The 57671-nt window shown below is 41.4% G+C and carries 46 protein-coding genes and 1 pseudogene (2 of these 47 running past the window's edge); 26 read left to right on the forward strand and 21 right to left on the reverse strand.

Going from position 1 to position 57671, the window contains the following annotated elements; all coding sequences use genetic code 11:
* The 3 genes from SFRI_RS12870 to SFRI_RS12880 form a co-directional block, all read left to right on the forward strand.
* Positions 1 to 1554, forward strand: the end of a protein-coding gene (locus SFRI_RS12870) for an MHYT domain-containing protein (RefSeq protein WP_041413616.1). 1779 nt of this gene lie to the left of the window's left edge; the window shows 1554 of its 3333 coding nt (coding positions 1780-3333); its start codon lies off the left edge, out of view; its stop codon occupies positions 1552 to 1554.
* A 14-nt stretch (positions 1555 to 1568) separates the two neighbouring features.
* Positions 1569 to 2564, forward strand: a complete 996-nt coding sequence (locus SFRI_RS12875) for a response regulator (RefSeq protein WP_011637958.1) — start codon at positions 1569 to 1571, stop codon at positions 2562 to 2564.
* 125 nt (positions 2565 to 2689) lie between these two features.
* A complete protein-coding gene (locus tag SFRI_RS12880) occupies positions 2690 to 3895 on the forward strand; it encodes an MFS transporter (protein WP_011637959.1) in 1206 nt (401 codons plus the stop codon).
* Positions 3896 to 4144: 249 nt separating this feature from the next.
* Here the strand turns inward: SFRI_RS12880 and SFRI_RS12885 are convergent, their stop codons facing one another.
* Complete coding sequence (locus tag SFRI_RS12885; protein ID WP_011637960.1) at positions 4145 to 5338, reverse strand: NADH:flavin oxidoreductase/NADH oxidase family protein; 1194 nt, start codon at positions 5336 to 5338, stop codon at positions 4145 to 4147.
* Between the two features lie 109 nt (positions 5339 to 5447).
* Between SFRI_RS12885 and SFRI_RS21775 the strand changes: the two genes are divergently transcribed.
* Both SFRI_RS21775 and SFRI_RS12890 read left to right on the forward strand, forming a co-directional pair.
* The gene (locus tag SFRI_RS21775; protein ID WP_244262828.1) at positions 5448 to 5549 is read left to right on the forward strand and encodes a LysR family transcriptional regulator; all 102 of its coding nucleotides are present in this window, start codon (positions 5448 to 5450) and stop codon (positions 5547 to 5549) included.
* A 575-nt stretch (positions 5550 to 6124) separates the two neighbouring features.
* The gene (locus tag SFRI_RS12890) at positions 6125 to 7003 is read left to right on the forward strand and encodes a LysR substrate-binding domain-containing protein (protein WP_011637961.1); all 879 of its coding nucleotides are present in this window, start codon (positions 6125 to 6127) and stop codon (positions 7001 to 7003) included.
* Between the two features lie 132 nt (positions 7004 to 7135).
* Here SFRI_RS12890 and SFRI_RS12895 read toward each other — a convergent pair whose 3' ends face one another.
* Together SFRI_RS12895 and SFRI_RS12900 are read right to left on the reverse strand one after the other, a co-directional pair.
* Complete coding sequence (locus SFRI_RS12895) at positions 7136 to 7504, reverse strand: cytochrome c3 family protein (protein ID WP_011637962.1); 369 nt, start codon at positions 7502 to 7504, stop codon at positions 7136 to 7138.
* Between the two features lie 10 nt (positions 7505 to 7514).
* Positions 7515 to 9038, reverse strand: a complete 1524-nt coding sequence (locus tag SFRI_RS12900) for a flavocytochrome c (protein WP_011637963.1) — start codon at positions 9036 to 9038, stop codon at positions 7515 to 7517.
* Positions 9039 to 9667: 629 nt separating this feature from the next.
* On the opposite strand from SFRI_RS12900, the gene SFRI_RS12905 reads away from it, so the two are divergent.
* The gene (locus SFRI_RS12905; protein ID WP_011637964.1) at positions 9668 to 10567 is read left to right on the forward strand and encodes a LysR family transcriptional regulator; all 900 of its coding nucleotides are present in this window, start codon (positions 9668 to 9670) and stop codon (positions 10565 to 10567) included.
* A 121-nt stretch (positions 10568 to 10688) separates the two neighbouring features.
* Here SFRI_RS12905 and SFRI_RS12910 read toward each other — a convergent pair whose 3' ends face one another.
* The 3 genes from SFRI_RS12910 to SFRI_RS12920 all read right to left on the reverse strand — a co-directional run bounded on the left by SFRI_RS12910 (position 10689) and on the right by SFRI_RS12920 (position 13303).
* A complete protein-coding gene (locus SFRI_RS12910) occupies positions 10689 to 12176 on the reverse strand; it encodes a glutathione synthase (protein WP_011637965.1) in 1488 nt (495 codons plus the stop codon).
* A gap of 192 nt (positions 12177 to 12368) precedes the next feature.
* Positions 12369 to 12908: an RNA polymerase sigma factor SigZ gene (sigZ, locus tag SFRI_RS12915; protein ID WP_011637966.1), complete on the reverse strand. Its 540-nt coding sequence runs from the start codon at positions 12906 to 12908 to the stop codon at positions 12369 to 12371.
* Between the two features lie 101 nt (positions 12909 to 13009).
* Positions 13010 to 13303 carry an ArsR/SmtB family transcription factor gene (locus tag SFRI_RS12920; protein WP_011637967.1) on the reverse strand — a complete coding sequence of 98 codons (294 nt, stop codon included), beginning with the start codon at positions 13301 to 13303 and terminating at the stop codon, positions 13010 to 13012.
* Between the two features lie 106 nt (positions 13304 to 13409).
* On the opposite strand from SFRI_RS12920, the gene SFRI_RS12925 reads away from it, so the two are divergent.
* The 3 genes from SFRI_RS12925 to SFRI_RS12935 all read left to right on the forward strand — a co-directional run bounded on the left by SFRI_RS12925 (position 13410) and on the right by SFRI_RS12935 (position 16204).
* Positions 13410 to 14345: a permease gene (locus SFRI_RS12925; RefSeq protein WP_041413083.1), complete on the forward strand. Its 936-nt coding sequence runs from the start codon at positions 13410 to 13412 to the stop codon at positions 14343 to 14345.
* Between the two features lie 279 nt (positions 14346 to 14624).
* On the forward strand, positions 14625 to 15788 hold the full coding sequence (locus SFRI_RS12930; RefSeq protein WP_011637969.1) for a cation diffusion facilitator family transporter: 1164 nt from the start codon (positions 14625 to 14627) through the stop codon (positions 15786 to 15788).
* Between the two features lie 8 nt (positions 15789 to 15796).
* Positions 15797 to 16204: a MarR family winged helix-turn-helix transcriptional regulator gene (locus SFRI_RS12935; RefSeq protein WP_011637970.1), complete on the forward strand. Its 408-nt coding sequence runs from the start codon at positions 15797 to 15799 to the stop codon at positions 16202 to 16204.
* A 171-nt stretch (positions 16205 to 16375) separates the two neighbouring features.
* On the opposite strand, the gene SFRI_RS12940 is transcribed toward SFRI_RS12935, so the two are convergent.
* The 5 genes from SFRI_RS12940 to SFRI_RS12960 all read right to left on the reverse strand — a co-directional run bounded on the left by SFRI_RS12940 (position 16376) and on the right by SFRI_RS12960 (position 19494).
* Positions 16376 to 16711: a DUF6488 family protein gene (locus tag SFRI_RS12940; protein WP_011637971.1), complete on the reverse strand. Its 336-nt coding sequence runs from the start codon at positions 16709 to 16711 to the stop codon at positions 16376 to 16378.
* Positions 16712 to 16738: 27 nt separating this feature from the next.
* Positions 16739 to 17260 carry a hypothetical protein gene (locus SFRI_RS12945; RefSeq protein ID WP_011637972.1) on the reverse strand — a complete coding sequence of 174 codons (522 nt, stop codon included), beginning with the start codon at positions 17258 to 17260 and terminating at the stop codon, positions 16739 to 16741.
* A 13-nt stretch (positions 17261 to 17273) separates the two neighbouring features.
* A complete protein-coding gene (locus tag SFRI_RS12950; protein ID WP_011637973.1) occupies positions 17274 to 17972 on the reverse strand; it encodes a HupE/UreJ family protein in 699 nt (232 codons plus the stop codon).
* A gap of 156 nt (positions 17973 to 18128) precedes the next feature.
* The gene (locus tag SFRI_RS12955) at positions 18129 to 19169 is read right to left on the reverse strand and encodes a M56 family metallopeptidase (RefSeq protein WP_244262829.1); all 1041 of its coding nucleotides are present in this window, start codon (positions 19167 to 19169) and stop codon (positions 18129 to 18131) included.
* Positions 19111 to 19494, reverse strand: coding sequence for a BlaI/MecI/CopY family transcriptional regulator (locus SFRI_RS12960; RefSeq protein WP_011637975.1), 384 nt, complete (start codon positions 19492 to 19494; stop codon positions 19111 to 19113). Before SFRI_RS12960 ends, SFRI_RS12955 begins: the two co-directional genes overlap by 59 nt.
* A 410-nt stretch (positions 19495 to 19904) precedes the next feature.
* Between SFRI_RS12960 and SFRI_RS21540 the strand changes: the two genes are divergently transcribed.
* Together SFRI_RS21540 and SFRI_RS12965 are read left to right on the forward strand one after the other, a co-directional pair.
* Positions 19905 to 20078 carry a DUF6435 family protein gene (locus SFRI_RS21540; protein WP_011637976.1) on the forward strand — a complete coding sequence of 58 codons (174 nt, stop codon included), beginning with the start codon at positions 19905 to 19907 and terminating at the stop codon, positions 20076 to 20078.
* Positions 20079 to 20318: 240 nt separating this feature from the next.
* Complete coding sequence (locus tag SFRI_RS12965; RefSeq protein WP_011637977.1) at positions 20319 to 20648, forward strand: hypothetical protein; 330 nt, start codon at positions 20319 to 20321, stop codon at positions 20646 to 20648.
* Positions 20649 to 20660: 12 nt separating this feature from the next.
* On the opposite strand, the gene msrQ is transcribed toward SFRI_RS12965, so the two are convergent.
* Together msrQ and msrP are read right to left on the reverse strand one after the other, a co-directional pair.
* Positions 20661 to 21266 (reverse strand): protein-methionine-sulfoxide reductase heme-binding subunit MsrQ, encoded by a 606-nt coding sequence (gene msrQ, locus SFRI_RS12970; RefSeq protein ID WP_011637978.1) that lies wholly within the window; start codon positions 21264 to 21266, stop codon positions 20661 to 20663.
* On the reverse strand, positions 21266 to 22303 hold the full coding sequence (msrP, locus tag SFRI_RS12975) for a protein-methionine-sulfoxide reductase catalytic subunit MsrP (RefSeq protein WP_011637979.1): 1038 nt from the start codon (positions 22301 to 22303) through the stop codon (positions 21266 to 21268). The genes msrQ and msrP overlap by 1 nt, the downstream gene beginning before the upstream one ends.
* A 307-nt stretch (positions 22304 to 22610) precedes the next feature.
* Between msrP and rmuC the strand changes: the two genes are divergently transcribed.
* The 8 genes from rmuC (at position 22611) to recD (ending at position 40528) form a co-directional block, all read left to right on the forward strand.
* Complete coding sequence (gene rmuC, locus SFRI_RS12980; protein WP_011637980.1) at positions 22611 to 24107, forward strand: DNA recombination protein RmuC; 1497 nt, start codon at positions 22611 to 22613, stop codon at positions 24105 to 24107.
* Positions 24108 to 24263: 156 nt separating this feature from the next.
* Positions 24264 to 26192: a transglycosylase SLT domain-containing protein gene (locus tag SFRI_RS12985; RefSeq protein ID WP_011637981.1), complete on the forward strand. Its 1929-nt coding sequence runs from the start codon at positions 24264 to 24266 to the stop codon at positions 26190 to 26192.
* A 418-nt stretch (positions 26193 to 26610) separates the two neighbouring features.
* Complete coding sequence (locus SFRI_RS12990; RefSeq protein WP_011637982.1) at positions 26611 to 27522, forward strand: AAA family ATPase; 912 nt, start codon at positions 26611 to 26613, stop codon at positions 27520 to 27522.
* 12 nt (positions 27523 to 27534) lie between these two features.
* On the forward strand, positions 27535 to 28653 hold the full coding sequence (locus tag SFRI_RS12995) for a DUF58 domain-containing protein (RefSeq protein ID WP_011637983.1): 1119 nt from the start codon (positions 27535 to 27537) through the stop codon (positions 28651 to 28653).
* Entirely contained in the window at positions 28650 to 30725 is a 2076-nt protein-coding gene (locus tag SFRI_RS13000; RefSeq protein WP_011637984.1) for a transglutaminase TgpA family protein, read from the forward strand. Before SFRI_RS12995 ends, SFRI_RS13000 begins: the two co-directional genes overlap by 4 nt.
* Positions 30726 to 30828: 103 nt before the next feature.
* Positions 30829 to 34641 (forward strand): exodeoxyribonuclease V subunit gamma, encoded by a 3813-nt coding sequence (gene recC / locus SFRI_RS13005; protein WP_011637985.1) that lies wholly within the window; start codon positions 30829 to 30831, stop codon positions 34639 to 34641.
* Positions 34641 to 38471 carry a UvrD-helicase domain-containing protein gene (locus tag SFRI_RS13010; protein ID WP_011637986.1) on the forward strand — a complete coding sequence of 1277 codons (3831 nt, stop codon included), beginning with the start codon at positions 34641 to 34643 and terminating at the stop codon, positions 38469 to 38471. Before recC ends, SFRI_RS13010 begins: the two co-directional genes overlap by 1 nt.
* Complete coding sequence (recD, locus tag SFRI_RS13015; RefSeq protein WP_011637987.1) at positions 38465 to 40528, forward strand: exodeoxyribonuclease V subunit alpha; 2064 nt, start codon at positions 38465 to 38467, stop codon at positions 40526 to 40528. The genes SFRI_RS13010 and recD overlap by 7 nt, the downstream gene beginning before the upstream one ends.
* Before the next feature lie 838 nt (positions 40529 to 41366).
* Here recD and SFRI_RS13020 read toward each other — a convergent pair.
* From SFRI_RS13020 to SFRI_RS13040, 6 genes and pseudogenes are all read right to left on the reverse strand, one after another.
* Entirely contained in the window at positions 41367 to 42125 is a 759-nt protein-coding gene (locus SFRI_RS13020) for a restriction endonuclease (protein ID WP_011637988.1), read from the reverse strand.
* A 371-nt stretch (positions 42126 to 42496) separates the two neighbouring features.
* Positions 42497 to 42670, reverse strand: a pseudogene (locus SFRI_RS21780) (transposase); the annotation flags it as partial.
* 155 nt (positions 42671 to 42825) lie between these two features.
* Positions 42826 to 44049, reverse strand: a complete 1224-nt coding sequence (locus SFRI_RS13025) for a hypothetical protein (RefSeq protein WP_150099387.1) — start codon at positions 44047 to 44049, stop codon at positions 42826 to 42828.
* Positions 44050 to 44416: 367 nt separating this feature from the next.
* Positions 44417 to 44680 (reverse strand): hypothetical protein, encoded by a 264-nt coding sequence (locus SFRI_RS13030; protein WP_011637990.1) that lies wholly within the window; start codon positions 44678 to 44680, stop codon positions 44417 to 44419.
* Positions 44681 to 44877: 197 nt separating this feature from the next.
* Positions 44878 to 45222: a DUF6508 domain-containing protein gene (locus SFRI_RS13035; protein ID WP_041413087.1), complete on the reverse strand. Its 345-nt coding sequence runs from the start codon at positions 45220 to 45222 to the stop codon at positions 44878 to 44880.
* Positions 45223 to 45542: 320 nt separating this feature from the next.
* The gene (locus SFRI_RS13040; protein ID WP_011637992.1) at positions 45543 to 45764 is read right to left on the reverse strand and encodes a hypothetical protein; all 222 of its coding nucleotides are present in this window, start codon (positions 45762 to 45764) and stop codon (positions 45543 to 45545) included.
* 453 nt (positions 45765 to 46217) lie between these two features.
* Between SFRI_RS13040 and SFRI_RS13045 the strand changes: the two genes are divergently transcribed.
* The 5 genes from SFRI_RS13045 to SFRI_RS13065 all read left to right on the forward strand — a co-directional run bounded on the left by SFRI_RS13045 (position 46218) and on the right by SFRI_RS13065 (position 52064).
* Complete coding sequence (locus SFRI_RS13045) at positions 46218 to 47822, forward strand: alkaline phosphatase (RefSeq protein ID WP_041413089.1); 1605 nt, start codon at positions 46218 to 46220, stop codon at positions 47820 to 47822.
* Between the two features lie 19 nt (positions 47823 to 47841).
* On the forward strand, positions 47842 to 49761 hold the full coding sequence (locus SFRI_RS13050) for an alkaline phosphatase (RefSeq protein WP_041413090.1): 1920 nt from the start codon (positions 47842 to 47844) through the stop codon (positions 49759 to 49761).
* Between the two features lie 100 nt (positions 49762 to 49861).
* Positions 49862 to 50593: a hypothetical protein gene (locus SFRI_RS13055; RefSeq protein WP_041413093.1), complete on the forward strand. Its 732-nt coding sequence runs from the start codon at positions 49862 to 49864 to the stop codon at positions 50591 to 50593.
* 545 nt (positions 50594 to 51138) lie between these two features.
* Positions 51139 to 51588 carry a hypothetical protein gene (locus tag SFRI_RS13060; protein ID WP_011637996.1) on the forward strand — a complete coding sequence of 150 codons (450 nt, stop codon included), beginning with the start codon at positions 51139 to 51141 and terminating at the stop codon, positions 51586 to 51588.
* A 149-nt stretch (positions 51589 to 51737) separates the two neighbouring features.
* A complete protein-coding gene (locus SFRI_RS13065) occupies positions 51738 to 52064 on the forward strand; it encodes a YkgJ family cysteine cluster protein (RefSeq protein WP_049763595.1) in 327 nt (108 codons plus the stop codon).
* A gap of 102 nt (positions 52065 to 52166) precedes the next feature.
* Here the strand turns inward: SFRI_RS13065 and SFRI_RS13070 are convergent, their stop codons facing one another.
* Positions 52167 to 52634, reverse strand: coding sequence for a hypothetical protein (locus SFRI_RS13070; protein WP_011637998.1), 468 nt, complete (start codon positions 52632 to 52634; stop codon positions 52167 to 52169).
* Positions 52634 to 53806, reverse strand: coding sequence for a PepSY-associated TM helix domain-containing protein (locus tag SFRI_RS13075; RefSeq protein ID WP_011637999.1), 1173 nt, complete (start codon positions 53804 to 53806; stop codon positions 52634 to 52636). The genes SFRI_RS13070 and SFRI_RS13075 overlap by 1 nt, the downstream gene beginning before the upstream one ends.
* Positions 53807 to 54060: 254 nt before the next feature.
* Here SFRI_RS13075 and SFRI_RS13080 point away from each other — a divergent pair, with 254 nt between their 5' ends.
* The gene (locus tag SFRI_RS13080; protein ID WP_011638000.1) at positions 54061 to 56163 is read left to right on the forward strand and encodes a TonB-dependent siderophore receptor; all 2103 of its coding nucleotides are present in this window, start codon (positions 54061 to 54063) and stop codon (positions 56161 to 56163) included.
* Between the two features lie 554 nt (positions 56164 to 56717).
* Positions 56718 to 57671, forward strand: the 5' portion of a protein-coding gene (locus SFRI_RS13085) for a D-alanine--D-alanine ligase (RefSeq protein ID WP_011638001.1). 57 nt of this gene lie beyond the right edge of the window; only the first 954 of its 1011 coding nucleotides appear in the window; its start codon is at positions 56718 to 56720; its stop codon lies off the right edge, out of view.

The following is a 57671-nucleotide window of genomic DNA, read 5'->3' on the forward strand; positions in this document are numbered from 1 at the left end:
GATAGTGCCAAGTTAGACAAAGGCAAGTTCGATCTCGAATTGCGCGATTTCTCTGTTATCGAAGAAATTGATTCGGTGGTATCGACACTATGGTTACAAGCTAGTTCTAAAGGTTTGTTCTTAAATGTGAATGTATCAGCAGATGTGGCAATATCTTATCATGGTGCTCCAGACCGAATTCGTCAGGTATTGACCAATTTAATTGGTAATGCGATTAAATTTACCGCCGAAGGTGGCGTCAGTATCGATGTTAGCGTTAAACCAAGCGGTTGCATTGAATTTGCGATTAACGATACCGGTATTGGCATGACGCCAGAACAACTAGCCTTAGTGTTTGATGCCTTTGCTCAAGCAGATGCCAGCATGAACCGACGCTTTGGTGGCACTGGTCTGGGGACAACCATCAGCAAACAGTTGGTTGAATTAATGGGCGGTAAAATTACCGCTAAAAGCACATTTGGCCAAGGCAGTTGTTTTGGCTTTACCTTGCCATTAACCGCACCCAAACACATCAACAGCACGTTGACTCCGTTAACAACCCGTCACATTAAACCACTGGCTATTTTGATAGTTGATGACATCCAGCAAAATATTGATTTGCTCACCATTATGATGAAGCGCCAAGGTCACAGCATCATTACAGCCCGCGACGGTAAACAAGCCCTACTGCGAATGCGCAACGACAAAATAGATCTTGTATTGATGGACGTGCAAATGCCTATCATGGACGGATTAACCGCCTCGCGTACTCGTCGTGAACAAGAGCAAAACGAACAGTTACCGCATATGCCAATTATTGCATTAACGGCCAGCGTACTGCCTGAAGACAAAAAAGCAGCATTAGATGCCGGTATGGATGGTTTTGCCAATAAACCTATCGATATGATGCTGCTTAATCATGAAATTGCCCAAGTGTTGAAACTTGAACAAAGCAATATGGCCGTCGATAACACCGCTGTTGATATCGACAACAGGCAAGTGGTTAATGAGAAAAAAGGCATCTCGATGTGGGGAAGTAAAGACACTCTCGTGAAAGAAATTAGCCTATTTATGACTAAACAACACGATAGCAACCAACAGCTTAAACAATTAATACAAACTGCCGACTGGCCAGCTATTAATCAGCATTTACATGGACTCAAAGGGTTGTCTGGCAATTTATCGCTAACGCAACTAACACGTTTATTTAGCGATGCCGAGCGCTTAGCCATGACAAAATCCACCACTGAATTATTGGCTTTGCTGCCCACTATTGAGCAGGCTTTTGACCATGTGACAACCTATCTTAGCACTCAAGATATCAGTCAACACCCAGATCAAACCGCAGAAAAAGATAGTATGAGCGTTGATGAGTTCATCCAAATCATTAACCTTATTCGCTTAGCTGCAAAAGAAAACCAATACAATGAGCACGATGTAGACACACTAATTGCAGCAACTCCGTCGGCATACCGACAGCAATGTATCAACATACAACATGCTCTAGACGACTTTGAATTTGAACAAGCAATAACACAACTCAATGCACTTGAGTCCAATGTTACTGCACAGTAAAAAGACTGAATTGAATGATATATAGCAACCAAGATCGTATGCCGACAATTCTTATTGTCGACGATGAACCCGCTAACCTCAGAGTGTTAAAGAAAATGCTTGAGGATCAGTACAGGCTGATTTTTGCTAAAAGTGGCGAAGAAGCCTTGCGTTTAATTGAACGCGACTTGCCGGATTTGATTTTACTCGATGTGATGATGCCGGGTATGACTGGTTTTGAAGTCTGCCAGCAACTTAAAACTGTGCAACGCACCAAAGCGGTACCAGTCATTTTTATCACGGCGTTAAGTGACGAAGTGGATGAGGCTAAAGGCTTTGATGTGGGCGCGGTAGACTACATTACTAAACCCGTGTCACCTGCGGTGGTTAAAGCACGTGTTCGTACTCATTTGTCTTTAGTGCAAGCTGAAGACTTGCGCCGTACACGCTTACAAGTCATTCAACGTTTAGGCCGTGCATCTGAATACAAAGACAACGAAACCGGTATGCATGTGATGCGCATGAGCCATTTTTCTAAAATTATTGCCCTTGCTTATGGTTTATCAAAATCGGCCGCCGACAATTTACTCCATGCAGCACCAATGCACGATATTGGTAAAATTGGTATTCCCGACAGCATTATGCTTAAACCGGGTAAGCTCACCGATGAAGAATTTGCCATCATGAAAAAGCACCCTGAAATCGGCGCCGAAATTCTAGGTGAATCAGATTCAGATTTGATCGCCTTAGCCAAAGTCGTCGCCATGACTCACCACGAAAAGTGGGATGGTAGCGGCTACCCTCATGGACTTAAAGGTGAAGATATTCCTATTGAAGGACGTATTGTGGCAATTGCCGACGTATTTGATGCTCTCACCAGCAAACGCCCTTACAAAGAAGCATGGACTGTCGACAAAGCCATGGCATTTTTACATGACCAAAGCGGCATACATTTTGACCCGCAGTTAGTGACACTATTTCAGCAATCTTTGCCCAGCATTTTATACATTAAGCAACGCTGGCAAGACTAATAGACCGTAATTGGCCCGTTAGTTTAGTCGTGAACTAACGGGCCAATTAGTTTTTAGGATTTGCCCTATTTCAATCGCTTAATGGTTCAATTCACCCAACTCCCTTATTACCAACAGGATTTTTTATGACCCCGGCTGCTGCATTACCAAGCCAACTGAACACCACCGCCATTTTGTTAGTGTTAGCCTTAGGCACATTTATATTGGGATTATCAGAGTTTTCGATGATGCCAATGCTGCCATTAATTAGTGAAACATTTTCCTCAACACCGTCACAAAGTGGTTATGCGATTAGTGCTTACGCGATAGGCGTTGTTGTCGGCGCCCCTATTTTAATGCTGACCACAGCCAACATGAAAAAACGCCATGCCTTGGCAATATTTCTGACATTAATGTTTATCTCTAATGGCTTAAGTGCGATGGCAACCTCACTTGAACAGCTTATTGTATTTCGCTTTTTAAGTGGCCTACCCCATGGCGCTTATTTTGGTGCCGCTATTTTATTGGCTGCCGATATTGCCCCTCAAAATAAACGTGCAAGTTACATGTCTAAAGTGTTTATGGGCCTAACCATAGCCACTATTGTAGGGGTTCCCATTGTCACTTTAGTCGGCCAAAACTTAAGCTGGCGCTATTGTTTAGCGGGTGCATCTGTCCTCGCCTTAGTTGCATTAGTGTGCGTATATGTGGTGATCCCTAAAATTGAAAACAACCAGCCGTCAAATTTAATCAATGAGTTTAGCGTGTTAAAGAATAAATTGGTTTGGTCAATTCTTGGCATTGTGATTATTGGCTTTGGTGGCGTATTTTGTATTTACACTTACATCGCCGATACCATTTTAGTGGTGACTGAAACGCCGGCATACACCATTTCAATCGCGATGGTAATGTTTGGTATTGGTTGTACTTTAGGCAATTACGTATTAGGCAAAGCAGCCGATCGCGCAGCCTTAAAAACCACTGGTATTGCCTTAGTGTGTACGATTATATTTTCGCTTGCTTACGTCAGTGCCAGCCATAATATTTGGCTATTGTATGCGGTAATTTTCTTTATTGGCTGCAGTGTGGGTTTAGCGACACTGATTCAAACCTTACTGATGGACGTATCGCCAAATGGTCACGCGATGATAGGGGCATTAGTACAATGTTCATTTAACACCGCCAATGCTATCGGCCCTTGGGTGGGCGGCATGTTTATCGCACAGGGCGCAATGCCTAACGAGACAGGCTATGTAGCGGCAGTGTTATTTGCTGGCGGCTTAATGATGTGGTTGTTAAGTTATCTGCAAATGAATAAGAAAAAGGCTCAACTGGAACAATGTTCTGCATAATCAGGCTTTAGAATTTATTCTTTAACGAATTTTATAACAAATAATCTAACTAACTCCCTAACGAATTATCGAACAAGTTGCTGGGCTCAATACCGATAACATTGTCGGTAACATTGTCGATAACCGTTAGGGCAAGTAGTTTGAGCGTCTGAGAAACACCTATCTCGGCGACTTATCAAACCATTAAAAGCGTCATTTATATTACGTGATGAAAATGTATCAATATCAATAATGTAAATTAATTAACTATTATTTAATCTCAAATTTTTGCATCCATTTATCACAACGAGCGTCATCAAGCTCTTCATAAAGATGCAGTGCAGGTAATAATTCAAGCTCAAAACTTTCCTCGCTATCATTAGCTATAGCGGTTAACAGCATGGTAAACCAAGCCGTTATTCCACCTTGAGGTGGCGCCTTGAATCGAGGAAAACTAGGGGCAGTTGCCGTCCCAATTAGCCAGTCTTTCGCAAGCTCGGGGGTTATGACTAATGCACGCGCTAATCCAACAAAATCAACAGCGCCAGATTCTATTACCTTTAATGCCTGTGCATAGGTTTTAAACCCTCCAGTAACCGCTATAGGCACATTCGATAAGCGCTTTGCTGTTGCTGCAAACTCTGCAAAATAAGGGCCTTTTGTAGATGAATCAGAGCTAGATTTGGCTCCAGGGAAATAAGATCCACCGCTTATTTCTATCAAGTCTAATGAAGTTTGATCCAATATTCGGATAGCGGCTAATGCATCTTCCTGCGTTAAACCACCTTCTAATTGATCGGTGGAATTAATCTTAATGCCTATCGGGAATGAATCCCCCACTGCACTTCGCACCTTTGCAATTATTTCGACAATAATTCGACATCGCGCTTCAATAGAACCACCATATTGGTCTTGTCGATGGTTAAACAATGGCGACAAAAACTGACTAAGTAAAAATCCATGACCTGCATGAATTTGCACACCTGTAAATCCAACGTCTTTAGCTAACATAGCAGATTTGGCATACATATCAGGTAATTGATAAATTTCATCAATCGACATTCCGGCACACTGAAACTGGCTAATATTAAGCGCTGATGGTCCTTTGGGTTGGCTTATGGGTAAATGAGAAAGCCCACCAGCATGACTTAACTGAGGCCATATATGAGCGCCATTAATAGCGGCACGTGAAGTTAGCTCACGCAATGCAGCTAAATCCATCCCATCAGCTAAAACCAGATTACCCGGCTTTTCAGGAAACCGCGGATCAACCTGTACTTCACCTATAACCGATAGTCCAAGTCCGCTCTTCGCCCACCGTTCATAAAGCCTAGCCTGCAGATTTGTAGCATTACCCTCGCCATCGGCAAGTGAATCTGACATCGCAGATTTTATAAGCCTGTTTTTAATAACAGCGCCACATGGCAGCTTAAGTGGGTCTTTCAAGCTTATTGGATTGGTCATAACTGTCTCTGGTTACTCTAATTATCTTAACGGTTAAAGACATTATGAACCATTGTCTATAAACTAAAAACCAACCAATAATATATATACTATTAATAATAAGTTTATAATGAACACTTCAGATCTGCATTTATTCGTTCGAACAGTTGAAACTGACAGCATAACGGAATCTGCCAAACAGCTTAACATCACGCCTTCAGCCGTCAGTTAAGCACTACGTCGATTAGAAAAATATTATAAGAACGACTAGGCAGCTGCGTATTACACCTGCAGGTAAGCAATTTCTGTTTCACTGTCGAGAGCTTTGGAAGCTTAGCGCAAGGGCAAATAGCGGCTCATCAAATACAAGGTAAAATAAGTGGACATTTACGGCTATCAATATCATCAGATTTAGGGCGCAATATCGTTCTACCCTGGATAATGGAATAAACAGAGCAACATTCCACCTTATCAATAAACGTTGATTATCGGTGAGTAACTTTCTGATTTTTCTTAGATAATGCTAATACTGTCCTTAGGTATGGTAAGCAAGAATACACTCTAGATCTCACATTGAGATAAATACCTCTATGACATAGTTCATCAAATAATTATAACTTATTGTTATTTAATAATTAAATTGAATTATTAAATCTTTTTTAATAGTCTTTTAACAACGCAGCCATTTATGTTTATTGTGACATATAGATAATATAAAGTTAGTTTTTTTAATAACATATGAATTCAAAGGCTATTTATTTTAAAGAATATCTTGTCCGACGAAATATGCATATTTGGATGATTTAAATGCATCGATTACCACCACTACGAGCTATACAAGTATTCGACTCTGTTGCACGTAATCAATCTTTTTCTATCGCGGCTTCGCAGTTGGCTATTACTCAAGGAGCTGTGTCGAAGCAGGTAAAACTTCTTGAAGAGTTTTATGCTGAGAAGTTATTCATACGTTGTGGTACCAACATAGAACTGACGAAGAAAGGCACTTGGTTAGCATATCAGTTAACGCCCATTTTTGACCAACTTAACGGAATTTGCAATTTCAATTCTATAAGTCGCGGAAAAATACGAATTGCTACCTACCCATCTCTTTCACTCGGTTATCTTACATATGAAATTGAACAATTTAATTCTGCCCATCCAAATATTGATGTCGAAATTATATTAGCCATTAATCATCCAACAATGTGTGATGAAATTGCTGATTTATTTATTACAACAGAAGAGAGTATTGATGGTTATCACTATCAACAACTATTTCAAGAAAGATTAATTCCTGTTATCAGTCCTAAAATAATTAACGATACAACGATAATAAAGATAAAGGATTTGACTGGCTACACGCTATTGGTAACGAATGGAAAAGAGAACTCTGATTGGCAGTTATGGTTTAACCATCATAATTTAAAACCGGCAATTTACCAGAAAATGAACATGTTTAGTGATGCACTATTATCAACTAGAGCTGCAGAATTAGGCAATGGCATTGCCTTATCATGTGAGGTTACTGCACACCGAGATATAATTGATGGTCGTTTGTGTAAAGTAGGACTACCATCAGCGCCAACTGGGCGGCGCTATTTTTTATGTTGTAAAAATAGACGACGATATGAACCCAATATCAAGTTACTCTCTGATTGGATTAATAAAAAATTCATTAATGATTAAAAATGAATGCAAATAATAGAAAACGTCCAATTTTATATATATTTAAAATGTCATTTTATCACTAATTTATAGGTAAAAAGACTCAATTCACAACCATAATGGCTAGTGAATTGAGTTGGATAGTTAATCGTTCTATTTATTGGTTGGAAAATCCGGATATTCAAAGTTGTGATGGCAAGTGTTGCAATAAATCTTGGCGGGCTTATGTTCACTATGACAGGCGGAGCATTCTAGTCCATCACCATAGTGGAGTGAATAATGTGGATTTGTATCCCGAAAAAGCTCACTTTCAGGTTGTTTTGCAGCATCTCTTAGTTCATCGAGTGGACCATGACATGTTAAGCAGGCCTCTTTGGTTGGAATTACCTTTTGGCCGCTAGCGTGACAATCCTTGCAACTGAGTTCCATTTTTTTATGATGTTGGCTCATATCTTTAGCGTAAGCCGTCGACAACATTAAAATAATGATGCAAATAGAGAGTGTTAGTTTGTTGAACATCATCACTAAGTCCTTATGCTTTTGCTGCAATATGTTTTGCTGCGATACGACCCATCACCATAGGGTCTGCGGTACCGCATCCACCTAAACGACCAGCTCCATGGGCACCTGAAGAAACCTCACCAACAGCATATAAGTTTGGAATAGGTTCGCCTTCTAGCGATAATACTGATGCATTTTCATTAATGTAAGCTCCCCCTTCAGTGTAATGGATGGTGTTACTCACACGTTGGGCATAGAATGGCGCGGTGCTGATTGGCTTTAATCGAGATACAAGTTTTCCAAAATCCTTATCTACTCCAGCTTTTACTGAAGCGTTGTAACGTTCTACTTGCTTTAGGAAAGGGGCGACTGGGATACCGTAATGTTTTGCAATTTGCTCTAACGTCGCAAACTCCTTCACTGTTCCAGATTTTATAATACGACGGCGTCGGGTTGCCGGAATACCGGGATCATTGTGACCAATAGAATCGCAGAATAGAACAGGATAAACGCCAGGTGTTTTGTCTAAAATATTAGTAATATTTTTAGCTCGGATATTACGATCACCCGTTTCATTCAAGAATCGCTCACCAGTATTCACATCCACTGCGATACCGTGCGTATAGCCAGCAAAAGGTGAATAATCGGGAGAATCCCCATAACCATGCTCATCTGGAGAGGCCCAAGGGCCTATTTGGATAATTGATAATTGATGAGGGGCACCACCAGCGCGCAATACTTCTTTAAGTCCTTGAGCGGAACCTCCTGGTTGATTGGTATTAGAAATGGAAGCATCGAGTCTTGGATCTTGCATCTGGCGGAACTGGACATCATTAGCATATCCGCCTGTCGCGATAACAACTCCTTTTTTAGCACGAATATTTTTCACGATACCACTTTCAGCATTGGTCCAATCATGATGATTAGCCACCTGAATACCTATCGCTTTACCATTTTCTAGCAGAATGCTTTTCATGGAACAACGTGAGCGATATTGCGCGCCCAAGAGCTCGCCTTTTTCACGTAATGGGATGGTTATATCGCCACCAGTAGCACGTACACCTATTTTTACCCGCGCAACAGAGTGACCGCCATAGAGATATACGCCATCAGCAAACTTAACCCCATGAGACTGGGCCCATTCAAAAGCATCCTTCGCACCATACGCTATGGCATGTGCAAGTGTAGGGGTACTAAGCCCTTGACCGGAACTAAGGATGTCCTGCATAAATTTTTCTGGGCTATCATCAATTCCCAGTTTAGCTTGCTCGTCAAGGCCTGCTACAGCAAAGCCTGATCCATTCAAACAAGAGTTCCCGCCAAAAGCAGGCATTTTTTCTACCACTAATACACTCATGCCTAACTCTCTAGATTGAAGCGCTGTAGCCAGCCCACCAAACCCAGAGCCAACAATAACAACATCATAAGTTTCATCGAACTCATGCATAGGCTTTGCTTCAGCAGTCAATGACAAAGTAGTGCTACCTACCCCAGCAAGGGCGGCCGCCTTGATTATATTTCGTCGAGTTTGACTAAACACTTTTTCATTCATCATGTATCTCCTAGTTGATTCGGAGTAATGATATGTATGGAAACATGCCCAAAATGTAAGAAACATCACATTAACTTTCTTGCTAACCGACTGATGCTCATAGTGGTATGAGTTCTACTCACCGATTAGAGGCTGTAGATCTGTGCTGGTTACATTTTGAAATAAAAACGTGTTAATCGAGGCGAGTGGATTACTACCTCGCAGTCTAAGCTATTATCACTTCAAGAAGATGTACTCAACAATGAGTAAAACGTTTTTAGCCGAACCTTACAGGCAACGTTTGTTGGCCTTTCTACCGCGTTATCAGCTCTTAATGTAGAACAACGACACTACCAAGCCTCTGACTTGTAGCTCATGTTTACGTAATGGCTCACGATTCGCCGAAAAAACAACCTTAAAAGATCAGCTTCCCCTAATATAAAAGGCACAAAAAAATGCATCAAAATGATGATTTTATCTGACCTATTTTGATAACAAACTTACAGGGCAACTAAAGTCGACCTTCGATTTGTTAGTTAGCCTAAATTGTGTTTATTAACGCAAATTGACTTCACATTTACAGACATTAGAGGTGATTCTGTATAAACTAAAAACCAACCAATAATATATATACTATTAATAATAAGTTTATAATGAACACTTCAGATCTGCATTTATTCATTCGAATAGTTGAAACGGGCAGCATAACAGAATCTGCCAAACAGCTTAGCATTACGCCTCCTGCCGTCAGTTCAGCGCTGCGCCGATTAGAGAAACAGCTCGATGTTCAGTTGTTTATAAGAACAACCAGGCAACTGCGTATTACACCTGAAGGTGAGCAATTTCTGTTTCACTGTCGAGAAGCGTTGGAAAGTTTAGCGCAAGGGCAAATAGCGGCTCATCAAATACAAGGGAAAATAAGTGGAAATTTACGGCTATCAATATCATCAGATTTAGGCCGTAATATCGTTTTACCCTGGATGATGGAATTAACAAAGCAACACCCCACCCTATCAATAGACTTGAATATTGGTGATTCTCTTTCTGATTTTTTCCTCGATAACGTTGATATTGCCCTTCGATACGGTAAGCCGGAAGACTCAACGATGGTTTCATTTCTTATTGCAACCATGGACAGAATTACTTGTGCATCTGCAGATTACCTATCTAAATGGGGTGAACCTTTACATCCTGAAGAACTGAGAACACACAATTGTTTATTGCATAAAAAAAAGGGATATTTATTTAATCAGTGGGAGTATTCGAATCAATCAGGAAACCACAAAATCAAAGTCGACAGTAATAATATTAGTAATGATACTGATATTGTTCGACGATGGGCTATTTTCGGACAAGGCATTGCATATCGTGCAGAAATAGATGTTCTTGCTGATTTACGCAGTGGAAAATTGGTACAAATCCTGTCTGACTATCAATCCCCTCCAGTAGAGCTACATCTTATTTGTCCAAGCCGAAAACAGGTAACTCCCGCTGTATTAGCGTTAAGAGAATTACTAAGAGGCAACTGTAGCAAAATGCTGGCAGCTATCTAGTTTATTGACCTAAGACATGGATCATTTAGCTCAACGCCTAATGAAGAGCTCCGTAACATGTTGGACAAAAAATTAGTTACAGTCTCAATTCAATCTTTGTTATTCCATTAAATTGGACTTGTTAATCAATCAATGTCAGCGAGTCTAAAATGCCTTTACCACTATGTATACCACCCTCATTTTCACTCGCAGGTTTGCTGCGGATGAGGTAACCGGCATATCCATCCATTTCTGTGGCGGGCTCCCCGTCGTAAAATACGCTAAATAGTCCAACCTCGCTAACTAGGTTATCGACTAATGTTTGCTCACCATCTCGCACTGCAATAGTTGGCACTTCACGCTCATGGGGATACAAACGCTGCATAAGCGCCCATGCATCATATTCTTGAGGGGCAAGTTTTGTTAATTTATCGCTAATATCATCGCCAAAAATACAGTGACCACCGCCTTCGCCTTGGTTTTTTAATACCCACTGGTGTTTATTGGCGTGGGTGTTAAACCAGCTGATGGTTTCAGGGTTTATTGGCTTCATGTCCGCGAGCACACTCTTTACCAACAAGGCTTGTTCCAGATTTAACCCCCAACGAGCATATTCATCAGCTGGCATCTGGGTCAGTAGCATTTGCATGGTTTTACTGGTGGCGAGTTGTTGGCTAAAGGTCGCATTCACCGCCACATGATGCTGCTCAATAAACAGTCGGGTCTGACTTAAAGTTTGGCAACACACTGCTTCATTTCGCTCCGGCGAGTAGTAATCTGCATACTGATAACCCGCTCGCAGATACACAACATCGATAGCGCCAACGCCTTCTAACATCAAACGCTGATTGTCACCCGTTGAAAGTTGACTGCTGAGCTGTTCAAAGGTGCGCCTAATGGTTCGTAACCCTCGTGTTTGCAGTGCGACTTCAAGTAGATGTTGATCATAAACATTATCTTCATTTTCTTGGATCACCATCAAAAAGGTCGGTTTATGCAGGGCTGTCGCTGATTGCTCTACAGTATCGGAGTAAAATGCCGCCGCGACTTTTCGAGCGGCTTGTGCAATACCGTGGGCCAGTTGATCTAGGCCTTGATTATCCGCTGGTGTCGACCGTCTATCTTCTAACCACTGTCGATAAACTTCCGGCCATTGCTCCTTTAAAAAAGCATGAAACTCAGTGGCACGTTGACCAAAAGGCGCCATGCCAGCAGCAATGCCATTAAACTCAATAACTTTGGCACCATGTTGACGATCATCCATAAAATCGGTTCGCATTAACAGTAACGGTTTACGAGCAGGGTTAAGTCGATGCTCAGTATTGCCATGGGCCTGTTGGTGTAAAGACAATAAGCGACCAAAAAACGGATCTGCTTTGGCGACATCATCCAGTACAGATTGGAGGAAATCGTGATCTTCACTGACATTATTTATCAATTTAGTAATAAGCGGGGTCACTTTACGTAAGTACTGAAACACTTCACGCTCCATCGTCATGGGAGCAATACTAAAGGGACAATGTCTTGCGCTGTTATCTGCCTGACGAAACGCAACACCATGCATAATGGCCCATTCAGTTGCTTCATTAATGATTTGCGGTGAAATCAAAGGAGGAGTTGTACGAGCCATAGTTGCTCCAAAAAATAATTATTCTGCCCACGACTCAGCACCAAGCAACCATACAGTTACAAGCGCCCATATAGTTTCAAGTAAGTCATCTGGCAATGATGAGCCTCTAAAAGTCTGACTTAAATATAAAAATATTGTGTTAGATAGCAACTAACATGCAGTGACTAACATATAGCAACTAACATGCACCGATTAACATTTAGCTCGCTGGAGTGGATCTTTCGGGACATAGCTGGTTATACCTTCTTGACCTATTTCAAAATCACAGCAAGCCATCATTTGCTGGCGAAATTTAACTCGGCCTCGTTGAATTCGACTTTTTGCCCCAGAGAGTGACAAGCCTAACTGATAGGCAATAGCTTGTTGCGATACACCTTCTAGTTCCGCTAAACGCAGTGGTGTGCCGTATTTTTCAGGCAGTTCGTCAATCAATGGTCGTAAACATTCTGCTAATTCTTCACGCGCCTCTTTACCTGACTCTTGCTCTTCTGCAACGAGATCGTCAGGCAATGCTTCAAATTGCTGCCGCTGCCGATAGAAATCCATGATGGTATTGTGAGCAATACGATAAAGCCAACCTTTGAGGCTACCTTTGGATTTTAACTGATGCAGATTACCACTGGCTTTGAGGTAAACATCTTGCAAGATGTCATCTACTGCATCAGCATCATCAATGCGATTACTAACGTAACTGCGCAGTTGCGCTTTGTGATGTTGCCATTCAGATATCATATAAACAGACTCTCAACTCACTATAAATTCACGATACAAATACTAAGACGCAGCAGTCAGTATAAAGACGCAAGATTATTAATTATTATTGAATTCGGCGATTAAAAAGTACTGTCGATACAGCATTCTTGTTGCAAGAAGTTGAGTACATTTTCACGCATTTCATAGTTGGCGATACAATATAAAACCCTGCCTTCCCTATGTTGTGTAATCAATCCCGCGGTGATCATACTTGAGATATGGTGAGACAATGTAGAATTGGGTATACCAATATTGTCACCTAACTTACCGACAGCAACGCCCTTTGGTCCCGCTTTCATAACCTGTTTGTAAACGGCCAATCGTGTCGGATGACCTAACTCTTTCAATGCTTTAGCAACTATCTCGATACTCATCAGAAATATTCCTATTAACTTTATATTTCGATAATACTAGAAATATATTGACGATACCATAGATCAATATTATATTTCGAATATACTAGAAATGTGGAAATTTAAAATGATAAATATTACTCAACAAATGCTTATAGAAACCTTAAACATGTTTGCCTTCCTTGCTGTAGAGCTAACGGTCTTGTTTTTAGTGATCAGTTACTTTGTCGGCATACTTCAGGAATACATCCCACCATCAAAAATACGAACCATTTTGAGTGGTAAAAATGGCAAAGGATATATCGTGGCGGGATTATTAGGGGCAATTACCCCGTTCTGTTCGTGCTCCACTATTCCTTTCTTAAAAGGGCTTTTACGAGCAAACGCAGGATTCGGGCCGATGATGGTTTTCTTGTTTGCAAGTCCTCTGCTCAATCCCATTATTATTGGATTATTTGCCGTGACCTTCGGTCTAAAAGTAACAGCCTTCTATTTTGCTATCGCAATGGGAGTATCAGTAATTGCAGGTTTTACCCTTGAAAAACTGGGCTTTGATAAGTATGTAAAACCTGAAGCCAATTTTGCACCAGATGTGACAAATGCACCTGAAAAAACAACTTGCGGGTCTTCCTGTGGCGGCAAAACCAAACAGGTCAGTAAATGGCGAAAAATTTGGAACAGCACATGGAGTGACTTTAAGAAAGTTCTTCCTTATTTAATCGGTGGTATCGCTCTTGGTTCAATGATTTACGGCTTTATGCCAACAGAGTTTGTGGTAAGTGTTGCAAGTGAAAACAACCCTTTTGCTATTCCTATCGCTGCTGTCATTGGTATTCCATTGTACATTCGTGCTGAGGCTATTATTCCATTAAGCGCCGCATTGGCAGCAAAAGGGATGAGTCTTGGCGCAGTCATGGCGTTAATTATTGGTAGTGCTGGAGCAAGTTTAACTGAAGTCATTTTGCTTAAATCTATCTTCAAAAACCAAATGATTGTCGCTTTCTTATTCGTCATATTGAGTATGGCAATGGGTGCTGGATTTCTATACCAATCAATATTTTAGCCAAATAAACGGTACACTCTAGCAGGTGTGCCGTTAACCTACTGACTTCTCTGTAAAATATTTATCGCATTCCCCCTCTCTGTTTATTCACTGCGCTGTAAAAACCTGCAATGTATTTATCAGTCAACAAAGGGAATCAAATAGTGAATCTACAAAATACATCATCTAAAAAGTTTCGACTTAGCGGTTTTGAATGCTGAAATAGAGTAATCAACTTATTTACTTTGACTATCAAACAATATAACATCGAGAATTACTTGATAATCAAACTACTTTCTTATGAATAAAATTGCCGAAAAATATATTCACCAACACAATTTCACCTCCGTTAACGAGCAAAATGTCAAACGCACTTGGTATGTGCTTGTTATCACAGTCATCACCATGGCCGTCGAAGTGATTGCGGGTACGATATATGGTTCTATGGCCTTGCTCGCTGATGGCTGGCATATGGGGACTCATGCCGCCGCTTTTTGTATTACGCTATTCACTTATAGTTATGCAAAAAAGCATGCTAATAGTGACAAATTCTCTTTTGGCGTAGGCAAAGTCGGCGTTCTCGGTGGATATACAAGTGCAATCGCATTAGCCATTGTCGCTATCATTATGCTGGTCGAATCTCTACACCGTTTATGGTCACCTATTGAGATCCAATTTAACCAATCTATTCTTGTGGCTATCATAGGTCTAGTCGTTAACATCGCCAGTATGTTTATATTGGGCCATGAACATCACGGCCATGATCACGGTGACCACAAGCATCATAGCCATAAGCATGATGACCACAAACACCATAGCCACGAGCATGATGACCACAAACACCATAGCCATGAACATGATGACCACGAGCATCATAGCCATGAGCATGATGACCACGAGCGTCATAGCCACGAGCATGATGACCACGAGCGTCATAGCCACGAGCATGATGGCCACAAACACCATAGCCACGAGCATGATGACCACAAACTTCATAGCCATGAACATGATGACCACGATCATCATAGCCACGAGCACCATAGTGGTAACGACCACAATCTGAAGGCAGCTTACTTCCACGTACTCGCTGACGCATTAACATCGGTGTTAGCAATTTGTGCACTTTTGGTAGGAAAATTCCTTGGATGGTATTGGTTAGATCCCATCATGGGAGTCGTTGGTGCGGTGGTAATTACTAAATGGGCTTTAGGTTTAATGAAGCAAACTAGCCCTATTCTATTAGATGAAAATATCGACGAAGATTACCAATTAGACATTGTTAACACCATTGATGATGAACAAACCAAGGTCACCGATATTCATATTTGGAGAATTAGTGCAGATCATTATTCCGCGTCTATCGCTATCTGCACAACAACTGACGCCAGCGTAGAATCATTTAAACACTCATTGAATAAGTTTGATAAGCTAAGCCACTTAACTATCGAAGTGAATTACTGCTGAGGCCCTTTATGCATTCTTTGAATAATTTAATCATTGAGTTTTACGACAAACTGTCTTCTTGGGAGCAGTCTGTCGTTAAAGATACCGGTTATTCACTGGCACAAGTGCACACCATTGAGGTGTTAGGCTCTCACGGTTCCATGAGAATGAAAGAGCTAGCAGATAGGCTTGCAATTACCACCGGCACTTTAACTGTTCAGGTAGAGAAACTGGTAAATTTTGGACTCATTACTCGCTCTCCACATGAAGACGATAGACGTTCAATATTAGTTGGATTAACAAGCGAAGGCATTGCGCTCCATAAGCACCACAATCGCATGCATATACAACTGACAGAAGATATTACTCGTCATTTAGATCAAAATTCGATAGATGTTCTGACCAAGAGTTTTGAAAAAATGAACCGAGAATTCTAATCTTCAGATTGTAGAATATGATGATACAACGTCAAATGAAGTGCTAATAAGATAACAAATATATCGGTTATACATCAGCACATTGGGTGTAAGACTAATTTAGCTAGTGCTTGTTTTTGAATCGATGTTAGTGTTGGCCTCACAAAGTTTGTGTCCAACACTATTTATCTATTATTTAAAAGTGTTACTTTCAGATACAGCCATGACTTCACCATCGTCAGCGATTTGAAAATATAACGTCTTTTTATCTTCTGCATTAGTGGCACTCACAATATAAACGCCTCCTGTAACGCTAAAGACCGTTACATCTGCAACGGTAATATTTTTCCATGATTCCGGAAGCAGACCAACCGCATAGCCGAAGTCCTTAAATGTCATTTGTTTTGCAGACTTGATGACAACACTGATGGCAGCATTATCATTCATATGGCCATGACTTGAATGTGCCAGCGAATAACTGCTGATAAAGCTGCTCAAAAGCACCATTGTAAAAAGTAATGTTCTCATAAATTTCCCCTTATTATTTTAAACCAATCATTTTAAACCGATGACTTTGTATTGTCCTTTTACCAATAACTGCACTGCTACCGGTTGATTAGACTTATTTTTCCAATACCATCCGTGGGAACCAGCAAAAGGTGCCGTAAAACTACCTTTCATATCAGCCGACGTCGCGATGACATAACTTTCGTAATATCCTGAGGTATCTCCCTTTGGCTCACCATGGAGGTCAACAAATAAAGCCGTCCCATCTGTTATCCATTCATAGGTCATTTTTTCAAATTGTTGCATGTCGAATTTATATTCTATTCCACGCCCTGCAGGTACCATCACTTCTATCGTTTGAAACTCATTAGAGCCTTCGGCAGGAGCGCTTTGTTGCACTTCTGGTTCTGCCGCTTGCGCTAATACTGTGACACCTATTTTTTGTCCAATACCAGTCGGATCGATGTTGTATTCGGCGGGTAAAATTAGCGTAACTAAAACAATGCCTGCTACGACAATCGCTGATAGAGCGGCTTTAATTAACGTACTGCTGCTGACTGTATGTTGCATATTTATCTCTTTTTTATTTGTTAATTACGTAGCCAGTCAGTTGATACACAATCAACATGACACCTGCGCTCATTAATAGAGTGTTTGTAAGCGTAGAAAAACGCTGAAATGAAGGCCATTTTCGCCATACATTAATGACAATCAAAATAACCACTAGCGCAGCAAATTGACCAAGTTCTACCCCAATATTAAAGGCCACTAGATTGGTAAAAAGGCCTTCTTTTGGTAAATTGAACTCCTGCAACTTAGTCGCTAAACCTAAACCATGAAACAACCCGAAAATTAATACTGCCCACTGGGTATTAGGCTGCCAATTAAAGCAACGCTTAAAGCCGCCTAAGTTATCAAATCCTTTGTACACGACAGATAAACCAATAATCGCATCAACGAGGTAGGCATTAACTTGAATATCGCCTAAAACACCAAGTAGTAAGGTAGTGCTATGGCCAATAGTGAACATCGTGACATATAAGAAAACATCCCGGCTTCTATATAAGAAAAAGATAACACCAACCAGAAATAATAAGTGGTCATAGCCGGTAATCATGTGCTTAGCACCAATGTAGAGAAAAGGTACAAACTGCACGCCACTATTTTGTTCTAAAAAAGCTCGAGTGTTGTCATCAACCCCATGGGCAAATACTTCGATGCTGATAAAAGCACAGCCAATGAGGATTGCGAACACGCAATAGCTTGATAATTTACTTAGCATTGGATGGCTCCAAAGTGTCTGTTTCAGTCAAAATAGCTTCCTTATGGGTGTGTAACATTCGATATAATGGAATGCGGTAAGCAAAACAAATAAATCAGTTGGTCATCGGTTTTTACTTTTACGGTTCTAACGAATTAATTCATTCATAGTCCTGATTCAATGGATAAAATAAGTCTCAATTAGATGATGGAGACCATCTACCATTAATACCGTAAACAGCATTGCAGTTAGAAAACACAATCCCGTAAATACCAGAGTAAGTTCGGATATTTGGCTCTGTGGTGATAGAAGCTTTTGTACCCGCAATGTAATTTGATCATGACTAAAATGACTAACCAGACTCCCCTCACAACTTTGGGGAAACTGACGTTGTTTCTTGGCTACTGAAATTAATGTTTGTGCCACATCAAGGTTATCGTGATAACCCGTTACGACGGAGTCTGCCTGTTGTTCTGTGAGCAAGGTAAAATGCTGTTGTAAAATGCGGCGAATTGGCTTTGGATAAAGCAGACAGAAAAAAGAGTAAATACTTTTAAATAGAGGATCTCTTGCACGAACATGCGCCAATTCATGTTGGATAATGATATCCAGAGCCGATGGTTCAAGTTGTTGAAGTAATCCAGTGGTAAGATAAACCCTAGGCTTGAGCAAGCCAATTGTAAAAGCTGCTGGGATGCTTAATGCAATAGAATAAATAGTCTGATTATTATCACAACTTATAGGTTGCATATCTGAAAATTTAAAAAGGTTGTGCATCGCGATTGAGTGTCGACGAACTTGAACAAACATAAGGTTAATCATCACAGCCAATATGAGGGCTGCAACAACCAACGTTAAGCCATGCCAGCTTGTAAACTTGAACACATCAATATGGTGCCAATGAGCAATTTTTTCCATCAAAGCGATTAAATTATTAGTATCTTGACGTGGAAAAAATATGACAACGCAACATAAAGCTATCCACCAAGGCGCGGTTGCTAATAGCCATAACGTTCGCTTTCGAGCAATAAAACCAAATGAATTGAGGTTATTTTTAATCAACGGGATAATGGCAGATATTAATATCGTCACGATAACGAAAGCCGTTATTGCAACACTCATTAAATTCAAGAAAATAGCCTCGTTACCCTCTAGCATTTTATATTTGCCTGCTACGTAACTGGCGTTGCTGTTCGATAAGTTTTTCCAACGCTTCAAATTGAGCATCATCGAGATTGGCTGACGAGGAAGCAAAAGCAGCAATAAGACTATGCTCGCCATCTTCGATAAAATCGGCTGTAACATCTGTAATTAACGTGGCGATGAGAGATTCACGATCGACTATGGCGGTATACAAATGTGCATGCCCCTGCTTAGTTCGGCTTAACAGACTCTTCTTAAATAATCGATCTAATGTAGTTTGAATCGTGTTTAACGAGTTACCACGACTCATCCCAACGGCAATATGAACACGCTTCGCATCGGCTTCTTTTTCAGACCAAAGGAATTGAAGTACTAACTTTTCTAGATCGCCTAATTGCATTACATAGTTCTCTTAACAACGTATGCAATAGTATGTCAAACTAAAAACCTATCGGCAATAGGTTTTTGTAAGCGTGAGTGTTCGGTAATTTATAACATTGATAATTAATAATATTTTATCATTGAAACGATTTCTATTTTAACCTCAGAGTTCGCAACGCTAACGATAATTTAGCAGCGCTAATCTTTCGATGCCGTTCATTACCAGCACGGTAATAATTTGTTTTTATAGCGAAAATGAATCAATATCCATAAGAGAAACCACAATATCCTTTGAGTAATAACGCGCTTTATACCCAGTAATCAGATTTGTATAACGAGGAACACGGTGTAAAAGAGCGTGAATGATATTGGGCTGAAACCCCGCAGCATTCGTACCATATGCAATTAATCATCACGAAGGGCTACACAATGTTTTCATTTTTAAAGCCAGACCCAGTCAAAAAATTACGTAAAAGCTATGATTTAATACTCGAGCAAGCCATGCAAGCACAGCGTAAAGGCGATATAAAAACCTATTCGTTGCTCACTGCAGAATCAGAACAGGTTTGGGCTAAAATTGCCGCTTTAGAAGCTGTAAAATAAAGGTCATTTGTTTTACTAACAAGGCGCAATGCCGTTAGCGGAACAAAGATCGGTTTGATAGCCGTTAATATTCTAAGCAGATGTAATTAAGTAATATGTGAACCACAATCAAGATTCGGCCCCCATTTAACGTTATGCTGCGTCAGTCAAGGTCAATTAATACGCTAGTAATACTGGCAATGATGTTATTGACTCGTTACTGATGACATTTGTTATAGCACGTTATTGAGGAGAATTTGTATGTGGTGGCGAGTAACCATTATTAGCTTGGCTTACCTATTATTGGGCGCACATTTCTTACGATTCGATCAGCACATAATGGCTATTATCGCCATTTTTTTACCATTGCTGATGTTCATTAGACATTCATTTGTGCGTACATTGCTCAAACTGGTGTTACTGATCAGCGTGGTATTTGTGTGGGCGGTAACCACGTTCAATTTCATTGATATGCGCATTGCACTCGAACAACCTTGGTTAAGATTGGCCATTATCATGATATCAGTGATGATATTTACCGTGTTTGCGGCATTTTCAACCAACGGCCTCAATCAAAGATTGAGGCGTTAGCCATAGCTTGGGTTATTTTTTCGACTTCAACCATTTATAAATACTGTCTTTGCGGTAAAACAATAGCACCGCAAATAGCGCAATATAAATGCTGGGTTCGATAATTTCAGACTTTACCGACCAATAAAAATGAATTGGTGCCAGTATTGCCGCCAGATAAATCCAATTATGCAATAATTGCCAGCGTTTCCCCATACTGCGTTTTATACGATTGGGAGAGGTTATCGCCAGTAATAAAATGATAATCAAGGTTGCAGCACCAACCAAAATATAAGGTCGTTTTATGACCTCTTCAAACAATAATCCCCACGCAAACAGCAAATCTAAGCTAATAAACGCACTGATGTGCAGCAGCGCATAGGCGCACACATACAAGCCCACCAAACGACGAGTTTGCATCAGCGCTGCTATTTTAAATCGCTTGGCGATAGGTGAAATAAGCAACGTCGCTAATAGGCTATTAATCGCGCCCATGCCGGTGTAGTGAATAATATACTGCACCGGATCGCCGCCCGCATTGTCGGTTAACACTAGCGCCACGAGATAAAAGGCAGGCAATAAAAAACTGATATGCAACAACACCTTTAGCCAAAACAGACCTCGAGGGCTTATCCGCATTAGTAAAACTTCCTCAAATCGATATTTTTGTATAAATCGGCCACTGAATCGCCATAACCATTGAACATTTGTGTAGGAATACGTTTAGCAGAAAATAAACCGCCTTCGCCAATACTGCGCTCAGATGCTTGCGACCAACGGGGATGGTCAACTTCTGGATTTACATTGGCGTAAAAACCATACTCACTTGAGGCCAATTGATTCCAGCTTGTCGGTGGCTGCTTATCCATCACCCGAATTCGCACAATAGACTTAATACTTTTAAAGCCATATTTCCAAGGCACGACTAAGCGGATTGGCGCACCATTTTGTGGCGGCAAGGTTTTACCGTATAAGCCTACGGCTAAAAACGATAAGTCATTCATGGCCTCGGCAACCGTTAAGCCCTCAACATACGGGTAATGGATCCCGCCGCCCATTAGGCGACTCTTTTGCCCAGGCATTTGGTCTGGGTCAAACAGGGTTTCAAAGGCAATGTGGGTAGCATTACTTTGCACGCCGGCTTGTTTAAGTAAGCTGGCTAACGAAAAACCGACCCACGGAACCACCATCGACCAAGCTTCAACACAGCGTAAGCGATAAGTGCGTTCTTCAAGGGCAAAACGGGTTGTCAGCTCATGTAAATCTAAGGTAATCGGTTTATCGACTAAACCATCGATGGTTAGTGTCCATGGATCAACCTTAAACCCTTGGGCATTATCAACTGGGTCCGATTTGCTGGTACCAAACTCATAGAAATTATTGTGACGAGTCACTTTATCTTCAGGGGTTTTCGGATTAGGTAACACAAACTTGGCTGGGGTAGCGTATTGCAAGCCTTGAGTTACAAAAGGGTTTTGCGCTTTTTGCTCGCCAAATAAATCAAAAATACCAGCTTGAACTTGACCCGGTAAACTCGCTCCCAATGCACCTAAACCCAAGGCTTTAATAATGTTACGACGATCATTAAATACCGACTCAGGCGTAACTTGGTTATCAGGAATATGCCAAGAAGCACGTTTTTGTATGCCTTGAGTAAAACGTTTTTTACCGGTCATAAATCACCTCGTTAAAATATTTGTCGACAGTCAAGTATTAACATAATCTGCCTTACGTCTCTCAATAGACAGGTAAAAAGCTATTTTTATTTCAGCTGATGGTTAAAAGACTTAAAAACCGTCAACCTTTATCTATCGATAAAATAACACATTGAACATGCCATCATAGTTGTCTATACGAACCAATATAGCGAGTAGATTTAAATTTAATCATTAACAACAATATTTCATTAAATCCTTATTTTATCCCTTGCAGCTGTTTATTAGCCGTGCGACCCTTAACCATTATTTTCTATCGGTTTTTGTTATGCCTTTTGCAGTGTCGTTAACTCCTCCTCAAATTGCAGCTGTGATTGCTGTCGCGTTTGTTGCCTTTTTAATTGGCGCCCTAATCAATCAACGATTAACTCGTAAACGATGGGAGCAGCTTAAACTGCAACATGAACAACAAACACTTCAGCAGCTCAACGAAGTTCAAATTGAAATGTCGAGATTACAAGATAATCTCGATGATAAAATCGATCACAGTAATCATCTGCAAAGTAAAATAGAAGATTTGATTGCCCAACTTTCTAGCGCAGAAACCAAAGCAGATCGGGTTAACCTCGTCGAACAACAAATGGTCGACACCCAACATCGTTTAATGGAATCGCAGCTCAACTTAGCCAAGTCAAACGCGGTGCAACAAACCATTTTGGTAAAAGCAGAAACCGAGCAAAAGTCATTACAAGATAAAATAGTGCTACTCGAGTCTGCTGAAGAACGCCTTAAACTGCAATTTGAAAACCTGGCTAATCGGATTTTTGAAGAACGCAGTGAAAGCTTTAAACAACAAAATGTCTCGCAAATAGACGGCGTTCTCGGGCCGCTAAAACAACAATTAGAAGGTTTCAGACGTCAAATTCAAGAGTCGTATACTCATGAGCAATCTGAACGAAGTGCGTTGAAACACCAATTAGATAATTTGCGCGATCTCAACTTAAAAATGAGCCAAGACGCCATTAACCTCACCAAAGCACTTAAAGGTGACAACAAGCAGCAAGGTAATTGGGGCGAAGTTATTTTAGAGCGCGTACTACAAGAAAGTGGTTTACGCGAAGGCCATGAGTACCAAACCCAACAAGATTTAAAAGACGATAACGGCAAACGTTTTAAGCCCGATGTAATTGTGCATTTACCCGAGCAAAAAGACGTAGTCATCGATGCAAAAATGTCGCTAGTCAGCTACGAACGTTATTTTAATAGCGAAGACAAAGTCATTCGCGACCAAGCCATAAAAGAACATGCATTATCGATTAGGCAGCATATTAAAGGCCTTAGTCAAAAAGATTATCATAAGTTGCATGGCCTCAAGAGCCTGGACTATGTGCTAATGTTTATTCCTATTGAGCCGGCATTTTTACTGGCCATTGAATACGACCCGAGCTTGGTTAATTTCGCCCTTGAGCAAAATATTATGCTGGTGAGTCCGACTAATTTATTAGTGGCTTTGCGTACTATCAATAATATATGGCGTTATGAGTACCAAAATCAAAATGCCCAAAATATCGCCAAACAAGCAAGTCGTATTTACGACAAATTATGCGGCTATCTTGAAGACATGGAAAAACTCGGACGCGCCCTAGATACGGCAGATAAAACCTATCAAAGTGCCATGGCAAAGTTGTCTTCAGGTAAAGGCAATGTCATTAGACAAGCGCATTACATGCAGCAATTAGGCGTCGACACCAGCAAGCAGTTAGATAAACAATTGCTCAACCGTGCACTTGATGAGTCAGTTGAAAAGCACGCCAGTAATAGTTAATCGATAAAATGAGTGATTATTAATCTTTATTTAAGCAACAAGGCTAATAGTCACTCAACGCCGTAACAGATTTATTTACAGCAACACTTATTAGCAATCATTTATCACACACATACTGATAGCAAACGAAATACAGAGGCGGGGATTCTCATTTAAATGCGTAACACTTGGGCGAACACTTTAATTACAGGCGCATTATTATTCAGCACATCATTGGCCTTTATTGGCCAAGCTAATGCGCTGACTTCACAACAGCAACGCTATCTTGATGCCCGCCAAGCTCTGGATAAAAAGCAGCTCGACAAGTATCAAGCCCTACGCAACCAACTCGGCGACTATCCATTAACGGTTTACCTTGATTACCACGCCAAAATCGACAGCATAGTGCAATCTTCTGGCGACAAAGCGCTCAATGCCATCAACCAATTTGATACCACACCGCTTTACAACAATGCGCGTTATCGCTACCTGCTCAATGCTGGTAAAAAACAACGTTGGCAAGACTTTCTAGTGATAGCGCCAGACACACCTAACGATGTGCGCTTACAGTGTTATTACTACCAAGCTCAACTTGATGCTGGTAACGAAACCATGGCTTACAAAGGCATAGAACGTTTATGGGTTCATGGCTATTCACGTCCCAATGAATGCGATGCGGTGATAAACCAATGGACTAAAGCGGGCTATCGCACCCAAGAGCTCATTTGGGCGCGGATGTTGCTCAGCTTTAATGCTAGGCAATCCAGTTTGCTGAGTTATTTATCGCAAAAAGTTACCCAACACAATAATGAAGCCAAACTACTATTGTCGGTGTATCGCGATCCTAATATTTTGCGTCACATGAACAAGTTTTCCAGCTCTAAACCCATAGTGGGTGATATTGTTGATGCAGGCTTACGTAAGCTAGCGCAAAAGGATTTACATCAAGCGATTAAATTGTATGTTAAATATCAAAAGGCCAACCGTTTCAGCGATCTTGAAGCGCGCCAGCTCAATCGCTATTTAGTACGCCGAGCGCTAATTAAGCAAGACGATAAATTGGTGGCGCATATTGATACCATGCTGCCATTACTAAAATCTGATGACTTATACGAAATGCGCCTACGTTGGGCTATTCGTGAACAAGACTTCAGCACGGTAGAAAAGTATTTAGCGTTATTGAGCGATCAAGGTAAAGCTGATTCTCGCTGGCAATATTGGCAAGCTAAAATGACCTCTCGTCATGACAAAAACCGCGCGACGCAATTACAGTCGACCTTAAGTGGCGAGCGTAATTTTTACGGTTTTAATGCGGCTGAAGCATTAGGCAAACCTCTGGCGATGAACGACGACAATTTAACCCCTAATCCTGAGCTGCAAGCAACATTAAACCAAGACCCTGGTTTAGCGCGCGTTGTGGAATTAATGGCCTTAGATAAGCAAATTGATGCTCGTAACGAATGGCTGTATTTAATGCGCCGCCACAACAGTGAAATGACCGCTCAATATGGTCTATTAGCTTTAAAAAATGGCTGGCATGCATTTAGTGTTGAATCCAGTATTCAAGGTAAGTTATGGGATTCAATAGCACTGCGTTTTCCTGAAGCGGCTAACGATGAGTTCCTCAAAGCCAGTAAAAAGTTTTCGGTAGACATTGATGAAATCCGCGCTATTTCTCGTCGAGAAAGTGCGTTTTATCTGTATGCCACCTCTGGTGTGGGGGCTAGAGGCTTAATGCAATTGATGCCCGCTACAGCCAAACAAACCGCCAAAAAGAACAAAATACCTTTTAATAACGTAAAAGACCTGTACGACCCGAAAGTGAACATTATGTTAGGCAGTGCCTATTACAGTGAATTACTTAAGCAGTTTGGTCAAAACCGCGTGTTAGCAACAGCAGCTTATAATGCCGGTCCAGGTAGTGTTAGGCGCTGGTTAAGACAGTCTAATGGCAGCTTAGATGTAATGAGTTTTATTGAAACGATTCCTTACACCGAAACTCGCGAATACGTTCAAGCAGTACTAAGTTACCGAATGATATTCCAACAACAAAAATCATTAAATGAAGGTATGTTTAGTGCAAAAGAGCTCAGCTACCTTTATTAACCGCTAGTCGCCGTTGTTAGCTGTAAGTTGTTTGCAGTTGTTTGCAGTTGTTAGTTTTTATTAGTTCGTATTCGTTTTTATTCTTTTTTATTCACAATAGCCGCCACTCTGTGGCGGTGTATTTTGTTTCACACCCGTCAGCAAGATAACGTATGCTTTAAATATGTTACAGGCTCGCTGAATGTTGCAAATCACTTGCGGGTAAATGCTGTAAGCGATTTGGATCAGATAATGAGCAATCGTGGCAATATACCAAAGTGAGAAACCGAAGCGCTAAACCATAGCTAGAAATCATAGCTAGAAATCATAGCGAGTAACCATAGCGAGAAAGAGCGCTAGAATAAAACGACAAACCATCACTACAAACCGTCATTTACAATAAACCTACAACGGTTTATTACCAACAGTTGGAGTTTTCGTGTCGCAATCAACTATTCAAACATTACTTAACCAACTTAGCCAAGTTTTGCTCGGTAAACCTGAGCAGATAAAACTTGCCGTCGCTTGTATCCTCGCCAAAGGTCATTTACTGATTGAAGATTTACCCGGCATGGGCAAAACCAGTTTGTCTCAAGGTATTGCCAGCAGTTTAGGCATGAGTTACCAGCGGATCCAGTTTACCAGCGACATGCTACCAGCGGACATTCTTGGGGTATCCATTTACAGCAAAGAACAGCAACAATTTATCTTTCATAAAGGCCCGATATTTAATCAAATGTTGTTGGCAGATGAAATTAACCGCGCCAGCCCCAAAACCCAAAGTGCTTTACTCGAAGCCATGGCTGAACAACAAATTACTATCGATGGCATCACCCACCCTCTGAGTTCACCATTTTTTGTTATTGCCACCCAAAATCCGGTTGATCAAGCTGGTACCTTCCCGTTGCCAGAATCGCAACTCGATCGATTTATGATGCGGATTTCCATCGGATATCCCAGCGCAGAAGCCGAGTTAGCCATGTTAAAGTCGCGCACTCAAGCCAATAAACCAGCATCATTATCACAATGCTTAACGCCGCAAGAACTAATGCTACTGCAACAACAAGTGGCGCAAGTCTCTGCATCGGATGCGGTACTGAATTATTTAATTGCCTTGGTTGATTACTCTCGGCAACACAATGTTGCTAACGGGTTATCGCCACGTGCCAGTATTGCTTTGCTACAAGCAGCCAAAGCATGGGCTTTTATCAACCAACGTCAGTACGTGGTACCCGAAGACATTCAAGCAGTATTTGCCTCGGTTGCCGAACACCGCATTCGCAGCAGTAGTCAATTTCAAGGCCAAGCGTTGTCTGACACTATTCTCGCCAGCGTCAACCCAATACGTTAACGGCGCAGGCACATGGCTAAATCGACGACAGCAAACAAGCACTCTTCAGCAATCTATGCCAATGGCGCTATTAAGCCGTCTCGGTTACGTCGGTTAATTCCAGCATCGTTAACCCAACGCTGGTCAAGGTGGATAAGTAAACGCCTGCCACCGCAAAAGCAAATTACCCTCAGCCACAAAGGTATTTTTATTCTCCCCAGTGGTTTTGGATTAGTGTGGATTGGGTTGATCGTTTTACTGTATTTATTTGGCACCAATTATCAAAATAACTTAGTGATAGGCTTAAGTTTATTACTCGCCAGTGTGTTCCATACCTGCATAATATACAGCTATAAAAACCTCGCCGGGTTAACATTTAATGCCGTCACGCCACCGCAAGGTTATGCCGAAGACAGCATGCCATTTCCCATCATGTTAACCGGCCATACTCGACAAAATAATCCCGACACCACCCACCAGCAGATTTGTTTGCAATTTAGTTATCAGCGCCATGTTCGCGTTAAACAAATGCACGAGCAAACCATTGCGATTGTGCCGTTTGAACAGCCTAAGCGTGGCAAACTAAACCCTGGCCGGATCAAAGTTTCATCCTACTTTCCGTTAGGATTATGCCGCGCATGGTCCTATGTCGACTTAGACATACATCATGTTATTTTCGCTAAACCTGAAATGTGTGATATCGAACTGGCAAGCCACATCAGCGACAATGATAACCACTATGAACACGGTAAATTACGCCCAGGTGTTGACGACTACAAAGGCTTACGCAGCTATATTCCCGGAGAATCACTTAAACAAGTGGCGTGGAAGCAATGGGCTCAGGATAAAGGCATGTTATCCAAAGAGTTTGCTGAGCCAGAAGGATTACCCGTTTGGTTAACCTTGGCCAATACATCAGGCAATGACATTGAACACCGGCTCAGTAAACTCGCATGGCAAGTCGATAAATTAAGCCAAACTCAGCAAATATTTGGCTTAATTCTGGATGACCATATTATCAATCAGCAAACAGGCGAAGCCCATCGCGTGGCTTGTCATACCGCTATTGCAACTTATCATGCTCCCACAAATATGAATCCCGATGTTAATCCCAGTAATGTGGCAAAATCATCCGTGGGTGAACCATCATGACCGATAACTTTGATGCCATCATTAGCCGTAATACCTTGTTTTGGTTATTAATCACCAATGTCGCCATCCTGAGCCCTTTGCATCAACAAGCCACCTTATGGAGCATTGGAATTTGTGCCATTTGCTTTGTTTGGCGAGTGGGGATTTTTCTCGGCAAAGTAGCCGCTCCACCTAAACTATTGGTGACCACTTTGGCCATTGGCGCCGCAACCACCCTCGCCTTAGTGTCGAGCCAAATAGGTTTGCTCAATGCATTGGTTAACTTATTAATATTAGGTTACGCGTTAAAGTACATTGAAATGCGCGAACTTAGAGATGTTAAAGCCATTGTGCTAGTCGGCTATTTCCTTATCGGCCTAACCTTGCTTGATCAACAAAGCATGCTTAATACCCTGCACTTATTGGCCGTAGCGGTGCTCAATACCGGCGTGTTAATCAGTGTTTATCAAGACAAATCAAACAAAGTCGCTAACCTCAGTTTTAGTCTTAAAATAATATTACAAAGCCTACCGTTAGCCATATTACTGTTTGTGGTGTTCCCACGTCTCGGGCCGCTATGGTTAGTGCCTAATATGAAAACGGCCAAGACCGGTTTGTCTGATGAAGTGTCATTTGGTGACATTAGTAAACTCACTCGTTCAGCAGAATTAGCCTTTAGAGTTGGTTTTGATAATCCAGATGGCAGCACCCTAGGACCTGCTAACCAGGATTTATATTGGCGTACCTTGGTGATGGAAAATTATGACGGCAAAACCTGGCGTCAAGATCCGAGTATTCAACAAATTCAGCGACAGGCATACTTTAACAAGCCCATGCGCCAAGCCCCTAACAACGTTGCTAATGCTAATGCTAATGCTAATGCTAGCAGTAAAAAAATCGACTATGTGGTCATTAGCGAACCCAGTCATCAAAAATGGTTATATGGGTTAGATGAAGCATTTAGCCAAGATGATCAAGTGGTCGAGTTAGCCGATTATCGCTTGTACTCGTTAAGGCCTGTCGATCAGCGTATGAGCTATAGAGTGACCTCATATCCTGAGACTATCATGGATCTCAAACTCGACTCACATACTCAGCAGCTAAACCTCGCGTTGCCAGCCAATAGCAATCCAAAAACCCGAAAACTCGGTTTGCAGTTCGCCAAAGATTATCCAGATCAACAAGCGCGCATTAATGCGATGATGAATTACTTTGCTGAACAAGCCTATTACTACACCTTGAGCCCGCCCCGTGTCGGCGAGCAGCAAATTGATGATTTTCTGTTTGAAAACCGTGCTGGATTTTGTGCTCATTACGCTTCTGCGCTAGTGTTTATGGCACGCGCTAGCGGCATTCCAACCCGTATGGTAACGGGTTATCAGGGCGGAGATTATAATGCTAAAGCGGGCTATTACAGTGTTTATCAATACATGGCCCATGCGTGGACCGAAGTGTGGTTTGAAGGCCAAGGCTGGCAGCGTTTTGACCCTACCGCAATGATTGCACCGCAGCGGGTATTAGATGGATTTGACGCCACCTTTGACAGCCAAAGTAGCTACTTACAAGACAGCCCTTTTAGCACGCTGCACATGAAACAATACCCATGGTTAAATGAATTACGCCAGCAGTTTGCCAGTGTCGATTACTACTGGAGTGTGTGGGTATTAGGTTTTGACGAACAACGTAAACAGCAAGTATTAGCAAAGTTATTGGGGGATGTTAGCAGCACTAAAATCGCTTTACTGATGATTGTTAGCTTTATCATTATCGCACTGGTTATTGCCTATTACGCTGGGTTGTTCAATGTTGATCGCCACCAAGATCCGCTTAATAAACGTTATCAACTCATTTGCCAACGTTTAGCGAAAAAAGGCATCGCCCGTCAACAAGGTCAAGCTGCGTCTGATTACGCCGCAGCGGTTAACGCACATTTAAGCGCCCTAACCCCTCAAGTGGCAGCGGACTTTACAGCCCTAAGCGATGCCTATGTAGCACTTAAATATCAACCGCTTTCGGAATCACAAACCCAGCAACAGCAACAACGCTTTAGGCAGTTATATCGCAGATTGCGTTTGCGACTGCTACGCAATTAAACTTGTGCACAACATCAGCAATCATCCTGATTATTAACGGTTTTGATTGATGATTTAAGGCAGAGTCCATAGAATGAATTAATCTCAAATTAGCGGGTCGCCCATGCTTACTTTAATTCAATCTAATCAGATGGAAGTGTTATCTGAACAACTGGCCAAACTGTTGGCTATTCGTTTAGATAACGTCAGTTTATTAGCCAGTGAGCATGTGTTAGTTCAAAGCCCCGGGATGTCGACTTGGCTGCGTTTAGAAATCGCTAAACACAATGGTATCGCCGCCGCATTATCGTTCCCGTTACCCTCGAGTTTTACTTGGCAGTTATGCCACGACTTGCTGCCCGATGTACCAAAAGATAACGCCTTTACTAAAGCGGCGATGACCTGGAAGTTAATGGACTTATTACCAAGTCTGCTAGATAACCCAGATTTTAGCCCACTCAAACAGTACTTATCGCCTCAAGTTGATACCACAACTGATATTGCTGCTACAGATATTCTTGATACCGATGTAGACGCGAATACTAATACTGATATTGAAACTGAAACTAATATTCATACAGCAAACAGCCACGCCATATCGCAGCTTAATCAGTCACATGATGCGATTAAACTATTTCAGTTGTGTGGCCGCATTGCCGACATTTTTGACCAATACTTAGTCTATCGCCCTGAGTGGATTTTAGCGTGGGAGCAAAACCAGCCGTTATCAAGCATCGACAACCGCCTAGCATTAGATGAAAACCAGCAATGGCAACCGATCCTGTGGCGAACATTAATCGACTATAATCAACATCATTTGCACGCCAGCCATTATCATCGCGCCAATTTACATGCCGATTTAATTGCAACCTTGGCCAATCCAGATACCGATTTATCGATGTTGCCCGCTCGATTATACGTGTTTGGTATTTCGTCCATGCCCCCACAAACCCTCGATGTGCTGTACCATTTAGCCAGTCGTATCGATTTGATAATGTTGTCTCTCAGCCCTTGCCAGCATTATTGGGGCGATATTATTGAGCCGAAAACTCGTGCCCGCATGGCACTGCAATATGCCAACAAAAAACAACTCGACCAAGACTGGGAAGACAAGCTAGAAGTAGGTAACCCTATATTGGCCAATAATGGTCAAATGGGCCGCGAACTGCTGGATTTATTACTGTCTCTGCCGCCAGAACACACCGATTTTGGTTACGACTGTTATGTTGAGCCCGAGCCGAATAATCTGCTGCACGGGGTGCAATACGATATCTTACAAATGGAAACACTCGGTCAGCCATTAGGGCCAAACTCTAGTGTGTACCAAGACATTCATGCTCGCCGCACCTTATTACCAAGTGATGACTCAATTACCTTACGCAGTTGCCACAGTGCCCTGCGCGAAGTTGAAACCTTACATGATCACCTTTTAGAGCTGTTATCAAACAACAGCGACTTAAGCCCTAAAGACATCGTGATCATGATGCCCGATGTCGCAGCGTATGCTCCGTATATTGATGCGGTATTTGGCACCGCCAACAGTCAATACTTTGCCGACAAAAATCCGCAAAAAGGCGATTACTACATTCCCTACGCCATTGCCGACAGGGGCGCAGCGCAAGAGTCGCCGCTGATTAATAGTTTTTTAAGCCTGTTAAATATCAATCAAAGTCGCTTTGGGCTTACTGATATTATCGGTATTTTAGAAGTGCCTGCTATTTTGCGTCGCTTCCAACTCGATGATGACGAATTGTCATTAATCCGCCGCTGGCTAGACGATGCGAATGTCCGTTGGGGCCGCAGTGAACAAACTCGCAGCCAACTAGGCGTGCAGCCTTTTACGCAAAATTCATGGGCATTTGGCATTAAGCGTTTAATACTGGGCTACGCCTTTAACGACGATGCCGATATTTATCGCGAAACCTTGATGGTACAAGGCATTGAAGGTCAGTCATCACAAGCATTAGGTAAGTTGCTCAACTTTTTAGAAACCATCGACACCTATTTCAACTTATTTGCCAATGACTACAGCACCGCAGAGCGCCTTGAACAATTACAACAGCTACTCGCCGATTGCTACGACACCACTGATGACGAGCGTGAACAAATTCAAGCCATTCGAGATGCATTGGTCACCCTAGACACTGAGCTTGAAAGTGCCGGTCATCAAGGCCAAGTTGATATTGAAGTCCTAAAGCAGTGGTTTAATCAGCGCTTAACTGAATCTCGGGTTGGCCAGCGTTACCTTGCTGGTAGCGTGAATTTTTGTACCTTAATGCCAATGCGCTCAATCCCCTTTAAAGTGGTGTGCTTGCTGGGAATGAATGACGGCGTCTATCCGCGGGTACAACATCCTGTCGGGTTTGATTTAATGGCGCATTTTGGCCCTAAAAAAGGCGACCGCTCGCGCCGATTAGACGACCGCTACCTATTTTTAGAAGCATTACTGTCGGCCAGAGAGCAGCTTTACATCAGTTATATTGGCCACAGTGAGCGCGATAATGCTGAGCGCATTGCCTCAATGCTAGTGTCAGAATTGGTCGAGTATTGCCAACTCAGCTACCTACCGCAATCCTTACAGCAACAGCTTGAACAACAAGCCGAAATCAACCTTGATGATGCCGATAAAGCCGTACTGGCACAGCTGATTCAAGCACAACCTTTGCAGCCTTTTGACGCTAAACTTTTCCGAGAAACACCACTATCTGCGCATAGTGTGAATAAGCTGCAACATAGCTTTAATGCCCAATGGTGCCCGCCACCAGCCAATGCGACCATTAACAATCACATTTTTTTTGAGCAAGCATTACCTTTGTCGGCCGAACAGGCAGATGAAGTGTTTGCCCATACTCATATTAATAGCGAAGGCATTAAAGTGGTCGAACTCGAATTGTCGGCATTAATCCGTTTTTATCGTAATCCAGCGCAATTCTTTTTCAACCGCAGTTTAAAAGTCGATTTATCACTGGATATTCAAGCCGATGACAATGACGAACCGTTTAGCTTAAATGCACTCGAACGTTACTTATTGCAATCACGCATGCTCGACAATGCCATTGAACATCAACTCGACAGCCCAGATTTCGAATTACTCAGCAAACTCAAAACCAGCGGTGAATTGCCCATGGCGCCGTTCGACGACTTGTTAATTAATCAATATTTACGCGATATATCGCCGTTGATTAATCGGGTGCAGTTTTTACAAGATCAACAAGCCATGCACACGCTGAATGTGGATCTTAACTTTGATCTACCGATGCAGGATTTTCCAGCGTATGCTCTATCTGTGCAGGGTTTACCAGAACAAGCAGATACAACCCATTCGTCCATCGTGCGAGTCAATCTTGTCGGCCGTATTGACGACATTCTGCCTAAAGGCTTAGTCAATTACCGCCCCGGCACTGCCCACGGACGAGATTTTATTCGGGTGTATTTACGTCATTTATGCATCAACGCCATGGCCAATTCGTCCACCTCAGGCATGGGTAAAAATCAATTCAGTTACTTACTCGACATTGGCCATTTTCATGCCTTTGCGCCTATTACTGCTGAACAAGCACAGGCACAACTCATGCGCTTTATCAGTGGTTTTATTCAGGGGCAAACTCAACCCTTGTGCTTTATGCCTAAAACGGCTTTCGCCTATGTTGAAACCGATGGCGACCATGAAGAAAAGCTGCTTAAAGCCCAGCAAAAATGGGATGATGGCCAAAACCAGTTCGGCGAAGGACACGACCCACATAACCAGCGTTTATTCCATTTCCCAGAAGACTTTAGCGAAGCTAGGTTTGGTGCATTAGCCATCCATTTGCTGCAACCCATGTTAAGCCAGTATCACAAAGATAAATTGGCAGAATTAGACACTTTTGTCAGTGGCACCGCGGTCGATATTCAAGCGCAACTCATCGCCAACGCAGCTAAACTAGGAGCGCATTAATGGACGCTATTACCGTGACACCGCTTAATGCCCTCACCTTACCGTTTAGCGGTTCCAGCTTAATTGAAGCCAGTGCTGGTACAGGGAAAACCTATACTATTTCCGGTTTGTATTTACGTTTATTGTTAGGCCATGGTGGTAAAGCACCGTTAAGTTGTGAGCAAATTTTGGTGGTAACCTTCACCAACGCCGCCACCGAAGAACTCAGAGACCGAATTCGTAAGCGGATTAACCTAGCGTTTAAACGCTTTTTAGGCTTAGCCGTCAATGATGAGTTTATTGAACAGCTTTACCAAGACACATCGGAAGATGAACGGCCTATTGCATTAAGACGCTTAGACTTAGCGTTAAAGTCGTTAGATGAAGCGGCTATTTTTACTATTCACGCCTTTTGCCAACGCGTATTGTCAGACATGGCATTTGAGTCGTCATTACTATTTGAGTCCGAATTTACCCTCGATGACAGTGAGTTTTTACACCATGCAGTGCGCGATTTCTGGCGTGAAGTCTGTTATCCCTTACCGCCCTTTTTAGCCCAAGCCATTAGTGATGTGTTTGCCGAACCTGATGTGTTAGCACAAAAACTGCGACCGTTATTAGGTGCAAGCCAAGCGGTGTTGTCAAAGCAGCCTCTGGCCTTTAAAACCTTACAACAACAGCTAAGCCAAAGTATCAGCCGCTTTACCTTATTGTGGCAAAGCCTGCACGACAGCACCCTTGAATTATTGCAATCGCTACCATTAAACGGTCAACGTTTTGGTAAAGGCGCCGACGGCTACCCTAAACTTAGCCAACTGTTTGATAGTATTAGTAACTGGGTGAAATTTGGCCAAGGATTACCGCCAATAAAAGCGCTGGAGCAATTGGCATTATCCGAGCTTAAACTCAATAAAGGTGGCGTTATCCCCAGTGCGGATGAAGCGCCGTTACTTGATCATATTGAGCGCTTACTTGAGTTAATTAATCAGCTTATTCCGTCATTTTTAGTGCGCGCCCGAGAGGGAATTCGCCAACGCTTTGCTGGCCAAAAACAGCAACGCAATTTAATGACACCCGATGACCTATTGCTCAGTTTAGCCATGGCGCTCAGCCAAAACCCAATCACCCTAGCCCATGCCATTGCTAAGCGTTTTCCGGTCGCATTAATTGATGAGTTCCAAGACACCGATCCACTACAATTCACCATTTTTAATCAGGTGTATCAACAGCCGTTAGCATCACAACTGGACCTAACCGCAGATGCAAGGGTGAATAGCCCAGATGATGACAGTAAAAGTAATGATGATAATGGTAATGACAACATTGGTAATGACGCTAACAAGGGGCGCTTAAGTTTATTAATGATTGGCGATCCTAAGCAGGCTATTTATGCTTTCCGTGGTGCCGATATTTACACTTATATTGCCGCGCGCCAACAAACACAGGCTCATTATAATCTTGACACCAATTACCGCTCATCGACTCAATTAGTCAATGGCGTTAATCAGCTATTTAGCCAACATCAAGATCCGTTTATTAGCCAAGCTATCCCCTATGATATTGTTAAAACCCCATCATCGGCAGCCAATAAACACCTAAGTGAAGCGACAACAAATCCTACAGCGTTGCGGATCCGCTTATTAGCCGAAGACGATGTTAATGGCCTCAATAAAACTACCGCAAGACAACGCTTAGCCGCTGATGCTGCCAGTGAAATAAAGCGCTTACTCACCGAAGCGCAACAAGGATTATGTAAAGTTAATAACAGCATTGAACAGGAAGCTAAACCGCTCATTGCCAAAGACATTGCCATATTGGTGCGCGACCGTAACGAAGCGGCCGTGATGAAAGCGGAATTATCAGCACGTAAAATTGGCGCGGTATTTTTAAGCCGAGACAGTGTATTTAACACCATTGAAGCCCGTGAAATGGCTATTTTATTGTATGCCTTAGCCACGCCTAAAGATGAACGTGCTATCCGCGCCGCACTGGCCACTGAGCTTGTCGGCTTTAATGCCCAGCGGATCCATCAATTTAACCAAGATGAAGAACAGCGTCAGCAGGTATTAGATCAATTCACTCATTGGCATCAGTTATGGCAACAACGCGGCGTTATGCCTGCGCTGCTTAACTTTGCCAGCGAAACCAAACTGATCCATCGTTATCTGTCGCAATCTGTCACGGCTGACATCAATAATGACAGTACTTATAGCAGCAATAATGACAACAATAGTGACAATAGCTTTAATGATGCTGATGACGACAACGCAGCAGATCTTAAAGCCTCAGGTGAAAGACGCTTAACCGACTTTAGGCATTTAGCCGAATTACTGCAGCAAAAGGCCACTGAGCTAGATGGTAGCAGCGCCCTAATCAATTGGTACGAGCAACAACTGATTGGTAACAATGGTGGTGATGAGCAGCAACTGCGCTTAGAAAGCGAACAGAACTTGGTGCAAATTGTCACTATTCATAAAAGTAAGGGCTTAGAATATCCGGTCTGTTTTGTGCCGTTTGTCAGCTTAGCCCGTGGTAATAAAAAACGCCCTGCGCCAATGATGTACCATAAAAATGAGCAGCTCATATGGGATATCGACGCCACCGACGAAGGCTGGGAACAACTTAAACAAGAAACCCTCGCTGAAGATTTACGCCTACTGTATGTGGCGTTAACACGGCCGGTTTACGTGTGTTATTTGTATATTGCTAACCAAAGCCGTCAATTAAAGGCGGGGATCAGCAGCCAATTACATGAAACAGGTATTGGTTATCTGTTGGGCATTACCGACAAGAAAACTGACTTTGCTCTTATTCAAGCCAAAGTGAATGCAATTGCCACCTTACCAGCGATGAGTGTGGAATGCTTAGGCAACGATATTGACGATTCAGTGCTCGCCGATATCCACGACAATAATGACCCGCTAGTGGCCAAAAAAGTCACTCGAGTACAAAGCCTTGCTTGGCGAGTGGGCAGTTATTCTGGCTTGGTAAAACATCTTCCTCACGAGAGAGTCGCGCCCGGTGCCGACGATGAAGACTTCACCGATGAGTTAATCCAATTACAGTTACAAGATGAACTCACCAGCGAACCCGAACTTGATCGTTTTACCTTTGAACGTGGCGCCAATGCCGGTAGTTTTATGCATTTAGTGTTAGAACTGTTTGATTTTACCCAGGCAAACACCGAGCTGACACCTGCGCTAACGAAAGCCATGAAACAATATGGGTTTGACGAAGCCCTATGGCAACAGCCGCTAATGACGTGGTATCAGCAAATATTGGTCGCACCGCTGTTTATTGAGCCATCGTCAGAGGACACATCACTGACATTAAGCCAATTAGGCATGAAGCAAAAAATGGTCGAAATGGAGTTTTACTTGCCTATTTCAACCTTACAAGCATCGCAATTAAATCATATTTTGCAACAGCACGGTTATGTCGCTGGACTCGACTTTGATACTTTAAAAGGCATGTTAAAAGGCTTTATCGATTTAACCTTTGAGCACAAAGGCCAATTTTATATTGCCGATTATAAGTCCAACCATTTGGGCGATAACTATAGCGACTACACTCACTCAGCCATGGCTAAAGCCATTGATGCTCATCGTTATAATTTGCAATACATCTTGTATACCTTGGCGTTGCATCGTTACTTATCGCTTAGATTACCAAACTACAATTATCAGCAACATATTGGCGGCTGCTATTACCTGTTTTTACGCGGCATGCATCCTGAGCATCCTGGCGCAGGGGTGTTTTATGACAAACCACCGCAAGCGTTAATCGAACAACTCGACCGTTTATTTACAGGTAATACAGACAATCGTGCGCCGGAGACGTCATCATGCTAATACTCACCCATCCAATCACTGAGTTATTGCACCTTTGGCAAGAACAGCGGCTCATTACCGCACTCGATCGTCATTTTGCTATAGAGCTGGCCAGTATTGAAACCATCAATAACGATCCCGCAATTAGCGAACAACAGCCGCAACTGTTCTTGCTTGTTTGCGCCATGCTTAGCCAGCAATTGTCGAATCAGCACAGTTGTTTAGTCATCGAGCAAATTGATTTAGCCAATCCCATGGCAGAAGACAACCGCGGCAACGCTGGAATCAATTGTCGGATTGAGCTTAACCATCAACAATTAATTGAACAAATCGCGCTATTTGATGCCGTCGGCCAGCCTGGTGACAACAAACCGATGATTTTTGAACATGGACGCTTATATTTAAATAAGTACCACTTCTTTGAAACTCAAGTGGCGGCTAAGTTGACCCAATTAGCCAATCAACAGATTGAAATCGACCTAGCTAACAGTAATCTGCCGCAACTCATTGAATGTTTATTTACCGCAGAAGACAGCAATAGCAGCCAGTTTAATTGGCAAAAAATAGCCACGGCAACAGCCTTAGCCAAAGCATTAGCGGTGATCACTGGTGGCCCAGGAACCGGTAAAACCACCACAGTAACTAAACTATTATTGTTATTGTTAACCCAGTCGCCACTAACAATCCGTTTAGTCGCGCCCACAGGTAAAGCTGCAGCAAGGCTGAGTGAGTCGATCAAGGCGTCTAAACATCGTTTACTGCAACAGCTAACCCAAGTCAGCGACCCAGCATTGGCGAAAGTATTAACTGATTCGCTAAAACAAATACCTGAAGAAGCCTCAACATTGCATCGATTATTGGGGGTTATCCCAAACTCGTACCAATTCAGGCATCATCAGGATAATCCGTTGCGCTTAGATTTACTGGTGGTCGATGAAGCATCGATGGTCGACTTACCCATGATGTACAAATTACTCAGCGCCCTACCGTCTCATGGCCGTTTGATATTGTTAGGCGACCAAGATCAACTCGCATCAGTAGAAGCTGGCGCAGTGCTGGCGGATATTTGTGTTGGCTTAAAACAAGCTAATCAGCATGAGGCATCGCCATGGTCAATGCGTTACAGCGCAGCACAGGCAAATCTCATTGAGCAATTAACCCAACAAGATGTCAGTCAGTTTATTCATCAACAACCTAAAATTGGTGACAGTTTGTGTATGTTGATGCACAGCCATCGTTTTAGAGGCGATGCAGGTATTGGGTTATTAGCCAATGCGGTTAATCAATCAAATGTGCATGCGATTCGCCAAGTGTGGCAACATGATCATGCCGAATTGAATTGGTTTGAGCATCAGCATAATGCCCAGGGAGATAACACAGGTAAACAAGCGTTATTGGCATTATCGGTAAGCGCTTATGGTGAGTATCTGAGTTTGGTACAAGAAAATCAGCAAAGGATAAATCAACAGACCATTATCGATCAAGCGGATCGACAGGACAGCGTCATAACATTGCCGCATTCTGAACAAACCATCATCGACAGCTTTAACCAATATCGAGTCTTGTGTGCCATGCGAGCTGGGGAGTTTGGGGTTGAGGGGATGAACATCGCCATCACCGACAGTCTTAAACACGCAAAACTGATTAATCCTCAAAATGAGTTCTATTTAGGCCGACCAATCATTATTCAAAGTAACGATTATAACTTGGGCTTATTTAATGGCGACATTGGTTTAATCTTGCAAGACAGCACTAAGCCAAGTCGCTTAATGGCCCACTTTGTTATGGCCGATGGCAGCCTGCTTAAAGTATTACCCGCACGCTTACCAAGCCACGACACTTGCTACGCCATGACAGTACATAAAAGCCAAGGCAGCGAATTTGATAAAGTCAGCTTTGTCTTGCCACATAAACCCAGCTCCGCCCAATGGCAGCTACTCAGTAAAGAACTGCTTTACACCGCCATAACACGCGCCAAAAATCATTTTTATTGTTTAGGCACGAGCATGATATTTGAAAAAGCCAGCAAACAAGCGACATCACGCGCATCGGGGTTAGCGTGGAGATTGTGGGGTTGATTGAGTAGCTTATTGTAGAGCTGATTGTAGAGATAGTAGTGAGCGCTATTTCAGGGTAAGCAAGTGCTCAATAACAAACAGATAATGACGACATAATATTGATGGGAAAGAGAAACTCATAGTGCAGATGATTAAGCGAGACGCAGCAAGCACCTCCATGTGAGCTTAGCCAAAACATCCATGTTTTGGATACTCGCTAACTCATCGGCATCTATGATTTTGTTATCTTCGATTTGGCTTTATGGATTTCTACTGGTAAAGAACTAAGGCGCTAGCAACAATGTGAACAGAGCGGGTTAGAATTAACGCGTATTTTTAGTAGAGAAATAAGGTGATTTGAGTTATTAATGCCATACTAAAAAGTTAGATAATAATTTGCTATTTAAGCTACATCGCCTGCACTTGATTTCACAAAGAGTGACACCTTATTGGCGCGCATTAATAAATGCAATCAACAAAGTCGTTTACACCTTAAATGAGCCTGAAACTAACTGTGCACAAAGCACCTCTGACTTGAATAGTGCCATCTTAAGGTTAACCGATAAATGTCTCGGCTTTGGCTTCCTACATCGCTCTACCTCCTAAATCCATGTAGTTGTAGTGTCCCTGACATTTGAAAGGATTGAAATGTCAGGCTGCATTCTTTATTTTAAATAAATCACACTAAGAGAGCCTCTATATGTGTTTGCCTACTTTTATTGCTAAGAACACGATGATTTGGCAGCTAAATGACAGACGAAGTAGATGAATTTGTTGATTTTAATTTGACTGCAAAGCAGTCAAATACTTTTCCTTAACAAACAGGCTCGCCTATTGACTGGCGGAAAGCTCATATGTGCTATGCGAAAATATTACGACCAAATACCACATGAAACTTTTCAGTAATTTTTGATGCATGATCAGATATCTCTATTACTAAATCTCGATAGTAACTTGCCTGATATCGAAATTCCTCTCCGAAGTTATCAACCAACCTAGATTTAAAATCTTCAATATCAAAAAGAGCAGTCGGCTCGTGACTTTTGGCAAATTTGTCCACACTTAACATAGCAATGACCATGGTGAAAACTTGATATTGATTAGATAAAGACTCATATTCTGATTTTTTTTCATCATCGAGTTCATTTAGAAACCTTTGTCTTCGACTATTAATAGGTTCCACGTATTGCAATAGATCATCTATAGCGCCAAGGATCTCAACACAGAAGTTTTTCACATACCATAGTTTAAAGTAACGTTCTTGGAATTCTGCGTATGTCAAAGCAACAATATTTGTATGCTTAATGTAGTTCAATGCTCCTTCTTGAAACCCTTCCTTAGATATCAAGATCCCAATATGGCCACCTGTTTCATGGAGTACGCTAGTAAACGCATGTACCACTGTCTGGGGAATTGAACTTCCCCAGTTTTTACATTCAACAATATACCTAATCTTTTCTACGCTGCTTTCATCTACGCCGTATACATCTATCTCTACTGTTCCTCTAGGAGTTTCAATAGACTTTTCCGTTTCAGCAGCTATACCAACCTCATTTAATATTCTGCATACTCCCGATTGCAGTTCTTTCCAATCAGATGGTTTCGGATTTTCAATCATATTAATGCTTCATCCACGAACAGCTTTTTCGCATAACGTCGCTGTAATGGGCATTTTTTGTGTCGTGGAGTTTTGGTGTAAAGTGACGAAGCCACACCAAAACAGAGCGAAGCAAAAAATGTCCGATTGACAGAAGTTAACTATGCCACCCAATTTTATGATAATTAACATAACTTCTTTTAGCTTTAATTGCGATAATATTCTGCACGATTCATATGTATAAATTGAATAAGAATTATCAACAAACTGAGCACTAAATGGAAAATAGTGAGCAATACGGTGGATCCAACACAGCACTAGTCGCTTGATTGATATCAAGCTGGAAAGGAGGTTATTATTTGAGTGTTTGTTTTCGTTTTTGAGATTAAACCTTAAGCACACAACCAGCGCTGGCAGTTTGATGCGTCTTGTCGCCGCTTTCGCTCTAGATGTTCACAATATTGTGTTAATGCAGGTAAAGCCCTTACCGCACCTTTGAATAATGCACCAAACTCTGTAATGATTTTAAACCAATTATCTGCGGGGATGTTTAGTCTATTCAGAACAGTGAAACTATGCCACCCATTTTTATGATACTAATATAACAATAATTTGTCTTATTCTAGCCTTTTTCATTTTCAAGAAAAGCAATTAAAGCGCAGTTGAATACTCAATATTTATTCTGTTACGGTGACCAAGTTATTACCCATTGCAATCGTTACTAATGATTTTTTGTTGGTCCTTTAAACACTTGTTCTCCGTGTTCATTGAAACCAAATATAATGGATTTATGTGAAGGTAACCGCAGTACGATTTTTTCGTTTGGCTTCTGCTCAATACGTAGTCGATCAAATGGTACAGCGTTCAATTCATGTTCCCTTCTTATTTCAATAATGCATGGATATTTATCTCTACACCATTTGCCTTCAAATGAGATTAAGTCGTAATTTTTAATATACCAATCTGGGCGAGTATTGGTGTATGTCGTTCTAGGCCAAATGACATCAACATCATGCTGCCCTGGCATGGTTGACCATACAGTCCCCAAATTATCAGTCAAAATAATAGGATTTTTCGGGTTGAATTTTTTTAAAATCTTATTGTAAATAGGATTTTCAAATTCTAACGTTTTTGACTCCATTAAGTTAGTTTGACTAATTGTAAGCGGATTAACACCGGTAATATTAGCCAATTCGTTTGCTAGCCAGATTCTTTTGTCTTTAAGATTTTTTTCTAAAATATGACTATAGCCGCAATGAATTATAACTTTGGCATTTTTATTAATAGAAAATGACGCGTTATATATTTTTTTAGCTGCTACCTTCTCTCTTTCATTACCCGAAGAATCATCATACGTTATAATTTTATAACCAAGTTTTTTAGCTGTTCTGATCATTTCGGCATATACGGGTTCGTTAGAATATGTGCCAGAGCGTTCGATAGCATACCCTCTAATATTGATGTCAACATCTCTCTTTGATAGAGTTTCAATTGCTAAGTAACGATACCCACTACTCCATAGCTTTTGCAGTAAAGATGTTGTTAAAGTACGATGAAGAGCGATGTGGTGCGCCTCATTTATCATGACAATTTGAGTTTCTTTGGACATTGTTAGTATTTTGTCTACTGCCGATATTGGAAAAAGGCTTTCAATAAGATCTTCGGTAATAAGTGGATCATCAGTAGGAAAACTAATTGCCTTTTCATACTGTCCTACATATGAATATAACGTTGTTAACGGCTGATTTATTGCAAACTGGCTTTGTAGGTCGTCTTTATATTTATCTTTCACTTCAATGACTTTAATAATTGCATCATTATATGATTTGTTTTTTGGCGCATCGATGACTTGCTTATACAAAAAACCTAACTCACTAGGTTCATTAGCATATAAGTGATTTGTATAAACCAGCAATACAAAGGCCGACAAGTAGATATTTCGCATTATAAGTAACTTATGTTTTATGCACATGTGAATATATCCTGCTAAAATTTTTAAGTGGTGGTAAAATTTAAAATATGTATATTTACACATGAATCAGTAACATTTTAATGATAACACTCAAGCTTGGCCGGGATCATATTTTGTTAACGATAATGGATTATAATCATGGCCATGTTATTGATATGAATGGCGTAGACTAATACCAGTATGAATACTATTTTTTCAATTTAAACACATGACATCCTTGTTCATAATTCAATAATTATCAAGCACTATAACGTTTAACTAAAGATTGTGATAGCAGGTGAAAGCCAAACATCTTGTAGACTTATTAAATACAATTGTTATATCACGATTACAAGTGAACCTAAATAACACCTAGAACAAGCCCCACTACAAATATTATCCAGAAAGTAAATGTGTCTCTGAAGCGATCGAGTAACCAAAAATAAATAAATGCTAACACGCCTGAAACTGCCGTACCAATTATTACATCGATAAAACTAACATCAACTATTAAGCTGAAAATGAAAATAATTGCGGCATAAATACCAGCACACAAGCCTGGACGTTCCGTTTTGAGCAAAAGTTGCATCAAGCCAATTAACAACAAGATTTTAAATGCGATCATTTATACTTTCCTTAGTAATATAACGCTCCGTTATATGCGTTTAATTCCAACATTCACTGCAGTTCCAGCCACAGGTTTTAGTATTTAACCATTTAGCAAAAATGGCTAAAGCAACTCTCCAGCGTTTTAATGAATAGTATTATATGAGTTAACAACATAAATCCAAATCAACTGTTTTTGTCCTTGTTTATTGATTCTTAGGTTTTTGTCAGTTCGTATGCTCGGGAGATAACTAAAGGGAAAAGATCTCCTTCCAAAATAACAGCCCATTGACCATCACCAAAACGTTCAATCCGATTAACATACGTTAAGACATTGCGAAGATCATCAGCTGATGCTGTTGTTATGTTAGACATAATATTCGTTATTTGTCGTGGATCGTAATCAATTTTCCCCCATGGTGGACCACAAAGAGCCCTCATAAATTTTGAGATGGCATTTGGATAGTTGGGATAACCACTCGATCTATCAATATCAGCTAATGCCTGTTTGGCCAGCATATAGCCCTCTTCAAGCTTTTCTACATCATTTTTTAAAAACATACTTACTCCATAAAACCTATACCACAGCAACAAGCAAGTATTCATAGCTAAAATAGTGAGTAATGAATGTTCGCCAAATGTTACTTGTTAACAGTGTATTGATTAACAAAATATTCTGGTAAAAATGATGCTGTAGTAGCGTCAACTAAAAACGTCGGCATGGTGGAGTAAACATATAAAAGCATATCTTTTGATATCATAAATATATGACAAGATACGCCAACATAGTTTTGCAACAAGAACCGTTTACTGACCATGAGGCTTTAAAAAGGTAAGAGATCCATTTTTATCACGCCCTAACAGACATTCACTACACTCAATCAATAAGTTGAGTTGGGCGTGCTCTCTGGATTAATCTCACCATAAACTTCTTCAGGATCAACATCATTAATCAGTAATATTTCCCTAACGGTTTCAATGTGATCTAATATTTTTTGGTAGCTGTCACCATACTCATATTTCGTCACTTCAATTGATTTAGGCATGTAGGTAAACGCAATTTTCAATGCGTTTAATGCAGACTCACTCATTTTGTCACTCATACAAACAGTCCTTATTTAATAGTTTTAATTAATAACATCTTACTCAACTATTCTGCCATAAGGTAGGGCTGCGATTGATTGTGACAATAAACACACGAGCAAGGTAGGAGTACAACGATGCCCTCTGTTATAGCTAATCAACTTAACCTCTTTCAACTCAGATTACGGTAGGATTTCTGATTATTTACTTATTAAATATAATTTAATCATAGTGTTGCTATTAATTGCACTCCGAACATTGAGCAGCATAGCGGCCAAACAAACTTATTATTCGGTAATAACACCAATACAGGGACCATTATTAAATAACAATAAAATCAGCAGCTTGATTATATGCACATAAAACCCAAACGCTCTTGTAATCTAATTGTAACCGCAGTGTTACTTAACGTTCATTGTAAACCTCTATGTTATGGCCAGGTTCTCAAATAACTTAACTACAACATAGGTAATATGAATATGCTCAAACAAGGCTTATCAGTGGTTATCGCTAGTATATTGTCTTCGGCAACATACGCAGGTTCTGCAACCGCAGCGACAACGACTGACACACAACTCAATAATGCTTGGTATAAAGACGGCCAAGCAACCATCACAGAAAAATTACAACAATCAAGATCAACAAGAGCAAAAAATGTCATCTTGTTTGTTGGCGATGGTATGGGGATTTCCACACTTACCGCAGCTCGGATTTTAAAAGGCCAATTAGCCGGTAATTCTGGTGAAGAAGGTTACTTAAGCTTTGAAACATTTCCTTATTCTGCTCTGGTTAAAACCTACAATGTAGATGCTCAAACACCAGATTCAGCAGGCACCATGACAGCCATGATGAGCGGCTTAAAATCAGACGCCGGGGTTCTGGGTGTTGATGAAGACGTCGTTCGTGGTACTTGTGCCTCAGTCAAAGGCAATGAAGTAGTAACCGCCTTAGAGTTAGCCGAAATAAAAGGCTTATCGACGGGTGTGCTATCAACCGCACGTATTACTCACGCAACGCCAGCCGCCACTTATGCAAAATCAGCAGACCGTAACTGGGAAGATATCTCAGACATGGATATTGACAATAATGCTGAACGTGCAGATTGCGAAGATATCGCATCACAACTGGTTAACTTTGAAAAAAATCTAGAACAACGTTACACCGGTGTTGATGTAGACGGCATTGATGTTGTGATGGGCGGTGGTCGTCGTCATTTTTTACCTAAAGATGCCGCATTTAATAGTGTCGATGCCGTTAGCGCTATTGAAGGCGACCGTACCGATGGCCGCGATTTGACCGCAGAATGGAGTGCTATGTATCCAAATGGTCAATACGTTATTGACCAAACTGGATTTGATGCCATTGATACAGAATCCACTGAACGTGTTTTTGCTTTATTCAATGAATCGCATATGCAATACGAAGCTGACCGAGCCAATGATATTGCAGGCGAACCCAGCCTGTCTCAAATGACAGAAAAAGCCATTAAAATACTTGATAACAATCCAAAAGGTTACTTCTTAACGGTTGAGTCTGGACGAATTGACCATGGCCACCATGCTGGCAGTGCAAGCACAGCGCTTAATGATGCCATTGAATTTTCAAATGCTGTTCAAGCGGCATTAGACGCAACAAATGATGAAGAAACACTAATCATTGTCACGGCTGATCACAGCCATGTATTTACCATTGCAGGCTATCCAAAACGTGGTAATCCTATTTTGGGTAAAGTGGTGGGTATTGGTGCGACTGAGCCTAGCGAAGATTCAGCTGGTAATCCTTACACCACATTAGGGTATAGCAATGGACTTGGTTTCAGAGACTTAGGGGCTGAAACAGATGGCGATGCATCTTATGCTGCTGAAGCTGTTGCAGGCCGTCAAGACATCACTGCAATCGATACAACAACCTCTGGTTATCACCAAGAAGTGACGGTTCCATTGAGCAGCGAAACTCACGCGGGGGAAGATGTGGCTATTCATACATCAGGCCCAGGTGCGCAATTAGTTCAAGGTACTGTTGAACAAAGCGTTGTATTCCATTTAATCAATCGTGCTCTTGGTTTAGTTGGTCAATAGACCCTATAAGGTTTTTATGATGAATAAATTTATATTATCAACATTAACAGTTTCATTGGTTTTTGCATTATCAGCTTGTGGTGATAACGGTGACAATGGCACAGATGGAACTAACGGTATCAATGGTTCTGACGGATCAAACGGTACTAATGGTATGAACGGAACCAACGCGTTAATTACCCAAACCCCCTTAGCGGTAGGTAATGCTAATTGTCTCAATGGTGGTGTGCAAATCGACTCGGGTATCGATACAAATGCTGATACCGTTTTAGATGCGTCAGAAATAACATCAACTCAATATGTATGTTCACCTGCTGCGACCACAGTAAACGATACCGAACTACTAAGCAGTTTAAATAACTCATGGTTTAAACAAGGCGCTGCCGAAATAGAAACAGCAGACGATATTTGGAATAAAATTGATAGCCAATTAGCAAACAATGCCAACGTATCGATTGCAACTGCATCTACCGCAGCAGAAATAACCGCACTTAAAGGCTCAGCTAAGAACGTGATTTTATTTGTTGGTGACGGTATGGGTGTTTCAACTGTAACTGCTGCACGTATTTTAGATGGCCAAAATAAAGGCATGATGGGTGAAGAAAACCAACTAAGCTTTGATAAATTCCCATTTTCTGGTTTAGCGAAAACCTACAACGTTGATGCACAAACACCGGATTCTGCAGGAACAATGACAGCGATGATGTCAGGCATTAAAACGGATGCTGGCGTGCTAGGTGTTGACGAAGATGTGGTTCGTGGCAACTGTGCTAGCACGAAAGGCATTGAGATGATCACTGCGTTAGAGTTAGCTGAAATTGCAGGTAAATCAACGGGTGTTATCTCTACCGCACGTATTACCCACGCGACACCGGCAGCAACTTATGCAAAGTCAGCAGATCGTAACTGGGAAGATATCTCAGATATGGACATTGCCAACAACCCTGAGCGCGCTAATTGTGAAGATATTGCATTACAGTTAGTCAATTTTGAAGCCAACTTAGAAGCTCGATATGCCGGTGTAGATGTTGATGGTATTGAAGTGGTTATGGGTGGTGGTCGTCGTCATTTTTTACCTAAAGATGTAGCATATAACAGCAATGACGCAGTCAGTACTATTGAAGGTGACCGTACTGATGGCCGTGACTTAACCGCAGAATGGCAAGCGAAGTACGCAACAAGTGCTTATGTATTTGACCAGGCTTCATTTAATGCTATAGACACTGAAACAACACCGCGCGTATTTGGTTTATTTAACGAATCGCACATGCAATACGAAGCTGATCGTAAAAATGATATTGCCGGTGAACCTAGCTTGTCAGAAATGACCGCCACTGCCATTAAGGTGCTTAATAATAACGATAAAGGATTCTTCTTAACGGTTGAATCTGGTCGTATTGACCATGCTCACCATGCCGGAAATGCTTACAACGCGCTAAATGACGCGATTGAGTTTGCTAAAGCAGTGCAAGTAGCGGTTGATGCAACAAGCCAAGAAGACACTTTAATTATTGTTACAGCTGATCACAGCCATGTATTTACCATTGCAGGCTACCCTAAACGCGGTAACCCAATCTTAGGTAAAGTGGTTGGTATTGGTGCAACTGAGCCAAGTTTAGCCTCAGACGATATGCCTTATACCACGGTAGGTTACACCAACGGCCTTGGCTTTAGAGACTTAGGGACAGAAACTGATGCCGATGCCAGTTATGCAGCGGCTGCGGTAACTGGCCGTGTTGACTTAACCGATATTGATACATCAACAGCAGGTTTCCACCAAGAGTCGCTAGTGCCACTAGGCAGTGAAACGCATGCAGGTGAAGACGTTGGCGTTTTTGCTGTAGGACCTGGCGCTCACTTAATTACAGGGACTAATGAGCAAAGCTTAATATTCCATGTAATGGATTACGCTGGCAACCTTTCTGGTGCAACTCAATAAAGACCGCTAAATAAGTCATCAATAAAGAATAGGGGTTCGCCCCTATTCTTTAACTTTTAGCTTCCACCTTGATACTTAATCAGCCAATAAGATGAAACACATGAAAACTCTATTGTTACTAACCGCTATTACTTTCCCGTTATTTGCTTCAGCAAGTGACACTTGCCAATCAACTACGCTTATGGCGACCTATAACATTGAACAAACGACTCGCGATGCAGCATCAAACAAACAAAACCAACTGGTACTATTAAGAGCCCAAAATTCTGTATTTCACATCAGCAATCAACAAGTAGCAACACAATGGACAACACTGCCACATAATCACATGAAAAAAACCTCATACTTTATTGATGACAAACGCGCCATTGAATATGAAGCAACCAAGACGATATCTAATCAAGCATGGCAATATCATGCACAATTATTGCACCCATTATTTCAAAAACAATCAACACTCATTGAAACGACTGGGCAAGGTTGCGATAAACTAGAACATTATCAACAACAAACAAATACAAAAACGGTTGATATATGGTGGTTTCCAGCAAAAAAACTAGTACAACGCATTAGTACTGTATTGTCAGATAAAGGTGAATCTGCAGATAAAGCCGTAAATTGGCAATTAACCGAAGTGACTTACGACAACAAAATGATTCAACAACAGTTAGATACATTCTCTACGTACCAATCTACCGACTTTGCTGATATTGGCGATAATGAATCTGACCCGTTTTTTAGAAAAATGATCAACTTAGGTTTTATTGAACACAGCGCTTCAGGATTTTATGACAGCGAAGGAAATTCATTATCGTCGGCACATCAGCATTAACATTGGCATTAGCCATCGTACTGATGAACTTATGGGCTTAAGCAATGCAAGCCGTTACATTTATCTCCGTTCTCCCCGCCTCTGTTTAAGACAAACAAAGTAATAACCATGCTATTAGTCTCGCCATCACAGGGAAGTGAAGCGTTACCCTTAATGAAGCTGATTCAACGTAACGCTGTAGCAAAGTGATGAGATAAGGCTTATATGCTTACATTTGGACAACACCAGTTAGACATTGTCCAAGGTTAATGAATAAGCAAATATAGACTCGTCATTGTCGGTGTCTGATGGGTAATCTTTATTACTGGATAGACATTATCATTGCATAGACATTATTTTTATCCAAAATAAATCAACACACTGTATTACACCTGCTGATGCTTTATTGTTTCTATCTGACGTTATCATCTGTCTAACGTTATCATCTGCCTAAAAATTGAATATTTCTCATTGATAGGTGTAAAATCAGTGAGTTAATGTTATTTTGCTTCGCACAAAGGATTTTCACCGTAAAAGCCAAACCAATTAAAAGGATGTTTCTAAGTATGAAAAACAATGGTACGAAAAACAAAATCATCGCGTTATCTCTTGCACTCGCTATTGCCCCTTCTATCTCTTATGCCCGCGACGATGTCGGCAGTTATTCGGTAGCAGATGCGCTGAGTACAGAACACGCAAAAAATAAACTTGGCAGCAATGTTGCGTTTTATTTTGGTGATCAGGCTTATTCAGAGCCAGTAAAAATTATCGGTGAATTCAGTGCTAACAAAAAGACCAATGCCTTTAACAAATCTGATATCGAAGCTTGCCATTGGGTGTTTTTATCGGCAATGATCGCGCTAAAAGAGCGAGCGGTTAAAGAAGGCGGTAATGCTGTCGTTGAAATCAAATCAAATTATAAAAACAATCTTACTAGTAGCAATGACACTTTCCAGTGCGGTGCTGGCAATATTGTTGCAGGCGTTGCACTAACCGGTAAAGTGGTTACGTTGTAATCCTCAATAGCCAAGCGCTCATTGAGTTAGCTTGGCAAATTCCAATCTCATGATTATTTGTGCTCAGATAACGTCAACGCCGTAAAATTACGGTATCCTTAGCCCAAATGTTCAACTGCAGCCCTTAAATGCCCACCAATATCATTACCATGTTCCCTGAGTCGTCCGATAAATCATCGACTCCCGCATCGATAAGCGCTGTAGAGCAACCTGCAGCTGTGACCTGTTCAAATTGCCAAGCCTGTTGTTGCCGCTTAGAAGTAATGTTAATAACCGAAACTGGTGTGCCTAAAGTGTATATAGCCAAAGATAATTGGGGCGGAGAAGTGATGCGCCGACTTGATGATGGTTGGTGTGCAGCGCTAGACCGAGACACGATGATGTGTTCGATTTACGAAGTTCGGCCGCTGATATGCCGTGAATTTGAAATGGCTGAATACGAATGTGTTTCTGAACGCGAAGCCTTTGGCATTTAACCGCCAAAGAATACGATGTTAAATGCAATGCGATTACATTTAACATCGACAAACTGCTCGATAAAACCAAGTTGCTCCAAAGACTACAATCGTTTAGTTTGATTACTGATAAAATGCATCTGGTAATGTCCAACTAATGACTTGCTGTTGCCCTTGCCAATTTTCAATGGTTAACCAAGCCTTATGTTCTGCTGTTAATACTTCTGGTGCAATAGCATGAACTTCTTGTCCGTGCTGACTGCCGTGCAAGATACCTGCATCGCCCATTTGTAATGTTTCTAATGGAAGAGGCTCTGTGCCAATATTTAAATATGCTTGACGGATCTTGTTTACCTTCCCCTTACTAAACAATAATAAAAAATCCTTAGTATAGGTACCATCGTGAAGATATGGCGGATCAAGATCATACGGCATAGGTGTTATTTCAAAAGCGCCAACCGCTTGAGTTTCCCATGCATCTGGGAATTGTGGGAATAGAGACTGATATAGAAAATAACAAACTAGTACTAGCACTAAGCCATTTATTTTATATTTGTAACGATTCCATATGGTGTTTTTAATGCGGGCCATTAGTTACCTTCCTGCTCGACAAGTTGTGGGCTGTGTGTTGCCAACGGAGCATCTAGGTCGGTTCTGCCGGCTTTTACGGTTCGACTTCCCCACATTAAAAATCCTGTGATAGACATTCCCGTTAGAAAAATACCGAAGATAAACCAAATCACTTTGGTCCACAAACCACCTATTGTGCCGTAATGCAGTGGATCAGCAATATGCGATAGGGTTTGTAAGGTTGTCATTGCCGCTGGCGATCTTTCACTTTCAATAGTGCCGCTCCATGGATTCACTGTCACACCATAAGCATACTGATCATAGAAAATATGATCTCCCTGGCCATACACTTTATAAGTATCTCGATTGTGCTCTGGAAGCATAATGTAGGTACTTTTAAAGCCCGGGAATTTTTGCTCGGCTACTTGCAGCGCATTAGATAACGTATACGGTCTAATGGGAGCATCGTTTGCTGATGTAGGCACTTGGCTTGCTTCAATTAATGGCGCGTGTGGCTCCAAATCTATGTGGTTGTGCCACATAATAGCTTGTGTTAAATACCATAAACCCGTAATGCTCATAAGCATTAAAAACCACATTGACCACACTCCTGCCAATCGATGTAGATCTGCAAGCAATGTTTTTTTACCTTGATTTAAACGTAATTTTGGCTGGATAAATGAACGCCAGAACTTTTTATAAATCACCAGTCCAGAAACCAATGCACCCAACATCACAATTGCCATAAAACAGACAATGTAATAGCCGACACTGTAATTAACATGCCATGGAAACAGTAACCAACCGTGTAATGAGCGCATAAAATTAGTGAAGGTCATGCCAAGATTAATTGCTTGTATTTGGCCGGTGTATTGATTGACATAAGCAATGGCAAAAGGCGCATCGCTATCGTTAAAAATAACCGCATTAACCAGATAAGACTCAAAGCTCATCACTGTGGTGATGTTTGCTGTGGGGTGCGCTTGTTGCACAATTTCAACGAGTTCTGACATCGGTTTTTCTGCCAGATTTTGCGGGTTACTTGCCCTCGAGTCAGGATTTGTAAGCCAGGTTAATTCATGACTTACCACTGAAATTGTTCCTGTGAGGCACACGAAACAAAAAATTATCCATACGGGCAATGAAAACCAGCCATGAAGCTTAAACCAAAATTTATTACTAAGTTTTGCCATCTGTTTTCCAAATTTGTCCGTTGTCTTTATAGAGATGAATATCCCGCATATGTTAATACGATTGATAACGAATCTCAATAACCATTGAGTGATAATTATTATCAATTGTAAATTTTGTGCTAATCGTCCCATTTCTATTAATGTAACCGCCATCAACGGTTGCTAATGATAATCATTAGCAATAACATTAGTACCTGATAGTTATTATGTACCCTCATTAACATTATTTAGCGCTAAAAAAGATAAGGCAAAACATGAAACCTCAACACATCTTTGCACTTTCATCATTAGTTTTGGCTATGGGCTTTCTAGTACAGCCCTTCGCCCTTGCAGCCGAACAACAAAATGCTGACAACAATGATCAAAATATCGAAAAAATCCAAATCTTGGGTGTTCGTTATAAACGCGTTAGCCAAGGCGCGACCGGGTTAACCATGGAGATTGATGAAACTCCTCAGTCAATCAGTGTGGTGACCAACGAACAGATAACTAATTTTGGGGCCAATAACCTTAATGACGTACTTCGTCTTGCGACGGGTATTAATGTTGAAGAATGGGAAACTAACCGCACACAATATACTTCTCGCGGTTTTGAAATTAAAAGTACCCAAATTGATGGCGTCGGTTTACCTAATGACTGGGGTATCGTCACTGGTGCAATGGAAGCTTATGGTTATGAAAAAATTGAAGTTATTCGTGGTGCTAACGGGCTACTTACCGGAATAGGTAATTCTGCTGGTACCATTAATTATGTCCGTAAACGCCCAACGAATGAAAATGAAGGCGAAGTAGGCGTTTCCTACGGTTCGGATGACTTTAAGCGCGTACAAGCTGACTACTCTGCCCTGTTAACAGAAAGCGGTAGTTGGGCTGGTAGAGTTGTTGCGGTGGTAGAAGACAAAGGGTCATACCTAGATGGCCTAGAAAACGATCGTGGCTATATTTACGCTGTTGTTGATGGCCAATTAACAGACAATTCAACGTTAACGTTAGGGTTTTCATACCAAGATGCCAACACAGACGGCAATACCTGGGGGGGATTAGTATTTAACTATACTGACGGCACCCAAGCTGAGTGGGATACCAGTGCGACCACAACACAAGAGTGGACCATGTGGGACACTAGCAACACAACCGCATTTGTTGAGTATACTTACATTCTGCCTAACGATTGGGATCTTAAGGTTGCCTATAACCATCAAGGTTTAGAAGATGAAAGTAAGTTATTTTATGCTTCTGGAACCATTGATAAGGACACAGGCTTAGGATTAAATGGTTGGCCTGGTCGCTATGACACTGAATTTTCAGCCGATATTGTAGACATCACCACAATTGGTCATTACAGCTTATTTGGTCAAGATCATGAGCTCACCTTGGGATTAAGCGGTTCTCAAAGTAAAAAATACATGTACCAACACCCATTTGATTTTGCAGCCACTCCTGCATATGGCCCAACGCCAGCCTTCCCTTACGATCTCAATGCGATCCCTGAACCGGAATGGGGCGATAAAGTAGAGTACTCTGATATAGATGTAAGCTTACTTCGCGCTTATGGTTCAACTAAGTTCAATATCAATGACAGCCTATTCGTGGTTGCTGGTTTTAATGCGATTAAATATACCCGCGAAGGTATTAATAGCGGCGTTGATATAGACAATGACGAGAGCGAGTTTAGCCCTTATGCAGGTGTGGTTTATAGCATCACAGAGGATATAAACACCTATTTCAGTTATTCAGATATTTACCAACCGCAAGAGCAGTATGATTACGATGGGTATTTTTTAGACCCAACTAAAGGCGTAAATTACGAGCTTGGGCTTAAAACCCTATGGCTTGATAATGATTTAATGGCTACCTTTGCACTATTTAGCGCTGAGCAAAATAACCTCGCTAGCTACGCCGGCCTTAATGCCAACGGAAATTATTATTATAAAGGTGTCAATGTCGAATCGAAAGGGTTTGAAGTTGAAGTCACTGGATATATAACAGACAACCTCAATGCAGTATTAGCTTATACGCTGCTTGATGTAGAAGATGACAACGGCGCTGAAGCAAATGAGTGGGCAGCCCGCAACGTTGTTAACTTTTCAATGGATTATACCATTCCACAATTGCCAGAAGTAAGCGTTGGATTCGGCGGCAGATGGCAATCAGAAACCAAAAACGTTGATTCTAATGTAGAGCAAGATGCCTATTTAGTGGTTAACGCTTTTGCCAGTTGGGATGTGTCTGAGGACCTCAATTTAAGAGCTAACATTAATAACCTCACCGATGAAAAATACATTAATAGCTTGGCGACCATAGGTTATTACGGCGCGCCTGTGAATGGTTCGGTGAACTTAACTTATCGCTTCTAGGCGGCATGAAAATGCTAAAGCCAATGACTGAAATTTATGCCATTAGCTTAAGTATTCTTCTGTAATGCGTTTATTACCACACAGATATAATCCATGTGGTTGACCACGATAGCAGACATTATATTGATTGATAAAAAACTTCTTTTTATGAAAATAAAAAGAGGTTTTCTTTTTCAACATAGACACAACATTATTTACCAGCCCTACACAAATGATGGCGTTGATCTTGTCGACAGCAAAACGATATCACCTTATTACTTACTCATCAGCCACACGTGTTGCCGCTTAAAAGACTATGACAACCGAAGCCTGTGAAGCCAAAACTGGCATAGCTAATAAACATAACTGGTTCGTGAGACAATGAAGATGTGACAGCTGATTATTATCTCCTTGTGGCTATTTAATCGACTTACCTTCTAAAATTGACCTAATTAGCTGAAATATTATTAACTCTTACTTGCACTGTATGGCTGTGGGTCTTTATCATAAGCATTACTTTTTTAGGGCTAATCTAATTCAAATCTAGCCCATTATTTGGTCTTTCAGGAGCAACCATGCCAAAGATTAATCTGCTGTTATTGTGCGGCGGTGGCGGTGCAGAGCACGATATTTCGTTAATGTCTGCACGTTTTTTTGAGTCATCACTGGCAAAGTCAGATAAATTTTCGGTACTTAAGTTAGTACTCGATAAACATGGTCATTACCACACTGAAGACGGTAAATTATGCGACCTGACTAATCGTCGTGAAATTCGTTTTGAAGATAACAGTACACCAGCATGGTCAGTTGATTATGTGATCCCGTGTATTCATGGTTTCCCGGGTGAAACCGGCGATATTCAATCATACTTTAACTTAATACAACTGCCCTACTTTGGTTGTGAATCTGAAGCCTCAAGTAATTGTTTTAACAAAATCACCGCTAAAATGTGGTTTTCAGCTTTAGGCGTCCCAAACACGCCTTACATCTTTTTACATCAACTAGATGATGATGCAATCAAGCAAACTGAAACGGCATTTGATAATTGGGGATCTGTTTTCGTTAAAGCAGCATCACAAGGATCGTCTGTGGGATGCTATAAAGTCGATGTGAAAGCCAATATCGCTAACGTACTTAAGGATGCATTCAGTTATGCACCTTACGTTGTGGTTGAGCAAACCATCCATGCGCGTGAATTAGAGGTCGCCGTATATCAATACCAGGGTGAAGTGGTCGCTACCTTACCGGGTGAGATTATTTGCGACAGTAATACCTTTTATTCATTTGATGAAAAGTACGCTACAAATAGTAAGGCTCGCACCGACGTTGTTGCTGATAACCTAAGCCCAGAGATCAGTCAGCTGATCCGTGATTACGCGGTAAAAGCCTTTAAAGGGATGAAGTTACGTCACTTGTCGCGCATCGATTTCTTTTTAACTGCCGATAACCAAATTCTCTTGAATGAAATTAACACCTTCCCTGGGTTAACGCCTATTTCAATGTTCCCGAAAATGTTGCAAAACCATGGA

Source organism: Shewanella frigidimarina NCIMB 400 (assembly GCF_000014705.1).
GTDB classification, from domain to species: Bacteria; Pseudomonadota; Gammaproteobacteria; order Enterobacterales; family Shewanellaceae; genus Shewanella; species Shewanella frigidimarina.

Coding starts and splice junctions, on each gene's coding strand:
- SFRI_RS13060 (WP_011637996.1), top strand. CDS start 51,139: ATGAAAAACAATGGTACGAAAAACAAAATCATCGCGTTATCTCTTGCA.
- SFRI_RS12945 (WP_011637972.1), bottom strand. CDS start 17,260: ATGCAACATACAGTCAGCAGCAGTACGTTAATTAAAGCCGCTCTATCA.
- SFRI_RS13080 (WP_011638000.1), top strand. CDS start 54,061: ATGAAACCTCAACACATCTTTGCACTTTCATCATTAGTTTTGGCTATG.
- SFRI_RS13050 (WP_041413090.1), top strand. CDS start 47,842: ATGAATAAATTTATATTATCAACATTAACAGTTTCATTGGTTTTTGCA.
- SFRI_RS12900 (WP_011637963.1), bottom strand. CDS start 9,038: ATGATGAATGAAAAAGTGTTTAGTCAAACTCGACGAAATATAATCAAG.
- SFRI_RS12960 (WP_011637975.1), bottom strand. CDS start 19,494: ATGCAATTAGGCGATCTAGAAAAGTTAGTACTTCAATTCCTTTGGTCT.
- SFRI_RS13070 (WP_011637998.1), bottom strand. CDS start 52,634: ATGGCCCGCATTAAAAACACCATATGGAATCGTTACAAATATAAAATA.
- SFRI_RS12925 (WP_041413083.1), top strand. CDS start 13,410: ATGATAAATATTACTCAACAAATGCTTATAGAAACCTTAAACATGTTT.
- SFRI_RS12950 (WP_011637973.1), bottom strand. CDS start 17,972: ATGCTAAGTAAATTATCAAGCTATTGCGTGTTCGCAATCCTCATTGGC.
- SFRI_RS13075 (WP_011637999.1), bottom strand. CDS start 53,806: ATGGCAAAACTTAGTAATAAATTTTGGTTTAAGCTTCATGGCTGGTTT.
- recC (WP_011637985.1), top strand. CDS start 30,829: ATGCTTACTTTAATTCAATCTAATCAGATGGAAGTGTTATCTGAACAA.
- SFRI_RS12985 (WP_011637981.1), top strand. CDS start 24,264: ATGCGTAACACTTGGGCGAACACTTTAATTACAGGCGCATTATTATTC.
- SFRI_RS21540 (WP_011637976.1), top strand. CDS start 19,905: ATGTTTTCATTTTTAAAGCCAGACCCAGTCAAAAAATTACGTAAAAGC.
- rmuC (WP_011637980.1), top strand. CDS start 22,611: ATGCCTTTTGCAGTGTCGTTAACTCCTCCTCAAATTGCAGCTGTGATT.
- SFRI_RS12895 (WP_011637962.1), bottom strand. CDS start 7,504: ATGATGTTCAACAAACTAACACTCTCTATTTGCATCATTATTTTAATG.
- SFRI_RS13030 (WP_011637990.1), bottom strand. CDS start 44,680: ATGATCGCATTTAAAATCTTGTTGTTAATTGGCTTGATGCAACTTTTG.
- SFRI_RS13045 (WP_041413089.1), top strand. CDS start 46,218: ATGAATATGCTCAAACAAGGCTTATCAGTGGTTATCGCTAGTATATTG.
- SFRI_RS12965 (WP_011637977.1), top strand. CDS start 20,319: ATGTGGTGGCGAGTAACCATTATTAGCTTGGCTTACCTATTATTGGGC.
- SFRI_RS13025 (WP_150099387.1), bottom strand. CDS start 44,049: ATGCGAAATATCTACTTGTCGGCCTTTGTATTGCTGGTTTATACAAAT.
- recD (WP_011637987.1), top strand. CDS start 38,465: ATGCTAATACTCACCCATCCAATCACTGAGTTATTGCACCTTTGGCAA.
- SFRI_RS13010 (WP_011637986.1), top strand. CDS start 34,641: ATGGACGCTATTACCGTGACACCGCTTAATGCCCTCACCTTACCGTTT.
- msrP (WP_011637979.1), bottom strand. CDS start 22,303: ATGACCGGTAAAAAACGTTTTACTCAAGGCATACAAAAACGTGCTTCT.
- SFRI_RS12910 (WP_011637965.1), bottom strand. CDS start 12,176: ATGGCTCGTACAACTCCTCCTTTGATTTCACCGCAAATCATTAATGAA.
- SFRI_RS13020 (WP_011637988.1), bottom strand. CDS start 42,125: ATGATTGAAAATCCGAAACCATCTGATTGGAAAGAACTGCAATCGGGA.
- SFRI_RS12995 (WP_011637983.1), top strand. CDS start 27,535: ATGGCTAAATCGACGACAGCAAACAAGCACTCTTCAGCAATCTATGCC.
- SFRI_RS13000 (WP_011637984.1), top strand. CDS start 28,650: ATGACCGATAACTTTGATGCCATCATTAGCCGTAATACCTTGTTTTGG.
- SFRI_RS13040 (WP_011637992.1), bottom strand. CDS start 45,764: ATGAGTGACAAAATGAGTGAGTCTGCATTAAACGCATTGAAAATTGCG.
- SFRI_RS13055 (WP_041413093.1), top strand. CDS start 49,862: ATGAAAACTCTATTGTTACTAACCGCTATTACTTTCCCGTTATTTGCT.
- SFRI_RS12885 (WP_011637960.1), bottom strand. CDS start 5,338: ATGACCAATCCAATAAGCTTGAAAGACCCACTTAAGCTGCCATGTGGC.
- SFRI_RS12880 (WP_011637959.1), top strand. CDS start 2,690: ATGACCCCGGCTGCTGCATTACCAAGCCAACTGAACACCACCGCCATT.
- SFRI_RS12920 (WP_011637967.1), bottom strand. CDS start 13,303: ATGAGTATCGAGATAGTTGCTAAAGCATTGAAAGAGTTAGGTCATCCG.
- SFRI_RS12905 (WP_011637964.1), top strand. CDS start 9,668: ATGAACACTTCAGATCTGCATTTATTCATTCGAATAGTTGAAACGGGC.
- SFRI_RS13035 (WP_041413087.1), bottom strand. CDS start 45,222: ATGTTTTTAAAAAATGATGTAGAAAAGCTTGAAGAGGGCTATATGCTG.
- SFRI_RS12940 (WP_011637971.1), bottom strand. CDS start 16,711: ATGAGAACATTACTTTTTACAATGGTGCTTTTGAGCAGCTTTATCAGC.
- msrQ (WP_011637978.1), bottom strand. CDS start 21,266: ATGCGGATAAGCCCTCGAGGTCTGTTTTGGCTAAAGGTGTTGTTGCAT.
- SFRI_RS12935 (WP_011637970.1), top strand. CDS start 15,797: ATGCATTCTTTGAATAATTTAATCATTGAGTTTTACGACAAACTGTCT.
- SFRI_RS12875 (WP_011637958.1), top strand. CDS start 1,569: ATGATATATAGCAACCAAGATCGTATGCCGACAATTCTTATTGTCGAC.
- SFRI_RS12890 (WP_011637961.1), top strand. CDS start 6,125: ATGCATCGATTACCACCACTACGAGCTATACAAGTATTCGACTCTGTT.
- sigZ (WP_011637966.1), bottom strand. CDS start 12,908: ATGATATCTGAATGGCAACATCACAAAGCGCAACTGCGCAGTTACGTT.
- SFRI_RS13065 (WP_049763595.1), top strand. CDS start 51,738: ATGTTCCCTGAGTCGTCCGATAAATCATCGACTCCCGCATCGATAAGC.
- SFRI_RS12930 (WP_011637969.1), top strand. CDS start 14,625: ATGAATAAAATTGCCGAAAAATATATTCACCAACACAATTTCACCTCC.
- SFRI_RS21775 (WP_244262828.1), top strand. CDS start 5,448: ATGAACACTTCAGATCTGCATTTATTCGTTCGAACAGTTGAAACTGAC.